Origin of the sequence: Nocardiopsis salina YIM 90010 (genome assembly GCF_000341025.1) — a bacterium.
GTDB lineage: Bacteria > Actinomycetota > Actinomycetes > Streptosporangiales > Streptosporangiaceae > Nocardiopsis > Nocardiopsis salina.
This window is the reverse complement of record NZ_ANBF01000166.1, coordinates 1-43601: the sequence shown is the minus strand read 5'-3', so window position 1 is coordinate 43601 and position 43601 is coordinate 1. Positions and strand designations below refer to the sequence as shown.

The following is a 43601-nucleotide window of genomic DNA, read 5'->3' as shown; positions in this document are numbered from 1 at the left end:
CCCGCAGCAGCGGCTGCTGCTGGAGACCGCGTGGGAGGCCGTCGAACGCGGCCGTCTCGACCCGGCCTCCCTGCGCGGCAGCGACACCGGCGTCTACGTCGGTATCGCCCCGCCCGACTACGGGCCGCGTCCCCTCCACGCCGAGGACGGGCTCGAGGGCCATCTCGCCACCGGTACCGCCACGAGCGTTGCCGCAGGCCGGGTCTCCTACACCCTGGGCCTGGAGGGGCCGGCGATGTCGGTGGACACCGCCTGCTCCTCCTCCCTGGTGGCCCTGCACGCGGCCGTCACCGCGCTGCGCCGCCAGGAGTGCACCCTCGCCCTGGCCGGCGGCGCGACCGTCTTCTCCGACCCCGGCGCGTTCCTCTCCTTCAGCCGCCAGCGCGCCCTCTCGCCGGGCAGCCGCGCCAGGGCCTTCGACGCCTCCGCCGACGGCACCGCCTGGTGCGAGGGCGCCGGCATGGTCCTGCTGGCCCGGCTCGGCGACGCCGAACGCCTCGGCCTGCCCGTGCTCGCCGTGGTCCGCGGAACCGCCGTGAACCAGGACGGCGCCAGCAGCGGCCTCACCGCCCCCAACGGCCTGGCCCAGCGGCGCTTGCTGCGCTCGGCCCTGGCCGACGCCGGGCTCGACGCCGCCGACGTCGACGCGGTCGAGGCGCACGGGACCGGGACCCCGCTGGGCGACCCCATCGAGGCGCGCGCCCTCATGGACGTCTACGGACGCGGGCGCCCCGCCGCCCGGCCGCTGCTCCTGGGATCGCTCAAGTCCAACATCGGACACAGCGTCGCCGCGGCGGGCGTGGGCGGGCTCATCAAATCGGTCATGGCCCTCGGCCGCGACCGGGTGCCGCCCACGCTGCACCTGCGCGAACCCACCCGCGAGGTCGACTGGTCGCCCGGGACCGTGCTGCCCGTCTCCGAGCACACACCGTGGCCAGAGGTGGACCGCCCCCGTGTGGCCGGGGTGTCCTCCTTCGGCATGAGCGGGACCAACGCCCACGCCCTGATCGAACAGCCCCCGCAGGCACCTGCGGAGCCGGCGGGAACCGACGCCGCCGAGGCGTCCGGGCACACCGGACCGGTCCTGTGGCCGCTGTCGGCCCATACCCCCGACGCGCTCTCCGCCCAGGCCCGGCGCCTGCTCGACCACCTGGAGGCCCGCCCCGGCCTCGCCCCCGCCGCCGTCGGCCACACCCTGGCGACCGCGCGTGCCGGGCTCGACCACCGCGCTGTGGCCGCCTCCGCCGACGGCACAGAACGCCGCGAGGCCCTCGCCGCCCTCGCCCGCGGCGAGGACCACGACGCACTCGTGCGGGGGCGCGCCGGGAACGGCCACCGCGTCGCGTTCGTCTTCCCCGGCCAGGGCGGCCAGTGGCCCGGCATGGTGCGCGACCTCCTCGAGGATTCCCCGCGCTTCGCCGCCCACATCGACGAGTGCGAGAAGGCCCTGGCCCCCTACGTCGACTGGTCGCTGACCGAGGTGATCCGCGGCGGGCCCGACGCGCCCGACCCCGGACGTATCGACGTCGTGCAGCCCGCCCTCTTCGCCGTCATGGTGTCGCTGGCCCGGCACTGGGCCGACCACGGTCTGACCCCCAGCGCCGTCGTCGGCCACTCCCAGGGCGAGATCGCCGCCGCACACGTGGCCGGCGCCCTCACCCTCGACGAGGCCACCCGCATCGTCGTGCGCCGCGGACAGCTCTTCGGGCGCATGTCCGGCAGCGGCGGCATGGTTGCACTGTCCTTGCCCGCGTCCCGCGTCGAGGAGATGCTGGAACGCTGGGAGGGGCGCATCGAGGTCGCCGTCGTCAACGGCCCCAACGCCGTCGTGGCCGCCGGGGACGCCGACGCCGTCACCGAGCTCGTCACCGTGTGCGAGAAGGAGAGCATCCACCACCGGCGCATCGACGTGGACGTGGCATCGCACTGCCACCACATCGTCCCGTTCGAGGACGACATCCTGAACAGCCTGCGCGGTATCGAACCCACGAGCGCCGAGACCGGGTTCTACTCCACGGTCACCGGCGGGGCCTTCGACACCGCCGGGCTCGACCCCGCCTACTGGTACCGGAATCTGCGCGGCAGGGTCCGGTTCGAGGAGGCCGTGCGCTCCATGAGCGAGGCCGGATACACCGCCTTCGTCGAGATCGGCCCGCACCCGGTGCTCTCCCACGGCGTCGCCCAGACCCTGGAGGACACCGGGATCGAGGGGACCGCCGTGCTCTCCACCCTGCACCGCGACCACGGCGGCCCCGACGGGTTCGCCACCGCCCTGGCCCGCGCCCACGCCCACGGTCTGCCCCTGGACTGGGACTCCGTGCACCCCGGGGCGCACACCGTCGACCTGCCGACCTACGCGTTCGAGCACCGCACGTTCTGGCTCGCCCCCACCGGCGGCGGCCGCGCCCTGTCCGCGGAGGGCATCGACGAGGCCGGCCACCCGCTGCTGGGCGCGCGCACGCAGCTGCCCGGTGCCGGGGGAGAGGTGCTGACCGGCCGCATCGGCCCCGACACCCACCCCTGGCTCACCGACCACGGCGTCTCCGGGACTGTGCTGCTGCCGGGTGCCGCTTTCTGGGAGATGGTGCAGCACGCCGCTGCCCCCGGGGAGAGCGTCGCCGACCTCACCCTGCACACCCCGCTGCTGCTTCCCGGCCGCACACGTGTGCAGATCACCCTCTCGCTGCCCGAGCCCTCCGGGAACCGCACCGTGCGGGTGCACTCGCGTCCCGAGGACGCACCCGACGCCGCCTGGACCGAACACGCCACCGGCCTGCTCGTGCCGGCCGAGGCGCCCGCGCCCCGGCCCCTGAGCGCGTGGCCGCCGGAGGGCGAACCGGTCGAGCTCGACGGGTTCTACGCACGGCTGGCCGAGCTCGGGTACGAGTACGGCCCCGCGTTCCAGGGCCTGCACAGCGCCTGGCGCGACGGCGACACCGTGTACTCCGAGGTCGCGCTGCCCGAGGCTCAGCGTGCGGACGCCGCCGGTTTCGGCCTGCACCCCGCGCTGCTCGACGCGGCCCTGCACACGGTGTCCCTGACCACCGACGCCGGGGTGCGCCTGCCCTTCGCCTGGAGCGACGTCGCCCTGTACGCCGAGGGCGCGACCGACCTGCGCGTACGCGTGCGGGCGCTCGACGCCGACGAGTACGCCCTCGACCTGTTCGACCCCGCCGGGCAGCCGGTCGCCTCCATCGCGTCGCTGGCCGTGCGGCCCCTGCCCGAACGCATCGACCTGGGCGCGCCCAACGACCTGTACACGCTGGCGTGGAACCCCGTGCAGCCGCGCTCGACCGGGTTGCCGAACCTGACCGTGGTCGGCGACGACCCGCTCGGCCTGCGCGCTCACCTGGACGCAGCACACGAACCCGACCCGCACGCCCCGCTGCCCGCCGGCACCACTGCGGTTATCGGCCTCGGCGGCGACGGCGGTGTCGACCCGGAGACCGCCCGCCGCACCACCCGCGACGTGCTCGCCCTGCTCCAGGGGTGGGCCGACGACGACACCCGCGAGGACACCCCGCTGGTCGTGCTCACCCGAGGCGCTGTCCCCGTCCTGCCGGGCGAGGACGTCACCGACCTCGAGCACGCGTCCCTGTGGGGGCTCGTACGCGCCGCCCAGACCGAGCGCCCCGGTCGGTTCGTGCTGGTCGACATCGACGACACCGCCGCCGGGGCCCCGCACCTGGCCGCCGCCCTGGCCACCGGGGAGGAGCAGCTGGCCCTGCGCGGGGGCACACCCCACGTGCCCCGCCTGGTGCGCGCCGAGACCACTCCGCCGGAGCAGAACGAGGCGGAGGGCCCGGCCGACCTGTCCGGCGGAACCGTCGTGGTCACCGGTGCCACCGGCACCCTCGGTTCCGAGGTCACCCGCCACCTGGTGCAGAACCACGGCGCTCGCGACCTGCTCCTGCTCAGCCGGAGCGGTCCCGACGGCCCCGCGGCACAGGAACTCTCCTCCGCCCTCGAGGAACTGGGCGCCCGTGCCGACTTCGCGGCCTGCGACGCCTCCGACCCTGACGCCCTGCGCATCGCGCTCGCCCGGGCCACCGAACCCGTCGTCGGCGTCGTCCACCTGGCCGGCACCCTCGACGACGGCGCCCTGGCGTCCCTGACCCCCGACCACGTCGACCGGGTCATGGCGCCCAAGACCGACGCTGCCCTCCACCTGCACCGACTCACCCTCGACCAGCCGGTCAGGGCGTTCGTCCTGTTCTCCTCGGCCGCCAACGTCCTGGGCAGCCCCGGTCAGGCCAACTACGCCGCCGCCAACGCCCTCCTGGACGCCCTCGCCCACCACCGCTGCGCCCACGGCCTGCCCGCCACCTCCCTGGCCTGGGGCCTGTGGGTCGAACGCGGTGGCATGAGCGCCCACCTGGACGCCGCCGCCCAGGCCCGGCTCTCCCGCATCGGCATGGCCCGCCCTCTGGGTACCGACGAGGGACTGCGCCTGATGGACCACGCCCTCGAGCTCCCGGCGCCCTACTTCTTGCCGATGCCCGTGGACACCGCCGGCCTGCGCTCGCGTGCCGAACGCACCGGCACCGTCCCGCCCGTCCACCGCGGGCTGGTGCCCCCGCCCCGGCGCCGGGCCGCCAGGGCCGCGGAGTTCGACGTGGCCGCCCTGCCGCCCGAACAGCGCGCCGAAGCCCTGCTCGACCTCGTGCGTTCGGGAATCGCCGACGTGCTGGGCCTGCCCGGGCCCGCCGACGTGCCCGCCGACCGCGACTTCCTCGAGCTGGGGCTGGACTCCCTCACCGCCGTGCAGCTGCGCGGCGACCTGCGGGAGTCCACCGGTGTGCGCCTGGCGTCCGGCGCGGTCTTCACCCACCGCACCCCAGAGGCGCTGGCCGGGCACCTGGACACCGAACTGCCCGCCGGTGACGGTGGCGCCTCCCCGGCACCGGCCGCGCCCGAGCCCGCCGGGGCCGAGGCCGGGCTGGACGGGGTCGTCGCCCTGTTCCGCGATGCGTGCGTGCGCGGTCGCATCGACGACGGCATCACGCTGATCCGCGCGGCCGCCGCGTTCCGCCCCGCCTTCACCTGCGCCGAGGAGTACGGGACACCCCCGCGCCCCGTGGAGGTGGCCACCGGCCCCGCCCGCCCGCGCATGATCTGCCTTCCGTCGCTGGTCATGGTCTCCGGAGTGCAGGAGTACGCCCGCTTCGGAAGCGCGCTCAAGGGCGAACGCGACACCACCGTGCTGCCCCAGCCCGGGTTCGCGCCCGGCGAGCCGCTGCCCACAACGCGCGAGGCCGCGGTCGACCTCCAGACGCAGGCCGTGCTCGACCTGGCCGGGGACGAACCGTTCGTTCTGGTCAGCCGCTCCTCCGGCGGGTGGATGGCCCACGCGGTCGCCGAGCGCCTGCAGCGGGGCGAGCACGCACCCGAGGCGGTCGTGCTCATGGACACCCCCACCCCGCAGGACCGCACCACGATGCCCGTCATCGAGTCCGGTGTGGTCGAACGCGAACGCCGCTTCGGTCTCATGGACCCCGCCCGCGTCACCGCCATGGGCCGCTACCTCGAACTGTTCGCCGACTGGACCCCGGGCGAGTTGACGATGCCGCTGCTGCTCGTGCGCCCCGAGGAACAGGTGCGCGACGGCGACGGCAACCCCGTCGGCGGCCCGGACTGGCGCTTCGACTGGCCGCGCGAGCACGTGCCCGTCGACGTGCCCGGCGACCACATCTCCATGCTCGAGGAGCACGGCCCCACCACCGCCGAGGCTGTGCACACCTGGCTGGGGAAGAACCTCTGACCGGGGATCTTGCTACCAGAGCCAATTTCAGCGCTGAACCCTGCTCTGGTAGCAAGATCCCGCCCGGTCAACGGCGGCCGGACTTGGCGATGACCGAGAGGATGTAGCCGGGGCGCTTCAGGTCGTCCCACGTGAAGCGGGCGATACGTACACCCGGGTACAGCGCTTGGAGCGCGTTCTGGCGTTTGCGGTCCTTGGCCAGCGCTTCGGGGAGGCTGTGCGGGGCCAATCCGTCCGCCTCCCCGATGAGGCGCAATCCTTCCCACCAGAAGTCGGTGATGGCGAGAGCGCGTCCGTCGGCGTCGGAAAAACGGTGCTGGAGAGCGGTGGGCGGCAGGCCGCCGTCCGTGCAGATGAGACGGACACGTGTCTCGAGCGGACTCTCCGCACGTCCGTCCGCGAGTCCCCACCAAGGGCGGGACCGAACACATCCTTTGCGGCCGTTGTTGGCGACCTCCAGTTCCTCCAGGTCCTCTTCCACGATGAGCTTCTGGTGCAGGGCCGAATCGAGGAGGGAGACCGCGACGGCACGTCCCACTCGGAGCACGGTGTCGCGCAGGGTCCTGTCCGGGGTGGTGGCACGGATCGTCCCGTCCACGCTCGCGATCTCTTCCGGACCGACCTGCCAGCTGTGCAGTGTGACGTGGTGGTGGTGTCGTTGCGCACCCAGCGCCGGGATCACCATGTGGACGGTGTGGCCGTCCCAGGGCGGCAGCCCTTGCATACCCCACAGGTGGGCAGCTGTTTCTCCCCCGGCGAAGGAATGCGGACCCAGCGCAAGCTGGGCTGCCATGACGGACGATCGGAGAAGCTGTCGCTCGTCGGCGCGTTCGTCCAGCGCTCGCAAGGCATAGACCCCGGTGTAGGGGTGCCGGAGCGTCCCGTCGCGCTTGAGGGCGCGGACATCGCTCTTACTCAACCCGGCGTCCCGGGCCTGGTGCCAACTGAACACCCCGAACTGGCGGCCGGCGGTCGGGAGGATCCTGCTCAGGGGCGAGTGGACAGGCGCGAGAGGCATGCCCGGCAAGCACGGACTGGTCACGGTGGTGTTTTCCATGCCACCAGCGTGCAGAGGGGGCGGTCTTTTCGGCAGCAGCCGATCTCCGCCTGTGGACAACCACCCGGGGATCTTGCTACCAGAGCCAACTTCGGCGCTGGAATTGGCTCTGGTAGCAAGATCCCCGCTGGAAAGCACCGCACAGGAACACCCGCGCCCGCGCGCGTGTTGGACCCGACGGCGCACACCCCGCGCCCCGGGTGCCCGGGAAAACCGGTTGCCCGGCCTTCTACCCTTGACTACTGATGAGCACCACCACGCCCGCGACCGCGGAACCGACCCCCGGCGCCCTGCGCGCCCGGCTGCGCGACCTCATGCCCGCCGACCGGCACCGCCTGCGCCGGCGGCTGGACGGTCTCGAGAAGATCCGGGACGAGCGCCGCCGTGCGTCCGTGCTCGCGCAGATCGCCCGCGACACCGACGAGGCCGAACTGCGGGTGCAGCTGCGTCGGGAGTCCCTGCCCGAGCTCCACTACCCCGAGGAGCTCCCGGTCAGCGACCGGCGTGAGGACATCGCCGAGGCGATCCGCGACAACCAGGTCGTCATCGTGGCCGGTGAGACCGGGTCCGGCAAGACCACACAGCTCCCGAAGATCTGTATGGAGCTGGGCCGGGGTGTGATGGGCACGATCGGCCACACGCAGCCCCGCAGGCTCGCGGCCCGCACCGTCGCCGAACGCATCGCCGACGAGGTGGGGACGCCGCTGGGCGAGACGGTCGGTTACAAGGTGCGCTTCACCGATTCCTCCAGCAGCAACACGCTGGTCAAGCTCATGACCGACGGCATCCTGCTCGCCGAGGTCCAGCACGACCGCATGCTGCGCCAGTACGACACGCTCATCATCGACGAGGCGCACGAACGCAGCCTCAACATCGACTTCCTGCTGGGCTACCTCAAGCAGTTGCTGCCCAAGCGCCCCGACCTCAAGGTCGTCATCACCTCGGCGACCATCGACCCGGAGCGGTTCTCCCGCCACTTCGAGGACGCCCCGATCGTCGAGGTCTCCGGCCGCACCTACCCCGTGGAGGTGCGGTACCGGCCCATCAGCGACGAGATCCTCGACCCGGAGGAGAAGAACCCGGGCGGGGGGACCGACCGCGACCAGACCCAGGCGATCCTCGACGCCGTCGACGAGCTCGGCAAGGAGGCGCCCGGCGATGTCCTGGTCTTCCTCAGCGGTGAACGCGAGATCCGCGACACCGCCGAGGCGCTGGAGAAACAGAAGCTCCCGGGCACCGAGGTCCTGCCGCTGTACGCACGGTTGTCGGCGGCCGAGCAGAAACGGGTGTGGAGCTCCCACCGCGGCAGGCGCATCGTGCTCGCCACCAACGTCGCCGAGACCTCGCTGACCGTGCCCGGGATCAAGTACGTCATCGACCCCGGTACCGCGCGGATCTCGCGTTACAGCCACCGCACCAAGGTCCAGCGCCTGCCCATCGAAGCGGTCTCGCAGGCCTCCGCGAACCAGCGCAAGGGCCGCTGCGGCCGTGTGTCCGAGGGCATCTGCATCCGCCTGTACTCGGAGGAGGACTTCCTCTCCCGGCCCGAGTTCACCGACCCCGAGATCCTGCGCACCAACCTGGCCTCGGTCATCCTCCAGATGGCCTCCCTCGGCCTGGGCGACGTGGCCGCGTTCCCGTTCGTGGACGGGCCCGACCACCGCCAGGTCAAGGACGGCGTCAACCTCCTCGAGGAGCTCGGCGCCCTGGCCGCCGGCGACAAGAGCAAGGGGGGCAAGCGCTCCCTGACCAAGGCGGGCCGCCGCCTGGCGCAGCTGCCCGTCGACCCGCGCCTGGGGCGCATGGTGCTCGAGGCCGAGGAACGCGGCTGTCTGCCCGAGGTTCTGGTCATCACCTCCGCGCTGTCCATCCAGGACCCGCGCGAGCGCCCCGCCGACAAGCAGCAGCAGGCCCAGCAGGCGCACGCCCGGTTCAGCGAGAAGGAATCGGACTTCCTCGCCTATCTGAACCTGTGGACGTACCTGCGGGAGAAGCAGCGCGAACTCTCCGGGAACCAGTTCCGCAAGCTGTGCCGCGAGGAGTACCTCAACTACCTGCGTGTACGCGAGTGGCAGGACATCCACGGCCAGCTCCGGCAGGTGCTGCGCCAGTTGGACATCGAGGTGCCCGCCCCGAGCGAGAACGCCGCCGACCCGCGCGGTGTGCACATGTCGCTGCTGGCCGGGCTGCTGTCCCACGTGGGTCTCAAGGACCCCGACAAGCACGAGTACCAGGGCGGACGCGGTGCCCGGTTCGCGATCTTCCCGGGTTCCGCGCTGTTCAAGAAACAGCCCCGCTACGTGATGGCCGCAGAGCTGGTGGAGACCTCCAAGCTCTGGGGCCGCATGGTCGCCAAGATCGAGCCCGAGTGGGCCGAGGAGCTCGCCGGACACCTCGTCAAGCGCCAGTACAGCGAGCCGCACTGGGAACGCAAGCGCGGTGCCGTCATGGCCTTCGAGCGCGTGACCCTGTACGGCGTCCCGATCGTGGCCCAGCGCAAGGTCTCCTACGGGAAGATCGACCCGGTGCTGTCCCGGGAGCTGTTCATCCGCCGTGCGCTGGTCGAGGGCGACTGGGAGACCCGGCACCAGTTCTTCCACGACAACCGCGAGCTCCTGGACGAGGTCGAGGACCTCGAGCACCGGGCCCGGCGCCGCGACATCGTCGTCGACGACGAGACCCTCTTCGACTTCTACGACCGGCGCGTGCCGGAGCACGTCGTCTCGGCCGCCCACTTCGACTCCTGGTGGAAGAAGGCCCGCCGCAGCGAGCCCGAACTGCTCGACTTCACCCGCGACGAGCTCATCAACGAGGGCGTGGACGAGGTCAGCGAGGACGACTACCCCGACACTTGGCGCCAGGGCCCGTTCGTCTTCCCGCTCACCTACCAGTTCGAGCCTGGCAGCGACTCCGACGGCGTGACCGCGCACGTGCCCGTCAAGTACCTCAACCAGGTCGAGAACAAGGGCTTCGACTGGCAGATCCCGGGCCTGCGCGACGAGCTCGTCACCGCGCTGATCCGGTCCCTGCCCAAACCCCTGCGCCGCAACTTCGTTCCGGTGCCCGACAACGCCGCGAAGGCTCGTGGGGGCCTCGACCCGTCGGACGGCTCTCTGCTCGAGGCGCTGGCGGCCGAGCTCGGCAAGATGTCGGGCGAGCGCATCGCGGCCGACGACTTCGACCTGACTCGGGTGCCCGACCACCTGCGCATCACGTTCCGGGCCGTCGACGACAAGCACCGTACGCTCGCCGAGTCCAAGGACCTGGAGAAGCTGCGCGTCAAGCTCAAGCCGCGCCTGCGCGAGGCCATCGTCACCGAGGCCAAGGGTGTGGAGCGCAAGGGCATCACGTCCTGGGACTTCGGCACCCTGGAGCAGACGCTCGAGCGCAAGGCGCTGGGCCCCAACGTCAAGGGGTACCCGGCGCTGGTGGACGAGGGCGAGAGCGTCGCGATCCGCATCTTCGACACCGCACCGGAACAGCGCGCCGCCATGCGGGCCGGGACCCGCCGCCTGCTGCTGCTCACCGTTCCCTCGGCCGCCCATGCCGTCAGCAAGGGGCTGAACAACCCCGACAAGCTGGCGCTGGCCGACAACCCGCACGGGTCGGTGAAGAAGATGCTCGCCGACGCCGAGGAGGCTGCGGTCGACCACCTGCTCGTCCGCGAGGGCGGCCCGGTGTGGGACGCCGAGGCCTTCGCCTCGCTCGCCGAGCGGGTGCGCACCGACCTCGGCGGGGCCCTCGCCGAGATCCTCGACAAGGCCGCGCGGGTGCTCGTGCTCTGGCGCAAGGTCTCCAAGAAGGTCAAGGGCACCACCTCCATGGCGGTACTGCCCTCCCTCAACGACGTGCAGGGCCAGCTCGGCGAGCTCGTCTTCGACGGGTTCGTCACCCACGCGGGCCTGGCGCGCCTGGACGACGTGCACCGCTACCTGCGCGGCATCGAGTACCGCCTCGACAAGCTGCCGGAGAACCCGCGCCGCGACCAGGTGAACATGGCCAAGGTCGTGCAGATGACCGAGGCCGTGCGCCAGGTGCGCGGGCGGCTCGGGCCCGGCCGCGAGGCCGACCCGGACGTCGTCGAACTGCGGTGGATGCTGCAGGAGTACCGGGTGAGCCTGTTCGCACAGGAACTGCGTACCGCCTACCCGGTCTCGGACAAGCGCATCACCAAGGCGATCGAGGCCGTCAAGAACGCCGGCAAGAAGTGAACGGTGGCGTGAGCCCCTTCCCGGGGCCGCTCGGGCCCCGGACGAACGTGGCGGCGGTGTTGTCGGAGCGGGCGTGGAGCGCGCTTCTGCGCAGCCAGGCGCCGGTCGGTACCCCGCCATCGATCAGCTTCAGCGCCGGCCGACCGGGGCGTTGCGGCGCTCCTCGTTCTGTTTCTTCGAGCCGAAGAAGTCGCCGCCCTTGCGCAGGGTGTCGTCGGTGCCCCACGACTCCTCCGCGCCGACCTTGCGCAGGTGGGGGATGTGCTTGCGGCAGTGGATGTAGGCCTCCTCGACCTCGACCACCATCCACGCCAGCGCCTTCTGCCCCGGCACCTGCGGTTCGGGCAGGCCGGGCACACGCGGGCGCAGCTCCGCGTCGACCATGATCCGGACACGGCCGTTGACGTGCAGACCGATGCGTTCGCGCTCGAAGTCCAGGAACATCAGCCCGATGTGCGGGTTCTCGGTCACGTTGCCCACACTTGCGAACACCCCGTTGCCGCGGAACTCGGGGAAGGCCAGCAGGCGGTCGTCGATGACGTGCACGAACCCGGGCGGCCCCGCGCGGAAGCTCGAGTCGCACTCGCCGCCGGCGTCGGCCGTGGCGATGAACAGCATCTCCTGCTGGGCGATGAACTCCCGCATCATCGGGTTGAGGTGGTCGAGCATCTGGTCCCGGTAGAACCGCGAGGCACGGTCGGAGGTCCCCATCGCCTCCTGGACACGGTGCTCACCGTGGGATCCGGGGAGAGGGAGCTGGCTGTCCTGAGTCATGTGCGAGGGCTTTCGACGGTGGGTGTGGTGAAGGCGGTGGGCGGGGACCGGGAGAGGCCGGTCGGGGCCGGAACGGGGGCGTCCGGTTCCTGCTGCCCGGGTCCTACGCGGGGTTTTCGGAACGTGCGGCCGCGTGCTCGGCCCCGTCGATCATGTGGGCGGTGACCCACTGGTACACGAGGACCCACGCCGAGCTCATCGAGGACGACCACGTGGGGGAGACGTCGCTGACCGCGCGGATCAGGGCCCGGCCGACGTGGGGGTAGTGCTCGGCGCGCACACCGAGCTCCTTGTAGTGCTGATACCCCAGTTCACGGAGGTGGTCGGCGATGTCGTCGGGGGTGTCCAGGTGCTGGACGACGGCGATGAGCGCGTCGGCCATGCGCTGTTCCTGCGGTCCGATGTCGGCGGAGAACATGCCCCTGACCTCGGGGACCATCGCGAACAGGTGCTCGTAGAAGGCCGTGGCAAGCCGGGTCGAGCCCTCGGGCAGGCCAACGACCGAATGGCGGACCAGGTCGATGACGTCCTGGCTCGGGAGCGGTACGTCGGAAAGGGAACGGAGTGTCACGGACGGGTCCAGGGTGCGGGAGAGCGGGGAAAGGAAGGCCCGGGACCGGAAGGCCCGAGGAGGGCCCCAGGGGATGCGGGACGGCCGGGGACGGGCCGACCGAAACGGCGCCTCCGGGTTTCGGACACGCCACTTCGGCCTTTTGGGGAGGAACTGTAACAGATTCGCTAAGACGCGGGCAGACGCCGCAATGTGTCTCTCCCGGATCGGTCCGTTTGCCGCGGCCGCCGTGTCACCGCTCCAGGAACCAGTCCGCGAACTCGGCGAGGTCCGCACACACCCGGTCCGGGCGCCAGGGGCCCTCCGCGGCCTGTGCCGCCGTCGTGCTCCCACTGAGGACCAGGGCCGCGGACAGGCCTGCTTCGTTGGCCATCCGGATGTCGGTGGCGAGACGGTCGCCGACCATCCAGCACTGCTCCGGTGCAAGACCCAGCCGGCCCGCGGCCGCGTGCGCCATCGTGGCGGCCGGTTTGCCGACCACGATGTCCACGTCCCGTCCCAGCGCCGTCTCCAGGGCGGCGATCTGGGCCCCGCAGTCGGGAAGCTCGCCGCCCTCCACCGGACAGGTGGCGTCCGGGTTGGTGGCGGCCACGTAGGCGCCTCGGCGGGCGGCCTGGAACGCCGCGTTGAACTTGGCGTAGTCGAGGTTCCGGTCCCACCCCATCGCCACCGAATCGGCCTGTTCCCACCGCGAGGTCGTGGTCAGTCCGGCGGCGGCCAGCTCTTCGTGCAGCGGTGCCTCGCCGATCACCAGGACACGCCGGCCCGGGCCGAGCCGCTCCAGCAGGTGCCGGGCCAGGACGTCGTTGACCGTCACGAGGTCGTCCGGCCCGGCCGGTACCCCCAGCGCGGTGAGCTTGTCGGCGTGGCTCCGGGCGCGCGCCACGGATTTGTTGGTGGCGAACACGACCCGGTGTCCGGCTGCGCGTATCCGGCCCAGGGCGGAGTCGGAGCCCGGGATCAGGCTCTCCCCCCGGTAGACGGTTCCGTCCAGGTCCACAACGAGGCCGGGCATGACACTGCACTCCGTTCCACACGCGATGTGCCGCCCGCGTCAGGCACGAGCGGCACATCCCCGATCATCCGCGGTGCGTCGTCGGCCACCGTTCAGTACAGCGAGTTGCGGCTGAACTTGTAGGCGATCTGCTGCAGGCTGATCACGATCACCAACAGGATCACCGACATCGCCGCGGCCGGATAGCGTTCGCCCCGGAGCAGGTTGTTGAAGATGTCGCGGCTCATCGGTTCCCAGTTGGACGGGGCGATCAGCACGGTCAGGCTGGTCTCCTTGAGCACCGTGACGAACACCAGGATGCCGCCTGCGAACAACGCCGGGCGCAGCAGCGGCAGCACCGTCGTCATCACCGCGGTGATCCGGTTGGCCCCCAGGCTGCGCGCCGCCTCCTCGACATCGGTGCCGATGGCCTGCATGGCCCCGACCGCAGGACGCACCATGTAGGGCAAGCGGCGGATCGCGTATCCGACGACCAGGAGCAGGGCGGTGCCGTACAGCGCCAGCGGCTGGGTGTTGAAGGTCTGCATCAGTGCCAGCGCCAGGGCGATACCGGGCACGATCAGCGGCATCGTCGCCAAGAAGTCCAGGCCGGCCGCGCGGTGGCGCACCGTGTAGTAGGCCACCGTGGCCGCCACGAACAGCGCGATCAGCAGCGCGCCGCCGGCCAGGGTGAGACTGTTGGCGATCGCGCCCCAGGACCGGTCGAGGACCCGCTCGTAGTGCGCGGTGGTGAAGCTGTCCGGCAGGAACGTGCCGCGCCAGGTCGTGGCGAAGGAGAGCACCAGCACCGACAGCAGCGACAGCACCGGGACCAGGGTGAAGGCCATGGTGAACAGCGACAGGGTGTTGCACAGCCCGCGGTGGCGGACCAGTGGTGCCGGCTGCCCCCCGCGTGCGCTGAGAGTGCCGTAGTCGCGCCCGCGCAGCACCAGACGCTGCAACGAGAAGAACAGCGCCACGACCACGACCATGACCATGACCAGTACCGAGCCCGCGGCCCAGTCGAAGAAGCCGGCGATCTCGCGGTAGGCCTGCACCACGATCAGGTTCAGCCCGTCGATGCCCAGGATGATCGCGGCACCGAAGTCACTGAAGGTCGTCGCGAAGACCAGCAGCAGCGCGGACAGCAGCGAGGGCAGAGCCAGTGGGAATGTCACGGTCAAGAACGTGACCACCGAACGCGCGCCGAGACTGGAGGAGGCCTCCTCCACCTGTGCGCTGCTGATCCGGAACGCCGCGACCATGGGCCACAGCGCGAACGGGAACAGGAAGAACAGCAGCACGAGCACGAGCCCGGTCATCGAGTAGGGGTTGATGAGCTGGCCCGACCCGCCCAGCTGCTGCCAGAGGCCGGTGACCCAGCCGGCCTGGCCGAACATGGTGATGAAGCCGCCCGCCGCCGCGAACGTGGGGACCACCATCGGGATCGTGCACAGCACACCCAGCGTGCGCTTGAACGGCATCGCGGTGCGCGCGAAACCGTAGGCGATCGGAGTGCAGAGCACCATCGCCAGCAGCGCGACTCCCAGCGCCAACAGCAGGCTGTTGCGCAAGGCCTCCATGTTCTGCGCCGAACCGACGGTCTCGATGAACGTGGTCAACGAGGCGCCACGGAGGTCGGAGATGTTCTGGTCGCGGATCTCCCCGTCCACGAGCGAACCGAAGATGTTCACGGTCTCGCCGGTGAATGCCACGACCACCATGGACAGCAGCGGGATGATCAGGAACAGGGTGAAGAAGCCCAGCACCAGGACTCTGCACAGGGACAGCAGGTCCAGGTGGAACGAGCGCCGGGAGCGCTTCCTCCGCGGCGGGGGAGCTCCCGGGGAGGACCCTCCGCCCTCGGGGGGATCGGCCACTGCCGTACTCACGATGAGTCCCCCTCCGCCACGATGATCCGGTCCGGGTCGATGGACAGCTGCACCTCGGTGCCGACGGACAGAACCGCGTCGGCGCCCCGGAAGGTGTCGGTGACCTCGACGAGCTGCCGGGTGCCGGTGAGGAGGCCGGTCGCCCCCGAACCCTCCGCCCCGGTGGACGTCGCCCCGTCGTCCGCGCCGACGTCCACCGTGTAGACGATGTTGGGCCCGAGGTAGGTCACTTTGGAGACCGTGCCGTCGAAGGTGTTCCCGGTGTCCGGGCCGGCACCGGACCTGGGTCGGACCGAGAGCGCCTCGGGGCGCATGATCAGCCGCACCTGGTCGCCGACGGCGGCCTCGAAACCGGATACGCGTATCCGCCTGCTGCCCAGCCGCACCTCGGTGCCCTCGGCGTCGGTCCTCTCCACGGTGGTGTCCACGATGTTGGAAGAGCCCACGAAGCGCGCGGCCCACGACGAATTGGGCCGGTCGTAGAGCTCGGTGGGCCGGTCCACCTGCTCCAGGCGGCCGTCACGCATCAGGGCGATGCGGTCGGCCATGCCCATGGCCTCCTCCTGGTCGTGGGTCACGAAGATCGTGGTGATGCCGACCTCGCGCTGGATGTGGCGGATCGTGTCACGCATCTGGATCCGCAGATTCTTGTCCAGGTTGGACAGCGGCTCGTCCATCAACAGCACGGACGGGCGCCGCACCAGGGCCCGGGCCAGCGCCACACGCTGCTGCTGGCCCCCGGACAGCTGGCTCACCTGGCGTTCGTCGTAGCCTCCCAGCCCGACCTGGTCGAGCGCCTTGTGCACCTGTTCGCGGATGTCGGCGGACCTACGGGCGAGGCGTTTGCTGAACAGGCCCGCGAAAGCGCCGATCCTTCCGTTGTAGAGGTCCCGCATCAGCAGGCCGTAGGCAACGTTCTGGAACACGTCGTAGTGGGGGAAGAGCGCGTAACTCTGGAACACCATGCCGGTGTCGCGCTTGTGCGGCGGAACGTGGTTGATGAACCGGTCGCCGATCCAGATCTCGCCCCGGGTGGGGCTCTCGAAGCCCGCGATGCAGCGCATGGTCGTGGTCTTGCCGCAGCCGGAGGGGCCCAGGAGGGCGAAGAACTCGCCGTCCTCGATCTCCAGGTCCACGTTGTCGACCGCGACAGTCGCGTTGGCTCCCGAACCGAAGCTCTTGGACAGGTTCCGCAGACTGACGGATACCATCGTTCACCTTCCTGGCTGCTGCTGAAGCGGGGCCGCGCCCCCGCAGAGGCGGTGCCGGCTCCGGCCCGACCGTGCGGGCGGGCCGGGACCGGCACCTGCGGCACGCTGTGGAATCGGCTCGAGTGAGCGGGCCGGTCAGCCGATCCGCTCGCGCCATTCGTCGCGGGCGTCGTCGTAGTTGTCCACGACCCAGTCGACGTCCAGGTCCTGGGACTGCGCCTCGACCTCCTCCATCGTGATCGGGCTGCTGGCGTCCACGTCCTCGTCCAGCGGGATGTGCTGCCAGTCGGCCCGGATCTGCTGGCCCTCGGTGGACATCATCCAGTCGATGAACTCCTCGGCGCCCTCCTGGTTGGGCCCGTCGCTGATCCGGGCGATCGGGTTGACCAGGACCGGGGTCTCGTCGGGGATGTGGAAGTCCACCGACTCGCCGCGGTCCGCGTGCTGGTAGGCCATGAAGTCGTAGCCCACCGCGATGTTGGCCTCCCCGGTCGTGATGGCCTCGGTCGGAGCCCCGCCGGAGTCCGGGATCGCGGTCGCGTGGTCGGCCAGGGTCTCCAGGTAGTCCCAGCCCTCTTCCTCGCCCATTTCCATCAGCTGGCTGAGCACCAGCAGGGTGGCGGTGCCCGATGCGGCGGGGTTGGGGAACTGCAGCTCGCCCGCCCAACGGTCGTCGGCCAGCTCCGCCCAGGTCTGCGGAAGCTCGTCCTCGTCGATCTCGTCGGGGTTGTAGGCGAGCCCCAGGACGAACAGCTCGGCGCCGGTCCAGCCCCAATCCGCGTCGCGCAGCGGGATGTCGCCCCGGGTCTCCTCCATGTCCTCGACGGTGGAGGGGGTGTAGGGCTCGATGATGCCCTGGTCCAGCGCGTTCTCGAACGGCATCCAGCCACCGCCCCCGTACCAGACGTCCCCTTGGGGGTTGTCGGACTCGGCGATCATCTCGTTCACGAGTTCATTGGTGCCGGAGTAGTTGACCTCCACCTCGTAGTCGTGCTCCTCCATGAACGCGTCGGCCAGCTCCTGGGTCATGTCCGGCGTTTCTGGGGAATAGAAGTTGATCACGCTGTCGTCACCGCCGAAACCCCCGCAGCCGGTGCTGACCAGCACGACCGCACCGGCAGCGGCCGTCAGCCGCAGGCCCTTGTTCATCTGCGCTCCTCTCACACGGCCCGGGGCGGGCACGGCCGCTCGTGGACCAACCCGGCACCCGCGCGGAACCCCGAACGGGTCAGGCAGCGCTCACCGGGCACAGGGCAGCGGGGGCCGCATGCCAACGGCGTGCCTCCTGGATGGGGCAGCCTTGTTCGCTACCGGTTCTGTTCGGATTTCGGACAATAAGCAGGTGTCCACAGCTTCGTCAAGAGAATGGGTAGTGGAAACGTTCGTTCACGTACTTTTTTGTTCCTGGCCGAAAATGTGATGATTTCCTGTTGGTTGCGTTGCTGATTTTTGATGGGGCGGCCGGAGGAATGCGGCGGGCTTCGGTCCGGCCGCGCGGACGGAGCCTCGCGGCGGTGCCGGGGCCGGGCGGTGCCCCGAGCCCTCCCGGCCTCCGTCCCGTGGTATGGACCAAGTGGTACATCCGACCCCGCGGGAACGAGGTCCCACGTGAACGCATCTCCCACACCGTCCCCGGACCCCTCCGGAGCCGATCCTCTGACCGGCCGCCGCATGCTCTACGTCGGCACCTACACCCCGGGCTCCGAACCCGCGGGCCGCGGCGAGGGCGTGTACCGGGTGTGGTTCGACCCGAACACGGGTGAGTTCGAGGACGGGGGCCTGGCCGCGCGGTTGACCGGACCCTCCTTCCTCGCGCTCAACGCCCACCTGCCGTGGGTCTACGCGGTCGGGGAGCGGGCCGAAGGGACCCTCACGGCCCTGCGTATCGAACACGACGGCGGCCTCACCGAGCTCGGGTCCGATTCCAGTCACGGGGCCTCGCCCTGCCATGTGCGCGCGCTCGGCGAGACGCAGGCGGTGGTGGCCAATTACGCGGACGGTCGGGTCGCGATCGACGGCTTCACCCGGGAGGGGGCACGCAACTCCGGACCCGACGTGTACTCGGGCGAGCGCGAACCCCGGCAGCTGTTCGACCACACCGGCCACGGCCCCGACCCCGACCGGCAGGAGGGCCCGCACGCACACAGCAGTCTGCTGGTGCCCGATACCGTTCACCCGGAGCTGAGCACCCTGCTCGTGGCCGACCTGGGCACCGACGAGCTGCGGGCGTACCGGGTGGGGGAGCCGGTCCGGCCCGAGTTCCGAGAACCGTCCGGGGGCCTCGGCCCCGGCATCGAGTTCCTCCCGAACGGCCTCCAGGGCCGGGTACGCCTGAAGCCCGGTTCCGGCCCCCGCCACATGGCCGTGACGCGCGACGGCCGCCACGTCTACGTCACCGGGGAGCTCGATTCGCGCGTGCACGTGGTGCGCTGGACCGGCGACATCGACCATGCGCAGTACCTCGGTTCGGTGCCGGCCACAGCCGAGGAGGCGGCCGGCACGAACTTCCCTGCCGAGCTCGCCCTCCACCGCGACCACCTCTACGTGTCCAACCGCGGCGCCGACGCGGTCTCCACCTTCGCCCTCCGCGACGGCGGTGCGCGTCCGGAGCACCTCGCCGACACTCCGGTGGGGGCCTGGCCGCGCCACTTCGCCGTCGTACGGGGGCACCGAGACGAACCCGACCACCTCGTCGCCGCCGCGCAGAACGGGGACTCCCTCATGTCGCTGCGCCTNGGCCCCCCGCCGACCCCGGGCACCGGCTCGCGCTGCCCGATCCGGTCTGTGTGCTCCCGGTGCCGCTGCGCCGCATCCGCCGGGGAGAGCGGCCCGGGGGCTGACGGGGTGCCGAGCGCGCTTCCGGCTGCCCGGCCACGGGGCGCCCCCGCGGCCGCGGCCGGCCCGTCTCAGCCGCGCAGTTCCTTCTTGAGGATCTTGCCGGTCGGCCCGGTCGGCAGCGCGCTCATGAGGCGGATCTCCCGCGGGTACTTGTAGGCGGCCATGCGCTCCTTGCAGAACGCGACGAGGTCGTCCTCCGTGGCCGCCGACCCGGGCTCCAGCACGATGCACGCCACCACCTCCTCGCCCATGCGTTCGTCCGGGCGCCCGACCACCGCGGCGCCGGTGACCTCGGGGTGCTCGTACAGGACCTCCTCGATCTCCCGCGGGTAGACGTTGTAGCCGCCCCGCACCACGAGGTCCTTCTTCCGGTCGACCACGTAGAAGTAGCCGTCCTCGTCGGAGTGGCCGAGGTCGCCGGTGTGGAACCAGCCGTCGCGCAGCACCTCCGCGGTCGCCTCGGGCCGGTTCCAGTATCCCTTCATGGTGTTGTGGCCGCGCACCACGATCTCGCCGACGTTCTCCCGGCCGGGAGGGAGCTCGCGCCCCTCGGGGTCGACCACGCGCACGCGTACACCCCAGATGGGTTTGCCGATCGAGCCGACCTTGCGCTCCTCGGCGCTGGTGTTGACCGTGGTGCCGCTGGCCGTCTCCGAGAGCCCGTAGCCCTCCAGGACCACGATGCCGGGGAAGGCCTCCTCGACCTCGCGCATGACCTCGGTCGGCATGGGCGCCCCGCCGCACGAGCCGATGCGCAGCGCCGACAGGTCCGCGCCCGAGGTGTCGGCGGCCAACAGCTCCTGGTACATGGTGGGCACCCCCGCGAAGACGGTGCACCGGTACCGCGCCATGGCCGCGACGACCGCGTCCCGCTCGAACCGCTCGACCAGCACGATCGTTCCGCCGCGCCGTACCGCCCCGTTGAGCACACTGGACAGCCCGAACACGTGGAACAGCGGTAGCACCGCCATGGTCACGTCGTCCCCGCGCAGCCCGAGCTGCTCGCCGGCGACGGTGCAGTTCATGTAGAGCTGCACGTGGGTGAGCTCGGCGCCCTTGGGCCGCCCGGTCGTGCCGCTGGTGTAGATCAGGGCGGCGGTGTCGCTCGCCTGCACCGCGGCCGGTTCCCCGCAGTCCTCGGCCCGCAGCAGCCCGTCGAAGGCCGCGGTCCCGTCGGGTCGGTCGCCGGAGCCGGTCAGCAGGACCTGTGGGCGGCCGAGCCCGTCGGGTCGGCGACCGCGGCCTCCACGCCCTTGAGCGCCGTCTCGGCGGCCAGGGTGTGCGCGACGAAGACCCGCGCCCCGGAGTCGTGGAGATGGTGCGCGATCTCGGGCGCCTTGAGCAGCGGGTTGAGCGGGACGACGATCAGCCCGGCCTTGAGCGCGCCGAAGTAGGTGAACAGGAACTCGGGAACGTTGGGCAGCTGCACGGCGACCCGGTCGCCCCGCTCCAGGCCCAGATCCAGCAGGGCGGTGGCGACGCGGCCGGACGCCTCGTCCACGTCGGCGTAGGTGAGGGTGGCGCCCTCGTCGGTGTGGCAGAGGGGCTTGTCGGGGTGGGCGATCCGGGACTCGGTCAGGATGCTGGCGAGGTTGAAGCTCAACGCGGACCTCTTCCGGGGGAGGGCTCACTCGAAGCCATCGGGAACGCACTCGTACCTGATGGCCCGGACGCTACCACGCATGTGATCTGACGCACAGGGACTCGCGTCGCCCTGGAATCGCCGCTCCGAGTCGGGTATGGCGGTGAAACGCCTCCGCGGGTAGTATCAATACTGATACTTTCCAGGGGTGGCCAGTATTGACGACCTCCTCGAACACATGCGGAACCAGCCGGCCGCGGTGAGGTTCACCGACCTCCGACGCGTGTGCAGGCACTACTTCGGAGAGCCCCGACGGGCCAAGGGCTCTCACGAGATCTACAAGATGCCCTGACCGGGCGATCCCCGCGTCAATATCCAGAACTTCAAGGGCAAGGCGAAGCCGTACCAGGTGAAACAGGTTCTCGCCGCGATCGACAGGCTGGAGGAGCCGTGATGGGCAGAGCAGACCACTACGCCTACCGTGTGCGCTGGTCCGCCGAGGACGAGGCCTACCTCGGCACGGTCGCCGAGTTCCCTTCCTTGTCGTGCCTCGAAGGCGACCGAGCCGCCGCTTTCACGGGGATCCAGGAGCTCGCGGCCGAGGTGGTCGAGGACATGCTCGACGCCGGAGAGCAACCCCCCGAAGCGATCGCGGACCGGGCCTTCTCCGGCAAGTTCATGGTCCGCGTGCCCCCCGAGGTGCACCGGGAACTGGCCATCGAGGCGGCCGAGCAGAACGTCTCGCTCAACCGCCTGGTCTCCGCCCGTCTCTCCGGTCCCGCCGGCGCCGGGGTTTCGGCCGGCGGCACGTCCGGCGGGTGAGGCGTGCGGGGCGGGGGCTCAGCCCTCCGCCTCCAGGTGGCGCATCAGGGCCACCGACGCGCCGGTCAGGTGGTCGACGAGGGCCTCCGGGTCGTCGACCATCCCGCGTTCGATCCAGTCGATGACCACCTGGGTGGCGCCCGAGACCATCGCCAGGAGGACACGCTCGTTCCGGACCCGGTCGCGCGGGCGGTCCAGCGCCCTGCGGGACAGGCGCCCGAACAGCTCGGCGGTGCGGCGCATCAGCCCGCGCCGCCGCATCTCCATGCGCGGGGCGTTGATGTAGATGACCCGCGCCCGGTCAGGGTGCTCCCGCATCAGGCCCACCCAGGCCGACATCATGCCCCGGAGCAGGTCGTCCAGGCCGTCGGGGTCCTCCGGGGCGCCGCGGTGGATGCCGTCGAACAGCCAGTCGATCAGCTCCCGGTGCAGGCAGCGCATGAGGTCGCGGCGGTCGTCGAACTCCTCGTAGAAGTGCCGCTTGGACACCCGTGCGCGCGAGCACACGTCGGCCACGGTCACCTCGTCGTAGGGGCGGACTGCGAAGAGCTCCAGCGCGGCGTCCTTCAGCCGTGATCTGCGGTCGGCGGCGCGTTCCTCCTGGGAGCGTCCGCCGTAGGTCGAGTTCCGGGCGGGGCTTCGGGCTGCGGACGGGCGGTCCTTCGGGGTCACTGTGTCCTCTCCAGGGGATTTCGGGGGTCCGGGGGCGGGCTCGCGGGAACCCAGGGCGAACACCTTAGAGCCGTCGGGTGGCGGGTGGGTCGGGAGACCGCGGCGAAAATTCTGGAACGCGTGCGTTCCGAACTCTTGTGGGTCGACCACACCTTCCCCATACTGTGTCCCACGCCACAAGGGCGAGCGCGACGCCGCAGGGCGGCGGCCTCACGCGCGACCACCACCCCCGGAGGTTGACTTGGCCCTCCCCGACTCGCGCACCAGCGCCGCCGACGCGCGGCGCGGCACCCTCGCCGACCCGCGCGTGATCATCGTCCTCCTCTTCCTCGCCAACCTGCTCAACTTCTACGACCGCACGATCCCCGCGATCGTCACCGAACCCATCAAGGCCGAGTTCTCCATCACCGACGCCCAGATCGGCATGATCAGCGCGGCCTTCACCATCGTCTACGCGCTGTTCGGAATCCCCCTGGGGCGGTTGGCCGACCGCTACTCGCGCAAGGCGATCCTCATCGTCGGCCTCGTGGCCTGGAGCCTGTTCACCGCGGCGACCGGGATGGCCGGCGGGTTCATCATGCTGGTGGTGATCCGCCTGCTCGTCGGGGTGGGAGAGGCGGCCTTCGCGCCCGCCGCCAACTCCCTCATCGCGGACATGTGCCCCTCCAAGAAGCGGGCCGGGGCCGTTGGGCTGTTCCAGCTCGGCCTTCCCGTGGGCCTCACCCTCGCCTTCTTCACCGTCGGCCCCATCACCGAGGCCTTCGACAGCTGGCGGGCCGCGTTCGTGCTCGCCGCGATCCCCGGCCTGCTCCTGGCCGTGGTCATGCTGTTCATGCGCGAACCCGAACGCGGCTCCACAGAGGCCGACCGGGCCGTCGACCGCGGCGACAAACCCTTCCGGCGTCTCGTGGCCGTGCCGACGCTGTGGTGGCTCTCCATCGCGGGGATCGGGATCCAGGTCTCGGCCTACGCCGTGTCGACCTTCAGCGTCCCCCTCTTCCAGCGGTACTTCGACACGAGCATGTCCATGGGCGGCCTCTACGCCGGCATCACCATCGGCGTCACCGGGCTCATCGGCCTGACCCTCGGCGGACGCATCGCCGACTGGGCCAGCCGCGCCTCCGTCGTGGGCCGGGTCCTGACCGGTGCGGTCGCGCTGTCCCTGGCCGCGCCGCTGACCTTCGGCGCCTTCCTGCTCGGGCCGGACGCGGTGGGGCTGTTCGTGCTGATCTTCTCGGCCGGCTGGCTGCTGCAGTACATGTTCTTCACCGCCGCCTACCCCGCCATCGGCGACGTGGTGGGTCCCCGACTGCGCGGGACCGCCTTCGCCCTGTACCTGGCCGCGTCCTACCTGATGGGCGGGGCGTTCGGTCCGGTCGTGGCCGGTGCGCTCTCCGACCGCTTCACCGCGGACGCTGCCGCCGACGGACTCTCCGCCGCCGAGGCCGGCGCCGTGGGGCTGCACGCCGGGCTCATGGTGGTCATCCCCGCCGGCCTGCTCATCGCCGGGCTCGGGCTGTTCGCCGCCGCCCGGTACGTGCGCCGCGACCACCAGCGCATGCGCGAGTCCCTGGAAAGGATCGAGGACGCCTGACCCTGGCCCGCTGGGCCCGCGCCGTGCCCCCGCGCGCCCGGGAACCCCGTAGCCCTGCACCCGCGCGGGCCGAACCACCCCGGGAAAAGGAGAGGGGCCGCACGGTACACGCCGCGCGGCCTCTCCCGCGTTCCCAGGTCTCGTTCCGGGCCGGTCGACCTCACCCCATGGTCTTCTGGCCGTCCAGGGCCTCGCGGATGATGTCGGCGTGCCCGCAGTGCTGGCTGGTCTCCCGAACCAGGTGCAGCAGGACCTTGCGCGCGCTCCAGAAGACCTCGCCCTCCAGCCACGGCGCCGGTGCGAGCTGGTGGCTGCGGTCGAGGTCGGGGAGCGCGCGCACGTACTCCTCGGTCTCGCTCGCGGCCCGGGTGTAGTCTGCGAGCACGCTCTCCAACGTCTCGCCGTCCAGCAGCTGGAACGTGCGCGCCTGCTGTTCGAACGGCTCGGGGGAGCTCCAGTCGACCTCCTCGGGACCGTTCTCGATGAAGTCCATCCACTCCCGCTCGACCGAGGTCACGTGCTTGACCAGCCCCGCCAGGGTCAGTTCGCTGACGGTGGTGGGCGTGGTGGCCTGCTTCTCGTTCAGGTCCTTCAGGGTGTGGAGCAGGAACCCCCGCTGTTCGGCGAGCACCTCCAGAGCGGCCTCGCGCTCGGCGTCGACGGTGCTCCCGGTGCTGGTGGTCGTCTCGCTCATGATCGTTCGCCCCCGTGTTTGTGTGGCCTGTCACACAGAACGCTACGCCCGGCCTCCGACATTTCCCGGGGCTTCCGCGCGGGGTCACCCGGTCGAGAGTTCGCACCTGTGCCCGCATCACACGTAGTCCGCCGGCCGGAACGGGACGGTCGCCTCGTGGGCACGCGCCTCGACAGCAGCGCTGTCGACGATGTCCTCGAGCTCCTCCAGGTAGGAGACAGGTACCAGGACGCAGGCCCCGGTCCGCCAACGCCTGCGCCAGCGCGTGCACGGTGCTGCCCGTGCCTGCGGCGTCCTCACCCATGTCGCCCCTCGCACTCGGCCTGGACCGACCATTTTCGCCGGTCGTCCGGCCCGGTGTGACGCGGGTATCAGTGGGGTCCCCACAACGGCACGGGTACCGAGTCTGTGACCCCCGCCCTCCACACACGTCCCGCGCGTAACGGACAATGGGCTCTGTTTGTGACCTCCCACCACTCACCCCGAGGGGAAGACCCATGCCCGTGCAGCGGACCACCGACGTCCGGTACCGGGGCCTGACCGCCCGCGACCTCGCCCTCATCGCCCTGTTCGCCGCGCTCATCGCCGCCCTCAGCATGTTCGTGGCGATCCCGATCCCGTTCTCCCCGGTCCCGATCACACTCCAGACGCTCGGCGTCATGCTCGCCGGCGCCCTCATCGGGTGGAAGCGNNCCCCGCCCTGCCGCTGTTCGCCGGCGGCCGCGGCGGCCTCGCGGTGCTGGTCGGCCCCTCCGGCGGCATGATCCTCGGCTGGCTCCTGGGCGCCCTAATCATCGGCGCGCTCACCGAACTCATGCTCCGCAACGGCCGGTACCGGTTCTGGAAGGGCGCCGCGATCAACGTGCTCGGCGGCATGGTCGTCATCTACGCCGTCGGTGTGCCGTGGATGGCGGTCGTGCTCGGTGACGGCGCCCTCGCCTCCCTCATGGCCGTCGCGGTCTACCTCCCCGGCGACCTCGCCAAGGCAGTGGTCGCCGCCCTGATCGCCGCGACCGTGCACCGCGCCTACCCGATCCCGCCCGCCGGGCGCCCGGTCACGGCCGCCGAGGAGGGCCGCGCCTGATGCTGCGTCTGGAGGGGGTGAGCCACGCCTACGACGGGAACCCGGTCCTGCACGGCATCGACCTCGAGCTGAGGGAGCACCGGATCGGGGTCATCGGCGCCAACGGGTCGGGCAAGTCCACGCTCGCCCGCACGCTCAACGGCCTGGTCCTGCCCGACGAGGGGCGGGTGTGGTTGGGGGAGTGGAACACCCACCGCCACGCACGGCACATACGCCGCCGGGTGGGGTTCGTCTTCTCCGACGCCGCCAACCAGATCATCATGCCCACGGTCGCCGAGGACGTCGAGGTGGGCCTGCGCCCGCTGAAACTGGGTCGCGAGGAGACCGCGCGCAGGGTCGACCGGATGCTGGAACGCTACGGGCTCGCCGCCCACCGCGACCACCCCGCGCACCTGCTCTCCGGCGGCCAACGGCAGATGCTCGCGCTCGCATCGGTCCTGGCCACCGAACCGGAGATCCTGGTCTGCGACGAGCCCACCACCCTGCTCGACCGGCGCAACACCCGTATGGTCCACCGGGTCCTGGACACCCTGGAACAGCAGGTCGTCCTGTTCACGCACGACCTCGACCTGCTGTCCGGGTTCGACCGGGTGCTGGTGGTCGAAGGCGGCCGTGTGGTGCACGACGGTTCCCCCGAGGAATCGGTCGCCTTCTACACCCGCCTCATGGACGCCGCTCCGGCCACCCCGCACGATCCCGACCCGGCCGTCGGTGCCGACCCCGAGCGGGGCGGCGCCCCGGGCCCGGCGCCGGAACCCGGTGGACGACGGTGAGCGCGGTCGGCCTGTACGTGCCCGGAACGGGCCCCCTCCACCGGGTTCCGGCCGGGGCCAAGCTCCTCTCCCTGCTGGTAGCCGGTGTCGCACTGGTCGCCGTCGCGCACCTGTGGGTCTCGGTGGCGGCGCTCGCCGCGGCCGTGGCGGTCTATCCGGTGGCCGGCCTGTCGCTGCTCCACGCCTACCGGGTGGTGCGGGTCCTGTGGCCGTTCCTTCTGGGTATCGCCGTGTTCCAGAGCCTGATGGGGGAGTGGACCGAGGCCGTGCGCCTGTGCGCCCAGCTCGGTTCGCTGGTGCTCCTGGCCAACGCCGTCACGCTCACCACACGCGTGAGCGCGATGCTCGAACTGTTCCAGCGCCTGGCCCGGCCCTTGCGGCGCGTGGGTGTGGACCCCGACCGGGTGGGCCTGGTCCTGGCCCTGACGGTGCGGTCGATCCCGATGGTCGGCCAGGCCTGGCGCGCGGCCCGGGAGGGGTACCTGGCGCGCGGGATGTCGGGGCGCCCACACCTGCTCGTGGTCCCGGTGATCGTGCAGTTGTTGCGGATGGCCGAGGCGACCGGCGAGGCGTTGGTTGCGCGCGGCATGGACGAGGGCGAACGGGAGGCCTGACCCCCGCTGGGGCACGGTTCCCTCACCATCGCCTCCCCCGTCAGTGCCGAGCCGACATCGGATGGGTGATTTGAGGGTATTTGACCTGAATGATAGACACCCGTCTGTCCGTTCCGTCGACGGAGCCGGTGATGCCATGTCTCGTCGTCCACCCGCTGTGACCCGGACTCGTACCAACGTCGTCGCGGCCGTCGCGGCGGCGCTCTCAATGCTGGTCGTCCTGTCGGCCTCCGGCGCCCCTGCCCACGACGATGCGCACACGGTCGACGCGCTGCTCGCCCGTGACTCCGCCACACTGGAGCCCTCTGACCCGGCCTCCGACCCCGCCGTGCACGGCGTCCCGCTGGATGAGGAGCGCCGCGCCGAGCTCACCGCCGAACTCGACACTCTGGCCCAGGGGCACGACTTCGGGATCGCGGTGCAGGACCTGCGCACCGGTGCGACCTTCAGCCACGGCGCGCACGTCCGGATCCCGACCGCGAGCGTGGCCAAGCTGTCGGTCCTGGCGATGCTGGTGCACATCGCGGAGCAGGACGGCCGCGACCTCACCGACGCCGAACGGGCCCAGGTCGAGGAGATGATCCGGTACAGCGACAACGAGGTCACCGACGACCTCTACGACGACATCGGCTACACCGAAGGTTTCGAGGAGGGCGCCGAGGCGTTCGGTCTGCACCGTACGGAGCCGGACCCGGAAGGATCCTGGGGTTCGACCATGACGACCGCCGCCGATCAGCTCCGCCTCCTGCGCGCCCTGTACCTGGACGAAGGGCCGCTGACCTCGGAGGGCAACGCCCAGATCCGTGAGCTCATGGAGTCGGTCGCCCCCGAACAGGTGTGGGGCGTGAACGCGGCCGCCGGCCCCGGCGACACGGTCGGGCTCAAGAACGGGTGGGTGCCCCGCGAGGACAACGGCGGCCTGTGGACGGTCAACTCCGTCGGGTACGTTGCCGGCGACGAGCGCGAGTACCTGGTCGCCGTGCTCTCCGACGGTCAGGCAGACTACGGGGGCGGTATCGCGATGGTCGAGGAGGCCGTCCTCCACGTCACCGGCGCCATGGAAGGCGGCACCGTGCCCGACGCGGCGTCACCCGAGCGCTGACTGTGCTCAGCCCTTGTGCCGCAGGACGCTCACGGCGAAGTCGGCCCCCTCCGACCAGGCCTTGATGTCCCAGGTCGCGAACCGGTGCTCCACCGCGAGTCCGGCGGCGGTCACGTGCTGGTCGAACTCCGCGAGGGTGAGCGTACGGCCCAGCCCGAAACCCACGACGACGAACCCGTCGGCCCTGACGTGGCGCGCCACGGAGGCCAGCACGTCGGTCTCGGACCCGGGCGCCACGAAGCACATCACGTTGCCGGCCAGGACCGCGGCGTCGAACGGCTCATTGATCCCGTGCCCGGCCAGATCCAGGTCGGCCAGATCGGCGACGGCGTACTCCGGCCCGGGGTGGTCCTGGGCTGAAGCCTCGATCAGGGCCGGATCGACGTCCACCCCGACGACCTGGTGGCCGCGGCGGTGCAGCTCACCGGAGATCCTGCCGCTCCCGCACCCGGCGTCGAGCACCCGGGCCGCGCGTGGCAGCATCGCATCCACGAAACGCGCTTCCCCTGCCAGGTCGGCCCCTTCGGCCGCCATCGTGCGGAAACGGTCGATGTACCACTGGGAGTGGCCTTCCTTGGTCTCGGTGAACCAGCGCGTCGCTCTGCTCATACCCCGGACCCTAGCCGGGGAGCCGAGGTGAGAACACCGTCCTCCGAACTTCGGGGGAGGCCCTGCGCCATGGCCACAACCGGCCACCCCCTGCCGGGGCACCGTACTCGTGGGCGAGAACACGAGAGGGCCCCGCGTTCGCGGGGCCCTGCCGTGTGCGACCGGACGGAGACGCCGCCCGGTGGCCGGTCCCGGACGGCGTTCGACCGATGGGGCGCCCTAGTCGAGAGGACCGCCCGACACATAAATGACCTGCCCGGACACGTAACCGGCGTCCTCACCCGTGAGGAACGCGATCGTGTTCGCGATGTCGTCGGGCTGACCCGCGCGCCGCACGGGGATCTCCGCCTCCTTGAACGCCTTCATCTCGTCGAACCCGACCCCGATGCGATCGGCGGTCGCGCGCGTCATCGCGGTCTCGACGAAACCGGGGGCGACGGCGTTGCAGGTGACGCCGAACTTGCCCAGCTCGATGGAGAGCGTCTTGGTGAAGCCCTGCAGGCCGGCCTTGGCGGTGGAGTAGTTGGCCTGGCCCCGGTTGCCCTGCGCCGAGGAGCTGGAGAGGTTGACGATGCGCCCCCACCCGTGCTCGGTCATGTATGCCTGGGCGGCCTTGCTCATCAGGAACGCGCCCCGCAGGTGCACGTTCATGACGGTGTCCCAGTCCTCCACCGACATCTTGAAGAGGAGGTTGTCGCGCAGGACCCCGGCGTTGTTGACCAGGATCGCGGGCGGGCCGAGGCGGTCGGCCACTGACTTGACCGCCGTCTCGACCTGGTCGGGGTCGGAGACGTCGCAGCCCACGGCCAGGGCGGTGCCGCCCTCGGCGGTGATGCGGTCGACGACCTCCTGGGCGTCGGCCTCCTTCAGGTCCAACACGGCGACGGAACGACCCTCACGTGCGAGGCGCTCGGCGGTGGCGGCTCCGATACCGCGGGCCGCTCCGGTCACGATCGCCACTCGAGGTGTTGCGGACATAGGTGCGTTTACCTCCATCTTTCACGCGGTGGGCGCGGAGGAATCCTATCGCCATGCCTGCCGGTCGGTAAGTGTCCGGGGTCCCTTCCGGAAGGCCCCGTCGGCGCGGGCAGAAGTTTTCCGGGCGCCACGACCAGGGATTAGCCTGTGCACGTGCACCAGGTTTCCGGTTTCCCTGATCTTTCGCGGGCCGTGGCCTACGATTGCCTGCAAGAGTCAGATGCACGTGCATACGACCCGTGCACGGGCACGCGCCCGGAGAGGGGTGGAAGGCATGGAGTGCGCGGAGGCGATCACCGAACCCGCCCGAGGGTGGTGGCTCAGGGTCCTCACGCACGGTTCCCGGCGCTGGAACACGCCTGTCTGCGGCGACACACACGACGCCGTCACATGGACCTTCGATCCGCGGCCCCACACGGTGGGCGTCGCACGTGAGATTTCCGAGGCCCTTCTGCACGAATGGGAGATGCAGTACTTGTCCGGGGGAGTCATGGTCGTCGTTTCCGAATTGGTGACCAATGCCGTCCGGCACGGGGTGCCCTCCTCCTCCGGTCGGCGCCGCGACCGGGATATTCAGCTCTCCCTCATGCGCAGCGGAGGGGAATTCATCTGTGCGGTTCGTGACGGATCGGATACCTTGCCCCGCAGAAGGCAGACCGACCTCACCCTGGAAGGGGGGCGGGGGCTTGCCTTGGTGAGTGCTTTCGCGCGAGAGTGGGGGGTGATTCCCACACAGCCCGGAGGAAAGTTCGTCTGGGCGCAATTCGTGTGAGCCCCGAGGCCGGCGCCCACGGTGCACCGTCCCGGGCACGGACCCCGGTCGGTGCCGACCGGCCTCCCCGCAGGGGTCCGGGGGTCGCGGTGGGCCGATCGGTCCGGGAGGGGACGTCCTCGGTCGGAGGGGCTCGATCCGCTGAGGCCCTGTCGTGTATGTGTAGTCTCCCGTCCGTACCCCCGAACTCTCCTGAACTCGGATACCCTTGTGCGGCGGAATGACAGAGAGGCGGCGAACGTGGATATCGCTCGATTGCGTGCGGGGAGCGGCCCCACTGTGCGTCGCATGCTCCTCGGCCACGAGCTGCGTGAGTATCGCGAGGCGCGTGGTATCTCCCGCGAGGACGCCGGAGAGCGCATTCGCGCCTCCGCGTCGAAGATCAGCCGTATGGAACTCGGCCGCGTCGGTTTCAAAGTGCGCGATATCGAGGACCTCCTCAAGATGTACGGGGTCACCGACCGCACGCGCATGAAGGCCTACCTCCAGATGGCCAAGGAGTCGAACGAGCCCGGGTGGTGGAAGCGCTACGGCGATTCCCTGCACAAGTGGTTCACCCGGTACGTGGGCTTCGAGGAGGCCGCCGACCACATCCGTGTCTACGAGTCCCAGTTCGTGCCGGGGCTGCTGCAGACCGAGCCCTACGTCCGTGAGGTCATCTCCGCGGGGAACGCCTCCGACGAGGTCACCGAGCAGCGCATCCAGGCCAGGCTCGAGAGACAGAAGCGCGTCGAGGAGGACACCGCGATGCGTATGTGGGTGATCCTCGACGAGGCCGCCGTGCGCCGTCCGGTCGGCGGGCAGACCGAGCAGGGGCTGAGCATCATGAGCGGCCAGATGCGCAGGCTCATCGACCTCGCGGAGAACTACCCCAACATCACGATCCAGATCGTCCCGTTCTCCGCCGGTGTGCACGCCGCGGAGGCCGGCTCCTTCACGATCCTGCGGTACTCGGAGTTCGAGCTCTCAGACCTGGTCTACCTGGAGAACCTGACCGGGGCGGAGATCGTGGACCGCCGCCCGGCCGTGGAGGCCTACACCAAGGCGATGACGGGCCTGAGCGTGGCCGCGGCGACCCCCGAACAGACCAAGGGCATGCTCAAGGAGATCCTCGACGAGTTGGAGAAGGGACGCTCCGCCACCGACGGGTGAGAGCGGGGCCGTCCGTGTGCGGCGTTCTCGGGACCGGCGTCCTCCGCCGGGTCTCCGGGGCGCCGCTTCGTCGTGTCCGGAAGGGTTCAGGTGAGGGCCGGGGTTCCGACCCCGGTCCCCCGGGCGCTGCTCCCGTGCGGGAACCGTCGCCCGGGGCCGCGTCCGGCTGCGCGCCGGCCGGAGCGGCCCCGCAGGGTTCGTGTCCGCGGCGATCAGCCGAGGAGGTTGTCGAAGTCCCCGTCCTTGGCGCCCAGGATGAGGCAGTCGATCTCCTCCTGGGTGTAGACGAGAGCGGGACCGGACGGGAAACGCGAATTGCGCACGGCGATGGACCCGTCTCCGAGCCGGGCCATCTCGACGCAGGCGCCCTGGGAGTTGCTGCGACGGGCCTTCTGCCAGGCGGCGCCGGTCAGCTCGGTCGCACGGACACCGTTGTGTGCGGTCATGCTTGCTTGCTCCTTCTCTCGAGGGGATCGAAGTCGCGTGCTGATGCACTGCCAAATGCACGTGCAGAAGCACTGACACCTTCACAAGCATAGCGTGACCCCGGCCACTTGTCCGAGGGTTTCCAGTGATGTGAGTGCGATGTGGCCAACAGCCTGGAAGGGCATTCCGAGCTCAGGTTGCAAGGGGTTGCAGTCGGAGAACATGCAGGTCACGGGGGCGTATCAGGGGATCGGGGTGTCGGGGTAGGAACCGGGCAACCGGGTCGAAACAGTGCCTCGTGAGGCGGTCGGGATGCTCCGAGGGGCCCGCGAGAAGCCCCCCCGGGGACTGCCGGAGATCCGGGGCTCGCACGTCCTGTGCCGCCCCTCGGGGAGCTTGCTGCTGGAGCCGGTTCCAGCGTCGATCTCTGCTCCAGTGACAAGAAGCGTCCCCGCAGCAGGCCGGACGACGAAGGGGGTGGGCGGAACGCGTCCGCCCACCCCGCTGTGAGGTCCGATCAGCCCGGGCCGATCAGCCGGGAACCGGTCAGCTGCACCCGAGCGCGCCGTTCAGCGCGTCCAGGTTGCCGCGCATGATCGAGGGGTAGTCGTCGCCGGGGGAGTCCTCGGTGACACCCTCGAGCGGGTCGAGCACCTCGACGTCGGCGCCGGTCTCCCCGGCAATGGTCTCCGCGGTCTCGGCCGGCATGAGCGGCTCGGTGAAGACCGTGCCGATGTCGCGCTCCTCCACCACGTCGGAGATCTCGGCGATCTGTGCGGGGGAGGGCTCGGTGTCGGGATCGACGCCGCTCACGCCCACCTGCTCCAGGCCGTGCGCCTCGGTGAGGTAGGTGAAGGCGGTGTGGCCGACCACGACGTCGTTGTGCTCACAGGAGCCCAGGCCCTCCTCGTACTCCTCGCTGATCGCCCCGAGCTCCTGGGAGAGCTGTTCGGCGTTGGCCTCGTAGGCGTCGGCGCCCTCGGGGTCGACCTCGCCCATGCGCTCGGCGAGGGCGGCCGCGGCCTCTCCCATGCGGTCGGTGTCGAGCCAGAAGTGCGGGTCGTGGTCGCCGTGGTCGTGGCCCTCGTCGTCCCCGTGCTCATGGTCGTGGTCATGGCCGTCGTCGCCGTCGATGGCCTCGACCGGGATCAGGTCGACCACGTCGCCGACGTCGAGCGCGGTGTCGGAGGCCTCCTGGTCCACGGCCTCGTCCACGGCGGGCTGGAGTCCGCCGACGTAGAAGGCGATGTCGGCCTCGCTGACCTCACCGATCTGGCGTCCGGTCAGCTCCAGGTCGTGCGGTTCGGCCCCCGGCTCGGTGAGCTGGCTGACGGAGACGCGCTCGCCCCCGATCTCCGTGGCCAGCCACTCCAGCGGGTACACGCCGGTGACCAGCGTCATCTCCGCGTCCTCGGGCGAGGCCCCGTTGGCCTCGCCTCCCTGCCCGCCACAGGCGGTGATTGTCATCAGAGCGGCGCCGACGGCAGCGGTCCGCACGGTGGTCCCAGTTCGCATGCCTCAATGATCGTGAGAATGAAAACGGTTGTCAATTTGTCCGGCTCGTCCTGGTCCTCAGCGCACCTCGGCGAAGCGGTCGACGTCATGGGTCCTGCCGGCGACGACGATGAGGTCGCCCGAGTCGAGAACGGTCTGCTGCGTGGCGTACGTGAACGGCTGCCCCGAATGCTTGACCGACACCACGGTGATCCCGTACTCCTTTCGGATGCCGGATTCCCCCAGGGGCACACCCTGTAGTCGCCGGGGGGTGGGCGTCTTGATGAGCGAGAACCCCTCCTCGATCTCCACGTAGTCGAGGACCCGGCCCGACATGAGGTGCGCGACCCGCTCACCCATGTCGTGTTCCGGCAACACCACGCGATGGGCCCCCACCTGTTCGAGGATGCGCCCGTGGCGGCGGCTCGTGGCCTTGGCCCAGATGAGGTCGATGTCCAGGTCGACGAGCAACGACGTGCAGAGGATGCTCTCCTCCAGGTGAGTGCCGATCGCTACGACCGCGCGTGTGAACTGCTCCGCCCCGATCTGGCGGAGAGCCTCCTCGTCAGTGGCGTCAGCGACGACCGTGTGGGTGAGGGACTCCGAGTAACGCTGGACGCGGCGGGGGTTGCTGTCCACTGCGAGGACCTCCCAGCCGTAGTTCATCAGTTCCAGGGCGAGAGAGCTACCGAATCGGCCCAGGCCGATCACGAGGACGCTCTTGTCCTTCTCACGGCTCTTGCGGTGGGACATGGTCGGCTCCTCCTGCCGTTGTACGAAGGGAATACTGCGGGTTCCCTCAACCGATGACCGGGCGGTCCTCGGCCAAGGCGTAGCGGCGCTTGCGATCGCTCATGGCGAGCGCGGTGACGAAGGTGATGGGCCCGATGCGCCCGGCGGCCATGAGCACGATGATCATCGACTGTGCCCACGGCGGGAGTTCGGGTGTCAGGCCCATCGACAGGCCGACGACCCCGACAGCCGAAACCATCTCGAACAGCACGGGGAGGAAATTGTACGAGGTGGTGGCGAGCAGGAGCAGGGTGCAGAAGGCGACCACGGTCGCCGACATGAAGATCAGGCTCAGCGACTGCCGGATGACGGCAGCGGGCAGTTGGCGGTCGAAGACGTGCACCCGGTCCTGGGACCGGACCTCGGCGAAGATCACGCAGCTGATGACCGCGAGGGTGGCGACCTTGATGCCGCCGGCCGTGCCCGCGCTCCCCCCGCCCACGAACATGAGCATGATCGTGAACAGGAGCGTGGAGTCTTCCATCGCACCTACATCGGTCACGTTGAGCCCACCGCTGCGCGGCATGACACCGTGGAACACCCCGTCGGTGATCCGGGCCCACCAGTGGAGCTCGCCGAGTGTCTGCGCGTTGTTCCACTCCAGAGCAGGGATCAGAAGGCTGGCGCCCGCGAGGAGCACAGCGGAGGTCGTCAGAGTGATCTTCGTGTGCAGGCTCCACGCCCTGGGAAGCCGGAAACGCCGCCAGAGCTCGATGATCACCGGGAAACCGATGCCGCCCAGAACCACGGCCAACGCGATCGGGAAGAGGACCAGTGCGTCGCCGGAGAACTGGGTCATGCTGTCGTCGTAGAGGGAGAGGCCCGCGTTGTTGAAAGCGGAGACGGAGTGGAAGAGGCCGCTGTAAAGGGCTTCGCTCAGTTCCATGTCGTAGGCGAGCCACATCCGGGGGGTGATCAGAGCGAACGTGATGCTCTGCACCGTGAGGAAAATGAGGGAGACCCTGCTGACCAGTCCGCGGACGTCCCCGACCCAGAGGCTCTTGGTCTCGGCCTGCACATTGAGTTGCATCCGGAGACCGAACCTGTGGACCACCGCCGTCCCGAGCAGTGCGGCCACTGTCATGATGCCCATGCCACCGACCTGCATGAGTGCAAGGACGACACCTTGGCCGAAGTGTGTGAGATCACCACCGATGGAGATGATGCTGAGGCCGCACACCGCGAGTGCCGTCGTCGCGGTGAAGAGGGCTTCGACGAAGGTGAGGTTGTCCGGGCCGGTGGAAGCTGCCGGTGTCAGCAGCAGTCCGGTGCCGAGGAGGTCCACGGTCACGAACAGCAGTAGGAAGACCCTCGCCGGTTTGAGGCCGCCCTGACCGCCATGCGGATGACGACGGTGGAACGGAGAGGTGCGTCGCCGCGCACGCCTGAGGCGGTCGAAGACGCGGCCCAGATGTGTTTGCGGGGGGCGGCTCGGTCGGCCAGTCATGCTGGCCCCCTGGCAGGCGCGGGTGTCACTTTTCGCTCCTCATCGGTATGGCCCGGAGGAATTGTGCCAGAACTCCACTGCTCGGGCGGCCGCAACCGACCGTCGCGCACACTATCGGGTCGGGAACGGTGTCCTGCCCCGGCCCTCAGAGGTGCCGGGCGCCCTCGTGGTCGAAATGGCCGGGCGGTTCGATCTGCAGCGTGGAGTGTTCGACGTCGAAGTGGCCGGACAGGCACGCGTGGAGCTGGTCGAGCATGAGACCGGTGTCGACCAGGTCCTCCTCGCGCACCACCACGTGCGCGGACATGACCGGGACACCGGAGGTGATGGTCCAGGCGTGCAGGTCGTGCACGTCCACGACCGAGGGATGCCGAAGCAGGTGGTCGCGGACCTCGGCCAGGTCCATGTCCTTGGGGGTGGCCTCGAGCAGCACGTGCAGGGCCTCCCGCAGCAGGGACCAGGCACGCGGAACGATGATCGCGGCGATGATCAGCGAAACGAGTGTGTCGGCCTGGCTCCACCCGGTCAGCCACACGATCGCGCCGCTCGCGATGACCCCGACCGAGGCCAGGGCGTCTCCCATGACCTCCAGGTATGCGCCCTTGACGTTGAGGCTCTCCTTGGCCCCCGAACGCAGGACGAACAGGGCGGCGATGTTGAGGGTGAGCCCGAAGGCAGCCACCACCATCATGCCGGGGCCGGAGACGTCGGTGGGCTCCTGGAGGCGGCCGACGGCCTCGTAGACGATGAAGCCGCACAGCACGAACAGCACGATGGCGTTGACCGCGGCGGCGAGGATCTCGGCGCGCTGGTAACCGAACGTGCGCCGGTCGGTGGCGGGTTTTGCGGCGACCCACACGGCGACGAGCGCCAGGGCGACCCCGAGGGAGTCGGTGACGGTGTGTCCGGCGTCGGCGAGCAGGGCGAGGCTTCCGCTGTAGACGGCGCCGACGACCTGCACGGCCGCGACGGTGAGCATCATCCCCAGGACGATCGCCAGCCGACCGCGGTTGGCGGTCCCGGCGGTCACGTGTCCGTGGTCGTGGCCGGCCCCCATGGGCGCACCTCCTCAGAAACAGTTCAGTCGCCACTGTTTATACAGCCTGCAGTGTCTATACACCAAACTTTGTACAATGATTTTCATGTTGACCTCCACTCAGCGCCTCGACGCGATCCAGCGGCTCGGGCGCGCGCTGTCGGACCCCACGCGCTCGCGGCTCCTCCTCGCCCTCCTGGAAGGGCCCAACTACCCGGCCGGCCTGGCCGACCAGCTCGGCCTCACACGCCAGAACGTCTCCAACCACCTGGCCTGCCTGCGCGACTGCGGCCTGGTGAGCACACATGCGCGCGGGCGCCAGGTCAGCTACGAACTGGTCGACGCCTCCCTCGCTCACGCGCTGGAGGACCTGCTCCAGGTGGTGTGGGGTACGTCGCGCTCCCACCAGAGTCCCGGCGACAGGCTCGACCCGGCCTGAGGGCTCGCCGACGCCGCGGCCGCGTCCGCCCTCTGCCCGCCCCCGTTGCAGACCGTCGTCCCCCCTTGTCCGGAAGGCCGGACCGACCCCGAGGGCCTCTGCTCGCACGTGCCCTGCTTCCGGATGGCCGAAAACGGCCACTGTGAGGTCCGCTACAGCCGTGCGACCCTGAGGTGGGTGTGAAGGACCACCTCAGCCGGGGGAATCTTCGACTTTCGCACGATGTCCCTAACTTTGGTCTGGGGATGACCCCGACCGAAGGCTGACGTGACCCTGAGAGTTCCCTGAACCCGCCCGGGGCGCCGGACTTCCCGATATAACGCGACGTAAGGTGAATCGTGCGTCCGGCGGGGACGAGACCCTCCCTCCGGCCGGACGCGCGCGACGACGCGTACGGGCTGCCGTCGACGGCCCGGCCCACTCACCGGTTCCCCACACGAGGACGTGCGCGGCGCGGTGCGCCCGTGTCTCCGCGGCGGACGTGCGCAGGTGAGGCCCGCGCGTCGCCACCGGTATCCCGGCGGGGCCCCGACGGGGGCGGTTCCCGCCGGCCACACGCCTGACGAAGGAGCGAGGACCTCTCATGTCCAGACTGGCCACCGGAACCGGCGGAGGGGGCGTGCCCCGTGCCGGGCGCACGTGCCGCCGGGCACGACCGGAAGGGGTGGCGGAGTGAACCGTCTTGCGACGATGTCGCTCGGTAACCGGGCGCTCGTACTGCTCATCACCCTTGCGGTGCTCTTCTTCGGGACCTTCGCGGCCAGCTCGGCCAAGCGGGAACTCTTCCCGGACATGGACCTGCCCATGGTCATGGTCAGCGCCGACTACGAGGGCGCCACACCGCAGGTCGTAGAGAGCCAGGTCACCGAGACGATCGAGCAGGCCGTCCAGGGCGTGGAGGGCGTCGAGAGCGTCACCTCCACCTCCAGCACCGGCAACGCCCAGATCATGGCCGAGTTCGACTACGGCCATGAGCAGGACGCCGTCGTCCGCGAGACCCAGGTGGCCGTCGACCAGATGGCAGGGATGCTCCCCGACGACGTCGACCCCGAGGTCATGTCCATGAGCATGGACATGATGCCGGTCATGATGATGGCCATCGGCACCTCCAACGGAGACGAGGCCGGCCTGGTCTCCACGGTCGAGAACGTGCTCGTCCCCGACATCGAGTCGGTGCCCGGGGTGCGCTCGGCCAGCCTCTCCGGCACCGCCGAGGAGCGGGTGGAGGTCGACCTGGACGACGACGAGCTCGAGGACGCGGGGCTCTCCTCGCAGGACGTCACCGAAGCGCTCGAGGCCAACGGCCTGGTGCAGGCCGGCGGCAGCGTCGACGAGGGCGATCGCACCCTCAGCGTCACCACCGGCGAGGAGTTCACCTCGCTGTCCCAGATCGAGGACGTGTGGGTCCAGCCCTCGCAGGGCGTGGACGAGTCCGCCGAGATGCCGGGCGCCCCTCCGGCCGCACAGCCCGAGCCCGTACAGATCAGCGAGGTCGCCGAGGTCAGTCTCCAGGAGGAGGACACCGAGACCATCGCGCGCCTCGACGGCGAGCCCAGCATCGCCCTCATGGTCATGGCCACCCCCGACGGCAACACCGTCGAGATCTCCGAGGGTGTCCACGACGTGATCGACGAGCAGTCCGACCTGCTCGGCGACGACGTCAACGTCGGGGTCGTCTTCGACCAGGCCCCGTTCATCAACGACTCGGTCTCCGACATGCTGGAGGCCGGCGGTTACGCCCTGATCGCCTCGATCATCGTGATCCTGGCGTTCCTGCTGTCGATCAGGTCGACGCTCGTGGTGGCGGTGTCCATCCCGACGTCGGTGCTGGTCGCCTTCATCGGCATGGCCGGGTTCGGGTTCACGCTGAACATGCTGACCCTGGCTGCGGTCACCATCGCCATCGGGCGTGTGGTCGACGACTCCATCGTGGTGCTGGAGAACATCAGACGCCACATGAGTTACGGCAAGGAGCGCATGGCCGCCGTCAAGGACGGTGTCGGCGAGGTCGCCACCGCTGTGGCCTCCTCGTCGCTGGCCACCATCGCGGTGTTCCTTCCGCTGGCCTTCGTCGGCGGTATGGTCGGCGAGATCTTCCTGCCCTTCGCAGTCACCAGCGCCCTGGCCCTGGGCGGTTCGCTCCTGGTCGCGCTGACCATCACGCCCGTGCTGTGCTACTGGTTCCTACGCCCGCGCGAGACCGGCGACCGCAGCCAGGAGGAGATCCAGGCCGAGCAGGCCGAGGCGGAGAAGCGCACGCCGATCCAGCGCCTCTACCTCCCGGTCATCCGCTGGATCACCACCAAGCGCCGTTCGGCCACCGCACTGACTCTGGCTGCGAGCGTCGTCGTCATGGGCGGCACCGTCGCCATGGCCACCAATTCCGAGACGGACTGGCTCGGTGAGGCGGAGGAGAACAACTACTTCGCTGTCCAGGAGCTGGAGCCGGGCACCTCGGTCGCGGCGGCCCAGGAGGAGGCCGAGCAGGTCGAGGACTTGCTGTCCGGCATGGCCTGGATCGACACGTTCCAGACCAACATCGGCGGCGACCCGATGATGGGCGGCGGCGGAGCCGGCGGAGGTGTCGACCAGATCGACTACACCATCACTGCCGACCCCGAGACCGACCAGCTCCGCAACCGCGACGTGCTCCGCGAGGAGTTCGCGCAGGTGGACACCGAGAACGAACCGCGCCTGGACTCCATGGGCGGCATGGGCGGTTCCGACCTCGAGGTACAGGTCACCGCCGACGACCAGGCGACCCTGGCCGAGGCGACCGGGCTCGTCGAGGACGCCATGCGCGACATCGACGGTGCCGAGGACGTCGCCAGCGAGCTGAGCGAGACGCAGTCCTCGCTGGAGGTGCACGTCGACGGTGAGGAGGCCGCCGAGCACGGGCTCGACGAGGCCACGATCGGGCAGATGCTGTCCGCGGCCTTCAACGGCCAGGAGGTCGGCAACGCCACGCTCGACGATGTGCGCCACGACATGGTCGTGCTCACCGACGAGGCCCCCGAGACCCGCGCACAGCTCGAGGACTTGGAGCTGGCCGCGCCCACTGGGGACGACCTGGTGCTCTCCGACGTCGCCGACGTCGAAGAGGTCGAGCAGCCGCCGGAGCTGACCCGCATCGACGGGGTCACCAGCACCAGCGTCACGGCCGCGGCGACCGGCACCGACCTCGGTGCTGTGAGCATGGAGATGGACGAGACGCTCAACGGCCTCGACCTGCCCTCCGGCGCCTCGGCGAGCATCGGCGGCGTGAGCGAGGACCAGACCGAGGGCTTCGCGCAGCTGGGCCTCGCGATCCTGGCAGCGATCGTGATCTCATACTTGATCATGGTGGCCACGGTCAAGAGTCTGATCCAGCCGCTCATCATGCTGGTCTCGGTGCCCTTCGCAGCCACCGGTTCGCTGGGTCTGCTGATGCTCACGAACACGCCGCTCGGCGCGGCAGCCCTGATCGGCATGCTGATGCTCGTCGGCATCGTCATCACCAACGCCATCGTGCTCCTGGACCTCATCAACCAGAAGCGCAAGCAGGGCATGGAGATGGGCGAGGCGATCGTGGAGGGTTCGCGCCTCCGTCTGCGGCCCATCCTGATGACCGCGGTCGGCACGATGGTCGCGCTGGTGCCGCTGGCCACCGGTCTCGCCGGTGGCGGGGTGTTCATCTCCGGTCCGGTGGCGATCGTGGTCATCGGTGGTCTGCTCACCTCGACGCTGGGCACGCTCGTGCTGGTCCCGGTCCTCTACCAGCTGGTGGAGTGGCGCCGGGCCAAGCGTGAGGCCAAGTGGGCCGCGCGTTACGAGCGCAAGCGTCAGCGCCGTGCCGAGAAGGAAGCGAAGGCCGACTGACCCACGGCCCTGAATGAGACGCGGGTCACATTCANGGAGGGCCCCGCCACGGGGACGTTTTCTTTCATGCCCTCCCGTGATGGCCGGTTGCGGCCACCGGGTCGGCTCCCTCTGCCGCCGGAGAGCCGATTTGTGCTATCCGGGCAGTCCAGGCACTCTTTCGAGACATGAGTGAAACGAAGAAGAGCCTCGACGACCTCGTCCGTGACGAGCTCGGCGACGAGCCCTCCCAGGACGCCAAGGACTACGCCCGACAGCTCTACGAGCGCTACCGCATTCCCCACACCGACACCACCGACGACGAGACCGCCGACGACGGCAACGAGAACGCCTCCGAGGGGTCGGCCTCCTCCGGCAACTGACGGGGCCGCACACGCTCGCTCACGCCGGTGCGACGGCGTCGGTGCGTCCGCCGCCCCGCCGGTCCCGGATCCTCCGGGGCTCTGTCAGGTGGGCTCGTCGTCGCTCCACTCCAGCTCGAACCAGACTTCGCGGCCCCTGCCGTCCAGGCGGGGCTCGCTCCCCCATTTGCTCGCCAGCGCCTCGACCAGATCCAGGCCCCGACCGTTCTCGGACGGATCGTAGGGGTCCCGGTGCTGGGGTGCGGGCGTGCGGCTCAGGTTTCCCAGGTCCCTGACCTCCACGCGGGCCCACCCCGGGGCCGCACTGACCCGGATCTCGAACTTCCCGGTCTGTTCCCCGGACGCGCTGTGGGTGATCGCGTTGGTGGCCAGTTCACTGGTCAGGAGTGCCGCGGTGGTCGCTTCGGGTGAGTGCTTGAGGTGTCGTGCCACGAACTGTCGTGCGTGGGCGATCTGATTGGGCAGCCCGGGGAAGCGTCTCCGGTCTGCTCGACTGGTGTGCTCGTTCATGGGGCTCGCCGGTCGTCGGAGGGGCGCGGGTGAGTGGTCGGGGACCGGTGGGTCCTCCGGCGATGGCTGCACGGTCAGGAGCGGACTGCTGTTCGCTGGCGTCTCACACATCTCTACTTCCCGAGTGGACGTGCGCGGGCCCGGTCGCGTCCGTGCCCGGCGCGGGTCACGGCGCGGCGTCGCGCACCCAGGTCGGAGCCCCCTGGGTCAGGGAGGGAAGCGGCGTCGTGGGGGAGAGCCGGGCGGCCTCCCGTGCTGGTCGGTCGTCTACGGCGGTGGACGTGCCCGACGACACTGAAGGGCGCGTGCGGTTCCGAGCATACGCTTTGTCGCTTTTCGGTGACCCGACGACCCCGCGTTCAGACAGGGTAGCCCGGTGTGAGCTGCACGAAGAGGGTCTGGGAGGCCGTCCGGGGTGCTCCCGAGCACGTGAGCCGGTGACTGGTGGGGTGCGTGTGACTCGGCAACGATCCGGTCACATATGTGCCGACGGTAGAGGTCTTGCGTCCCTTATGCCCGGAGCGTCAAGGTATGGGGATGTCCGCCCCCTCTGCCCCCCTCACCCCTGTTCCGCCCGGTCACGGCATCGTTCTGGACCCCGCCACGCGCTTGGCCGACGAAGGGCACCTGCTCGTCGGCGGGCGCCCCACCGGTGTGGTGCAGCTGAGTTCGCCGCAGGTCAGCTTGCTGCTGTGCTGGATGTCCGGGGCCACCCCGGACGCGCCCGGGGCCCGCGCCCTGGCTGCCCGCCTGGTCGCGGCCGGCCTGGCCCGTCCCGCCCCGCCCCCGCCCGGCGAACCGGACGAGGGGGACTCCGGAGATGACGACGTCCTCGTGCTCGTTGCTGCGGGCGTGTGCCCCGAGCCCCGATGGCTCACGCGGGCGCTGGCCCACCTGGAGGACCCGCGCGTGGGCGCCGTCGTACCCGGCGCGGTCGTGGACGAGCAGGACCGCCAGGACGCGGGTCCGCTCCGCGCCGGACTGGCTGCGCTGCTCACACGCCTGATTCTGCCCGAGACCATCGGTGCTGCCGAAGCGCCCGGCGGCCAGGCGGTCGAGCACTCCTGCGACGATCCGCCCCGCCTGGTTCCCGCACTCGTGGTGCGTCACAGCGCGTTGCCCGCCCCGGGTGCCGCTCCTCCCGCCCCCAAGGCGGACACCGCACGCCTGCCGCCCGCCGGGGTTCTCTCTCGGACACTTCCCGCCACCCTGCCCGGAGCGCTCGTCGCGGCCGGATGGTCGGTGCGCCACGAGCCGCGCTCCCGCGTGCGCGTCGGATCCCTGCGGGGGTTCGGTGCCTACCTGTCGGTCTCCTTCGAGCTCGGGGCGGCCGCGGGGGAGGATCCGGGGCCGGTGGCCGGGGGCGGAGAACGCCGGGGCGGGGCAACGCCTGCGCGTGCAGCCGGACCCCGTGTGAGCTGGACGGGGCTGGCCGCTCTGGCCCTGGTGCTCGCGGGGCGCCCGGTCGGCGGGGTCTGCG

34 protein-coding genes and 2 pseudogenes (1 of these 36 running past the window's edge) are annotated in these 43601 nt (G+C 70.4%); 16 read left to right on the top strand and 20 right to left on the bottom strand.

What is annotated here, in order from left to right; genetic code table 11:
* A protein-coding gene (locus tag D474_RS0118420) for a type I polyketide synthase (protein WP_017614997.1) crosses the window boundary here: on the top strand, nt 1–5761 show its 3' portion. The gene continues 350 nt to the left of window position 1, outside the view; 5761 of the gene's 6111 nt are visible here — the last part of the coding sequence; its start codon lies off the left edge, out of view; the stop codon is at nt 5759–5761.
* Between the two features lie 67 nt (nt 5762–5828).
* Here D474_RS0118420 and D474_RS0118415 read toward each other — a convergent pair whose 3' ends face one another.
* A complete protein-coding gene (locus D474_RS0118415) occupies nt 5829–6818 on the bottom strand; it encodes a type IV toxin-antitoxin system AbiEi family antitoxin domain-containing protein (protein WP_040703918.1) in 990 nt (329 codons plus the stop codon).
* A gap of 245 nt (nt 6819–7063) precedes the next feature.
* Between D474_RS0118415 and hrpA the strand changes: the two genes are divergently transcribed.
* Complete coding sequence (gene hrpA / locus D474_RS0118410) at nt 7064–11029, top strand: ATP-dependent RNA helicase HrpA (protein ID WP_017614995.1); 3966 nt, start codon at nt 7064–7066, stop codon at nt 11027–11029.
* Nucleotides 11030–11158: 129 nt separating this feature from the next.
* On the opposite strand, the gene D474_RS0118405 is transcribed toward hrpA, so the two are convergent.
* The 6 genes from D474_RS0118405 to D474_RS0118380 all read right to left on the bottom strand — a co-directional run bounded on the left by D474_RS0118405 (nt 11159) and on the right by D474_RS0118380 (nt 17620).
* Complete coding sequence (locus D474_RS0118405) at nt 11159–11803, bottom strand: pyridoxamine 5'-phosphate oxidase family protein (protein ID WP_017614994.1); 645 nt, start codon at nt 11801–11803, stop codon at nt 11159–11161.
* A 103-nt stretch (nt 11804–11906) separates the two neighbouring features.
* The gene (locus D474_RS0118400; protein ID WP_017614993.1) at nt 11907–12374 is read right to left on the bottom strand and encodes a globin domain-containing protein; all 468 of its coding nucleotides are present in this window, start codon (nt 12372–12374) and stop codon (nt 11907–11909) included.
* Between the two features lie 232 nt (nt 12375–12606).
* The gene (locus tag D474_RS0118395) at nt 12607–13389 is read right to left on the bottom strand and encodes an HAD-IIA family hydrolase (RefSeq protein WP_017614992.1); all 783 of its coding nucleotides are present in this window, start codon (nt 13387–13389) and stop codon (nt 12607–12609) included.
* 92 nt (nt 13390–13481) lie between these two features.
* Complete coding sequence (locus D474_RS0118390) at nt 13482–15260, bottom strand: ABC transporter permease (protein WP_204367125.1); 1779 nt, start codon at nt 15258–15260, stop codon at nt 13482–13484.
* Nucleotides 15257–16471: an ABC transporter ATP-binding protein gene (locus D474_RS0118385; RefSeq protein ID WP_017614990.1), complete on the bottom strand. Its 1215-nt coding sequence runs from the start codon at nt 16469–16471 to the stop codon at nt 15257–15259. The genes D474_RS0118390 and D474_RS0118385 overlap by 4 nt, the downstream gene beginning before the upstream one ends.
* 135 nt (nt 16472–16606) lie before the next feature.
* Nucleotides 16607–17620: an ABC transporter substrate-binding protein gene (locus D474_RS0118380; protein WP_017614989.1), complete on the bottom strand. Its 1014-nt coding sequence runs from the start codon at nt 17618–17620 to the stop codon at nt 16607–16609.
* 522 nt (nt 17621–18142) lie between these two features.
* Between D474_RS0118380 and D474_RS29245 the strand changes: the two are divergent.
* A pseudogene (locus D474_RS29245) lies at nt 18143–19311 on the top strand (lactonase family protein).
* Between the two features lie 66 nt (nt 19312–19377).
* Here D474_RS29245 and D474_RS33925 read toward each other — a convergent pair.
* Entirely contained in the window at nt 19378–20424 is a 1047-nt protein-coding gene (locus tag D474_RS33925) for a class I adenylate-forming enzyme family protein (RefSeq protein WP_275040805.1), read from the bottom strand.
* Between the two features lie 80 nt (nt 20425–20504).
* A complete protein-coding gene (locus D474_RS33920) occupies nt 20505–20912 on the bottom strand; it encodes an AMP-binding protein (RefSeq protein ID WP_275040804.1) in 408 nt (135 codons plus the stop codon).
* A 187-nt stretch (nt 20913–21099) separates the two neighbouring features.
* On the opposite strand from D474_RS33920, the gene D474_RS33495 reads away from it, so the two are divergent.
* Nucleotides 21100–21243: a hypothetical protein gene (locus D474_RS33495; protein WP_017614988.1), complete on the top strand. Its 144-nt coding sequence runs from the start codon at nt 21100–21102 to the stop codon at nt 21241–21243.
* A gap of 101 nt (nt 21244–21344) precedes the next feature.
* Nucleotides 21345–21713, top strand: coding sequence for a type II toxin-antitoxin system HicB family antitoxin (locus D474_RS0118360; protein ID WP_017614987.1), 369 nt, complete (start codon nt 21345–21347; stop codon nt 21711–21713).
* A gap of 18 nt (nt 21714–21731) precedes the next feature.
* Here the strand turns inward: D474_RS0118360 and D474_RS0118355 are convergent, their stop codons facing one another.
* Nucleotides 21732–22385, bottom strand: a complete 654-nt coding sequence (locus D474_RS0118355; RefSeq protein WP_017614986.1) for a TetR/AcrR family transcriptional regulator — start codon at nt 22383–22385, stop codon at nt 21732–21734.
* 241 nt (nt 22386–22626) lie between these two features.
* Here D474_RS0118355 and D474_RS0118350 point away from each other — a divergent pair, with 241 nt between their 5' ends.
* Complete coding sequence (locus D474_RS0118350; protein ID WP_017614985.1) at nt 22627–23979, top strand: spinster family MFS transporter; 1353 nt, start codon at nt 22627–22629, stop codon at nt 23977–23979.
* 160 nt (nt 23980–24139) lie between these two features.
* Here D474_RS0118350 and D474_RS0118345 read toward each other — a convergent pair whose 3' ends face one another.
* Nucleotides 24140–24673 carry a DinB family protein gene (locus D474_RS0118345; RefSeq protein ID WP_017614984.1) on the bottom strand — a complete coding sequence of 178 codons (534 nt, stop codon included), beginning with the start codon at nt 24671–24673 and terminating at the stop codon, nt 24140–24142.
* Between the two features lie 117 nt (nt 24674–24790).
* Nucleotides 24791–24973 (bottom strand): hypothetical protein, encoded by a 183-nt coding sequence (locus tag D474_RS29230; protein WP_017614983.1) that lies wholly within the window; start codon nt 24971–24973, stop codon nt 24791–24793.
* Between the two features lie 197 nt (nt 24974–25170).
* Between D474_RS29230 and D474_RS29225 the strand changes: the two are divergent.
* The 4 genes and pseudogenes from D474_RS29225 (at nt 25171) to D474_RS0118320 (ending at nt 28246) form a co-directional block, all read left to right on the top strand.
* Nucleotides 25171–25757, top strand: a pseudogene (locus D474_RS29225) (biotin transporter BioY).
* Nucleotides 25757–26530, top strand: a complete 774-nt coding sequence (locus D474_RS0118330) for an energy-coupling factor ABC transporter ATP-binding protein (protein ID WP_017614982.1) — start codon at nt 25757–25759, stop codon at nt 26528–26530. The pseudogene D474_RS29225 and the gene D474_RS0118330 overlap by 1 nt, the downstream one beginning before the upstream one ends.
* Complete coding sequence (locus tag D474_RS0118325) at nt 26527–27144, top strand: energy-coupling factor transporter transmembrane component T family protein (protein ID WP_017614981.1); 618 nt, start codon at nt 26527–26529, stop codon at nt 27142–27144. The genes D474_RS0118330 and D474_RS0118325 overlap by 4 nt, the downstream gene beginning before the upstream one ends.
* Before the next feature lie 136 nt (nt 27145–27280).
* Nucleotides 27281–28246, top strand: coding sequence for an LppW family protein (locus D474_RS0118320; RefSeq protein WP_040703917.1), 966 nt, complete (start codon nt 27281–27283; stop codon nt 28244–28246).
* Between the two features lie 6 nt (nt 28247–28252).
* Here D474_RS0118320 and D474_RS0118315 read toward each other — a convergent pair whose 3' ends face one another.
* Both D474_RS0118315 and D474_RS0118310 read right to left on the bottom strand, forming a co-directional pair.
* Nucleotides 28253–28855 (bottom strand): class I SAM-dependent methyltransferase, encoded by a 603-nt coding sequence (locus D474_RS0118315; RefSeq protein WP_017614979.1) that lies wholly within the window; start codon nt 28853–28855, stop codon nt 28253–28255.
* Nucleotides 28856–29074: 219 nt separating this feature from the next.
* The gene (locus D474_RS0118310) at nt 29075–29833 is read right to left on the bottom strand and encodes an SDR family oxidoreductase (protein ID WP_026118607.1); all 759 of its coding nucleotides are present in this window, start codon (nt 29831–29833) and stop codon (nt 29075–29077) included.
* Nucleotides 29834–30107: 274 nt separating this feature from the next.
* Between D474_RS0118310 and D474_RS0118305 the strand changes: the two genes are divergently transcribed.
* Both D474_RS0118305 and D474_RS0118300 read left to right on the top strand, forming a co-directional pair.
* Nucleotides 30108–30605, top strand: coding sequence for an ATP-binding protein (locus D474_RS0118305; RefSeq protein WP_017614977.1), 498 nt, complete (start codon nt 30108–30110; stop codon nt 30603–30605).
* Nucleotides 30606–30893: 288 nt separating this feature from the next.
* A complete protein-coding gene (locus D474_RS0118300) occupies nt 30894–31757 on the top strand; it encodes a helix-turn-helix domain-containing protein (protein ID WP_017614976.1) in 864 nt (287 codons plus the stop codon).
* Nucleotides 31758–31969: 212 nt separating this feature from the next.
* Here D474_RS0118300 and D474_RS0118295 read toward each other — a convergent pair whose 3' ends face one another.
* The 5 genes from D474_RS0118295 to D474_RS0118275 form a co-directional block, all read right to left on the bottom strand.
* Nucleotides 31970–32203 (bottom strand): DUF397 domain-containing protein, encoded by a 234-nt coding sequence (locus tag D474_RS0118295; RefSeq protein ID WP_017614975.1) that lies wholly within the window; start codon nt 32201–32203, stop codon nt 31970–31972.
* A gap of 526 nt (nt 32204–32729) precedes the next feature.
* Nucleotides 32730–33698: a metal ABC transporter substrate-binding protein gene (locus D474_RS0118290; protein WP_017614974.1), complete on the bottom strand. Its 969-nt coding sequence runs from the start codon at nt 33696–33698 to the stop codon at nt 32730–32732.
* Nucleotides 33699–33755: 57 nt separating this feature from the next.
* Nucleotides 33756–34430, bottom strand: coding sequence for a potassium channel family protein (locus D474_RS0118285; RefSeq protein WP_017614973.1), 675 nt, complete (start codon nt 34428–34430; stop codon nt 33756–33758).
* Nucleotides 34431–34476: 46 nt separating this feature from the next.
* Entirely contained in the window at nt 34477–35916 is a 1440-nt protein-coding gene (locus D474_RS0118280; protein ID WP_083931871.1) for a TrkH family potassium uptake protein, read from the bottom strand.
* A 145-nt stretch (nt 35917–36061) separates the two neighbouring features.
* Nucleotides 36062–36973 (bottom strand): cation diffusion facilitator family transporter, encoded by a 912-nt coding sequence (locus tag D474_RS0118275; RefSeq protein ID WP_017614971.1) that lies wholly within the window; start codon nt 36971–36973, stop codon nt 36062–36064.
* Between the two features lie 85 nt (nt 36974–37058).
* Here D474_RS0118275 and cmtR point away from each other — a divergent pair, with 85 nt between their 5' ends.
* From cmtR to D474_RS0118260, 3 genes are all read left to right on the top strand, one after another.
* The gene (gene cmtR / locus D474_RS0118270; protein WP_017614970.1) at nt 37059–37391 is read left to right on the top strand and encodes a Cd(II)/Pb(II)-sensing metalloregulatory transcriptional regulator CmtR; all 333 of its coding nucleotides are present in this window, start codon (nt 37059–37061) and stop codon (nt 37389–37391) included.
* 690 nt (nt 37392–38081) lie between these two features.
* On the top strand, nt 38082–41249 hold the full coding sequence (locus D474_RS0118265; protein WP_017614969.1) for an efflux RND transporter permease subunit: 3168 nt from the start codon (nt 38082–38084) through the stop codon (nt 41247–41249).
* Nucleotides 41250–41416: 167 nt separating this feature from the next.
* Nucleotides 41417–41611: a hypothetical protein gene (locus D474_RS0118260; protein WP_017614968.1), complete on the top strand. Its 195-nt coding sequence runs from the start codon at nt 41417–41419 to the stop codon at nt 41609–41611.
* Nucleotides 41612–41695: 84 nt separating this feature from the next.
* On the opposite strand, the gene D474_RS0118255 is transcribed toward D474_RS0118260, so the two are convergent.
* On the bottom strand, nt 41696–42121 hold the full coding sequence (locus tag D474_RS0118255) for an ATP-binding protein (protein ID WP_017614967.1): 426 nt from the start codon (nt 42119–42121) through the stop codon (nt 41696–41698).
* A gap of 537 nt (nt 42122–42658) precedes the next feature.
* Between D474_RS0118255 and D474_RS29220 the strand changes: the two genes are divergently transcribed.
* Nucleotides 42659–43601 (top strand): hypothetical protein (locus tag D474_RS29220; protein ID WP_017614966.1); only part of this gene is annotated, 943 nt, incomplete at its 3' end.

Coding starts and splice junctions, on each gene's coding strand:
- D474_RS0118415 (WP_040703918.1), bottom strand. CDS start 6,818: ATGGAAAACACCACCGTGACCAGTCCGTGCTTGCCGGGCATGCCTCTC.
- hrpA (WP_017614995.1), top strand. CDS start 7,064: ATGAGCACCACCACGCCCGCGACCGCGGAACCGACCCCCGGCGCCCTG.
- D474_RS0118405 (WP_017614994.1), bottom strand. CDS start 11,803: ATGACTCAGGACAGCCAGCTCCCTCTCCCCGGATCCCACGGTGAGCAC.
- D474_RS0118395 (WP_017614992.1), bottom strand. CDS start 13,389: ATGCCCGGCCTCGTTGTGGACCTGGACGGAACCGTCTACCGGGGGGAG.
- D474_RS0118385 (WP_017614990.1), bottom strand. CDS start 16,471: ATGGTATCCGTCAGTCTGCGGAACCTGTCCAAGAGCTTCGGTTCGGGA.
- D474_RS0118380 (WP_017614989.1), bottom strand. CDS start 17,620: ATGAACAAGGGCCTGCGGCTGACGGCCGCTGCCGGTGCGGTCGTGCTG.
- D474_RS0118360 (WP_017614987.1), top strand. CDS start 21,345: ATGGGCAGAGCAGACCACTACGCCTACCGTGTGCGCTGGTCCGCCGAG.
- D474_RS0118345 (WP_017614984.1), bottom strand. CDS start 24,673: ATGAGCGAGACGACCACCAGCACCGGGAGCACCGTCGACGCCGAGCGC.
- D474_RS0118330 (WP_017614982.1), top strand. CDS start 25,757: ATGCTGCGTCTGGAGGGGGTGAGCCACGCCTACGACGGGAACCCGGTC.
- D474_RS0118320 (WP_040703917.1), top strand. CDS start 27,281: ATGTCTCGTCGTCCACCCGCTGTGACCCGGACTCGTACCAACGTCGTC.
- D474_RS0118315 (WP_017614979.1), bottom strand. CDS start 28,855: ATGAGCAGAGCGACGCGCTGGTTCACCGAGACCAAGGAAGGCCACTCC.
- D474_RS0118310 (WP_026118607.1), bottom strand. CDS start 29,833: ATGTCCGCAACACCTCGAGTGGCGATCGTGACCGGAGCGGCCCGCGGT.
- D474_RS0118305 (WP_017614977.1), top strand. CDS start 30,108: ATGGAGTGCGCGGAGGCGATCACCGAACCCGCCCGAGGGTGGTGGCTC.
- D474_RS0118300 (WP_017614976.1), top strand. CDS start 30,894: ATGCTCCTCGGCCACGAGCTGCGTGAGTATCGCGAGGCGCGTGGTATC.
- D474_RS0118295 (WP_017614975.1), bottom strand. CDS start 32,203: ATGACCGCACACAACGGTGTCCGTGCGACCGAGCTGACCGGCGCCGCC.
- D474_RS0118290 (WP_017614974.1), bottom strand. CDS start 33,698: ATGCGAACTGGGACCACCGTGCGGACCGCTGCCGTCGGCGCCGCTCTG.
- D474_RS0118285 (WP_017614973.1), bottom strand. CDS start 34,430: ATGTCCCACCGCAAGAGCCGTGAGAAGGACAAGAGCGTCCTCGTGATC.
- D474_RS0118280 (WP_083931871.1), bottom strand. CDS start 35,916: ATGACTGGCCGACCGAGCCGCCCCCCGCAAACACATCTGGGCCGCGTC.
- D474_RS0118275 (WP_017614971.1), bottom strand. CDS start 36,973: ATGGGGGCCGGCCACGACCACGGACACGTGACCGCCGGGACCGCCAAC.
- cmtR (WP_017614970.1), top strand. CDS start 37,059: ATGTTGACCTCCACTCAGCGCCTCGACGCGATCCAGCGGCTCGGGCGC.
- D474_RS0118265 (WP_017614969.1), top strand. CDS start 38,082: ATGTCGCTCGGTAACCGGGCGCTCGTACTGCTCATCACCCTTGCGGTG.
- D474_RS0118260 (WP_017614968.1), top strand. CDS start 41,417: ATGAGTGAAACGAAGAAGAGCCTCGACGACCTCGTCCGTGACGAGCTC.
- D474_RS0118255 (WP_017614967.1), bottom strand. CDS start 42,121: ATGAACGAGCACACCAGTCGAGCAGACCGGAGACGCTTCCCCGGGCTG.